Below are 56,369 nucleotides of genomic sequence, written 5' to 3'. Positions count from 1 at the left end.
CGGCCCACATGTCGTGCCCGAGCACATGGGCGGTGCCGCCGTTCGGACGCAGCAGGCCGGTGGCCATCGACAGCGTGGTCGTCTTGCCCGCCCCGTTGGGACCCACGATCCCGTAGAAGGAGCCGCGGGGGACGTCGAGGGAGATTCCGTGGACGACCTCCGTCTTGTCGAAGGACTTCCGCAGCCCCCGGATCGACAGCGCGGTCCGTTCCGGGATCGCCGCATCGGCGGCGATCGGCGCGGCCACCCCGCTGGCCGGGCCCGGCGCGGCGGCCCCGCTGACCGGGTGCGGCGCGGGGGTCGACCCCGACGGAGCGGGAGATGCCCCGGAGAGATCGGCGCGGGGGACCTCGAGAGCGGGAGAGGAGGAAGGGAGCTCGCTGTGCATGAGATCACGGTAGTTCTCGCGAGAGCAGGCGCAGGCCCCCCGCTCGGTGAATCCGGGGTCGACCTTCGTCGGCCCCGGGGCTGTGCTCGCGTACAGATGCGTGCAGAAGGCTTGGCACGCGTGATTAGGATGCCTCTGAGCCGCTGTGGCTCACGGAAGGAGTCCCATGTCGAAGCTGCGCCCCACCCCGAGGGCCTCGCACCTCGCCCCGGAGGTCGAGGAGATCCCGCTCGGAGTCCGTCGGGCTGCAGCGTGGTCCTGGCGGCTCATCGTCGTCGTCGCGGCCTCCGCCCTGCTCATCTGGGGACTGCTGCAGGTCACCACCCTCGTGATCCCGGTTCTCATCGCGATTCTGCTCGCCGCGCTGCTGACGCCGATCGTCAAGGTCCTCACCCGTTACACCTTCCTCGGTCGCGCCGCCGCCAGCGGCATCGCGCTGCTCGGTCTGCTGCTGGTGATCGCAGGGATGTTCACGCTGGCCGGACGCCAGCTGTTCGCGCAGTTCGAGGACATCCAGGACAAGGCCGTCACGGGCTTCGAGGGTCTCGTGGACTGGGCGACCACGACCTTCCAGATCGACACGCCGATGATCAACGCGGCGATCGACGAGGGGCTCGAGCAGCTCCAGCAGTACTCCGGGCAGCTGGTCAGCGGTGCGGTGAGCACCGCTGCGGTGCTCGGCAACCTCGCCACCGGCATCGTGGTGGCTCTGTTCACGCTGTTCTTCCTGCTCTCGGGCGGGGCCGGGATCTGGCGCTGGGTGGTGGGCCTGCTGCCGCCCGCAGCACGGGTTCCCACCCATGAGGCGTTCCGCCGGGGCTGGAAGGCGCTGTCGGCGTACATCCGCACCCAGATCCTGGTCGCGGCCGTGGACGCCATCGGCATCGCGATCGGCATGGTGGCGCTGGGACTGGGCTCCTATGCGGTGCCGATCTGGCTCCTCGTGTTCCTGTTCTCCTTCATCCCGCTGGTCGGCGCGATCGCCTCCGGTGCGATCGCCGTGCTGCTTGTCCTCGTGCTGAACAGCTGGGTCGGCGCACTCATCATGCTGGCGATCGTGCTCGCGGTGCAGCAGCTCGAGGGCAATGTGCTCCAGCCGTTCCTGATGGGCAAGGCTGTCGAGCTGCACCCCCTGGCGGTGTTCCTCGGAGTCGCCGGTGGTGCGATGATCGCCGGCATCCCGGGCGCGCTGTTCGCGATCCCGGTGATCGCCTTCGTCAATGCCACGCTGCTGTACGTGGTGGGCAGGGACCCGAGCCCTGAGCTCGGGGAGGACAGGGCGAGCGGCGAGTTCTTCGCCTCCCTCTCCGGGAGACAGGACTCGGTCCCGGCCGGGGCGAGCGGTGGCGGGACCAAGCTCGCGGTCCCTGGCTTCGCCGCGCTGCGGCCCGCGTCGCAGCGTCCTGCCGGTGCGGCCGGTGGGAGTGAGGCCGCTTCCCGAGGGGAGACCACTGGTGGCGCAGCGACCACCGCCACCAGCACCGCTGAACAGACTCCCGTGGATCCAGCCCCCGGCGCTGATCGTCCGGCCTCGGGAACTTCCGCAGCCGATGCAGGAGGGGCCGCGGCGCAGGACGCGCCGCAGGACCCCTCGCGCGAGGGGGGACCGCAGGATCCCTCGCGCGAGGGCGCGCCGCGCAACGACGGACATGGGGCCTGAGTTCCGCTCCTCACCCCGGACGTCCTGCGAACGCATGAGGGAAGGCCCCCACTCCAGCAGCTACTGAGGTGGGGGCCTTCCTTCACGTGCTGCTTCGCGCTCGAGGGCGGCTCAGCATGCCGTTCACGTCATGCCGTTCAGGTCACGCCTTGTAGGGCGTGGCCGTCAGGATCTCGATCGAGAACGTCTTCCCGTTCGGTGCCGTGTACTCGACGGTGTCACCGACCCGGGAGCCGTGGATCGCGCTGCCCAGCGGCGACTCGGAGGAGTACACCTCGAGGTCGTCGTCACCGTCGGCGATCTCGCGATTGCCGAGCAGGAAGGTGCGCTCCTTGCCGGCCATCGTGATGCCCACGACCATGCCGGGCTCGACCACGCCGTCATCCTTCGGAGCCTCGCCGACCACGGCGTTCTTCAGCAGACGCTGGAGATCCGAGATCCGGGCCTCCATCTTTCCCTGCTCTTCACGAGCGGCGTGATATCCGCCGTTCTCCTTCAGGTCCCCCTCGTCACGAGCTGCGGCGATGCGCTCGGTGATCTCTGCGCGTGCGGGACCTTCGAGCTCCGCGAGCTCCTTGGTCAGGCGGTCGTACGCGTCCTGGGTGAGCCAGGCGCCATTTGGCTGGCTGCTCATGGGTTCACTCCTGTCGTCCTCGGTAGAGCGCATCGGGAAACGGGCCCCAATACGCGAATCACGGGGCACATGTCCTCATGCGCCCCGTGTGCGGGTGATGATGAATCGGCAGGGAGCCGATTCCGGAATACATTACACCGCGCAGAACGCTTTCCTGGGGACCCCCGGCACGTTTACGCCCCTCGAGTAATCCTCGCGGACGGGCCGACAGCATGGTCGGCCGGGAGGTGCGGGCGCAGGTGCAGCTTCAGAGCGCGGAGCAGCTGACGACCTCTGCGGAGACCGCATCGCCCTGAGTGGAGATCTCGACGTGGTGCGCAGTACGACGGTCCTCCTGGGCGGGGATCACCTTCTCCACGAAACCGACCTGCGCACGGCCTTTGTTCAGCGCCTGGATCTGGCAGCTCGCCTCGGTGCCCGGATCCATGGTCACGATGAAGTCGACCGCGATCGAATCCTCAGCGAGATGCTCGTAGGCGAGCATCTCGGAACGGACCGGGGTGCTCGCGGACTGGATGCCGACATAGAGCACGACTGCGGCGAACACTGCGGCGGCGAGCGCGAGGAGCGTGCGTGCGGTGCGACGGCCGACGAGCGGCTTCCCATAGCGGTCGGTATGCCGCTCCCTGACGTCGTTCATGGGGTCAGTCTCCCAGACCTCACCCGAATGCTCCCCGTGGGCGTCCCACGATGTAGGGGAGGTGCTGGTCACGTCGGCCGGACTTCTCCGCTCCTTCCAGTTCCACCCAGCAGGGGTGGCGTACGATCGGACGCTGGTGCACCCCACCGATTCTGTGCGCAGTGTGCACAGTAACGCTGAGGGCCCCGACCCCGTTCTGCCGCCTCCGAGGAGTCCCGTGACCGTCCAGCTGCCCGCTTCCGATGAACCACTGCGGATGGTGGCCGTCCACGCGCATCCGGACGACGAATCGTCCAAGGGTGCCGGGTCGACTGCCCGATATGCGCGCGAGGGTGTCCAGGTCACGGTCATCACCTGCACCGGGGGAGAGCGCGGCGACGTGCTCAATCCCCGCCTGCGTGATGACCCGACCGTGACTGCCGAGACCCTGCCCGGGATCCGTCGCCAGGAGATGGAGCGGGCCAAGGAGATCCTCGGCGTGAACCACGAGTGGCTGGGCTTCATCGATTCGGGGCTCCCTGAGGGTGACCCGCTTCCGCCGCTGCCGGCCGGGAGCTTCGCCGCCACCCCGATCGAGGAGGCGGTGCGCCCGCTGGTCGAGGCCGTGCGTCGTCTGCGTCCCCACGTGATGACCACCTATGACGAGAACGGCGGCTACCCGCATCCCGACCACATCCAGGTCAACCGGATCAGCGTCGCCGCCTTCGATCTGGCGGCGGATCCCGACTTCGCGCCCGAGTTGGGCGAGCCCTGGTCGATCGCGAAGCTCTACTACAACAGCGGCTTCCACCGGCAGCGGTTCTCGGCGGTCAGCCGGCACCTGCACACCGAGGGGACGCCGAACGAGGAGCTCGACCAGATGCTCCAGCGCTACGACGAGAGCCATGATCGGCTGCTGACCACGCGCGTCGACGTCCGCGACTACCTCGCGGTGAGGGATGATGCGCTGCGGGCGCACGCCACCCAGATCGACCCCGAAGGTTTCTTCTTCCGCGTCTCGCACGAGGCCGAGACCGCTGCCTGGGGCACCGAGGATTACGAGCTGCACATCTCTCGGATCGGGGTCAAGCTTCCCGAGACGGACCTGTTCGCCGGGTTGCGCAACGAGCACGTCGGAGCACGTGCATGAACGGGGCACAGCTGCTGTTCGAGGCGGGCGTGCTGCTGGCCACACCGAACCCGTCGGACGGCGAGGAGTTCAACTCCGTCACCGTCTCGCCGGGTCTGCCGGGCTTCTATGCGACCTTCGTGATGGCGGTCCTGGTGGTGCTGCTCGCGATCAGCATGACCCGCCATACCCGCCGAGTCCAGGCCCGGGCCCGGGTTCAGGAGAGGATCGAGGCAGAGGAGCGCGCCGAAGAGCGCGCCGAGGCCGAGCCGACGGCGGAGGAGATCGACAGTGAGCCGGCGGATGGGCAGCCGGCGGATGGGCAGCCGGCGGAGGGCCAGCCGGTCGTCGCCGAGCCGACCTCGGAGCAGCCGGCAGCCGGGTCGGAGGACGCGGCGGGCGACCGACCCGAGAACGGAACCCCGCCCTCCGCCGAGGACCGCTGAGCGGCGACCGTCAGAGCGCATCCCGCGGCTGATCACGGCCACTCGTCAGATCACGGCGACTCGTCAGATCACAGTCACTGCGACTGCCGCGAAGTGGCAGCCGAAGCCGATCAGAGTGCCGGCATGGAAGAGCTCGTGGAATCCGAACCAGGCCGGTGAGGGGTTCGGGCGCTTGAGCGCATACATGACCGCGCCCGCCGTATAGGCGAGACCGCCGAACGCCAGCAGCCAGACCACGGCCCAGCCGCCGCTGGCCTGCAGCTGCGGCATGTAGAAGACCGCCACCCAGCCCAGCGCGACATAGGCGGGCACGTAGATCCAGCGCGGGGCCCCGGTCCAGAACAGCCGGAAGCAGACGCCGACCAGCGCACCGCCCCACGCGATCGCCAGCAGGGTGCGGGCCGAGCCCGGCTCGAGCATCGCCACGGCGATCGGGGTGTAGGTGCCGGCGATGATCAGGAAGATGTTCGCGTGGTCGAAGCGCCGCAGCATGATCGCCTTCTGCGGGGTCCACGTGCCGCGGTGGTAGACCGCGCTGATGCCGAACAGCAGGCCCGCGGTGAGCACGAAGACCGCGCAGGCGAGACGGATCAGCAGTGTGTCGCCGACAGCGACCAGCAGCAGCCCCACCACCAACGTGGCAGGGAACGCGATCAGGTGCAGCATCCCGCGCAGGCGCGGCTTCGGCAGCTGGAGGCCCAGGTGGGTGGCCCGGCGAGCCATCGCCCGGGTGAGGGTGCGCGGGGCGAACGGGAAGTTCTCGGCGGTGGGCAGGTCCTCGTCGGTCGGCAGCTCGGTGCCGCCGCTGCTCGACGTCGCCTCGAAGAGCTCGCGCGCGGCGGGATCCTCGAGCGCGGCCGCGGACTGCGCGTGATCTGGAGGGTCGGAGTGGTGCCCGGAGGGCTGTCCGTCGCCCTCGTGTCGAATTCCGTAATTCATGGGAACACCGTAACTTACGGGGCCGTAGGTTAATGGTGTGCTCGCTGTGTCCATCCGGTGTCGATTTCCCGGGTTCGTCGGGACCTCGCCGGGCCGTGCCCGATAATGGAGACGTACGCCCCAGCGCCCAGGACCGCGCGTCGCTGCGGCGCCGCGGAGGATGATCTGCGGCGCGGGCACCCAAGAGCATCTGCAGGACGGAACGGAGGCTGCCATGGACGACGACGGTCTCCTCTATCGCGTCTACGAGCGCCGGCTCAGCAAGGAGCTCGAGTCCTTCTCGCTCCCTCAGCATCTGGGCGTGATCGTGGACGGCAACCGCCGCTGGGCGAAGGAGGCGGGCGAGTCCACCGAGCATGGCCATCGCGTCGGCGCCGCCAAGATCCTCGAGTTCCTCTCCTGGTGCGAAGGGCTCGACATCCCGCTGGTCACCGTGTGGATGCTCTCCACCGACAATCTGCGCCGCCCGCCCGAGGAGCTCGTCGCGCTCTACGAGATCATCACCGGCACCATCGAGCAGATCATCGAGGCCGGCCACTGTGTGCGGCTGACCGGCAATGCCGAGGCGCTGCCGGAGGAGATGCGTGCCGGGATCGCCCGGGCCCAGGAGCAGGTCGCCCGTGAATCGACGCTGACCGTGAATGTCGCCATCGGGTACGGCGGCCGCGAGGAGATCGTCGACGCCGTGCGCGAGCTCGTGCGCGACCTGTCCGCGCAGGGTCTCGACGGGGAACAGGTCGCCTCCGCCATCAGCGTCGACTCGATCGCCGAGCACCTCTACACCCGAGGTCAGCCCGACCCGGACCTCATCATCCGCACCTCCGGCGAGCAGCGGCTCTCCGGCTTCCTGCTCTGGCAGTCCGTGCACTCGGAGTACTGGTTCTGCGAGACCTACTGGCCCGGCTTCCGACGGATCGATCTGCTGCGGGCGCTGCGGGACTTCTGTCGCCGGGAACGCCGCTACGGCGCCTGAGCGAAGCGCGTCCGGTCCCGGCCCGGGTGAGGCGGGAGGCGGTACGGTGTGTCGAATTCTCGGCCCCACCTCCCCAGCGCACCCTGTGACCGGTGGCACACTGGAGTCCATCGGGAGCCCTGCAGAACTCCCGATGACGATCGGGTGAACGTCGTCCCCGCACCCTGCGGGACGCGCCCGATGGCGGCTGCCGGCGCGGCTATGGTCCAGGCATCCGCTCGATCTCGGGAGGCTCCCATGGAAGAGACCATCACCACTCGCGAGACGATGCCCGCCGCCGACGGCACGGCATCGTTCGGCACTCGCACCGGGGCGTCGGTGATCGGGGCCGCGAACCCCGACGGCGCCCCCGTGGTGCCCTCGCTGCTGCCCGGCGCTGCGCAGCAGATGCTCGCCGAGGTCGAGACGGGTGTGATCACCTACGTCCTGGACACCTCGGTGCTGCTCTCGGATCCGCTGTCCCTGCACCGTTTCGCCGAGCACGACATCGTGCTCCCGATCGTGGTGGTCACGGAGCTCGAGGCCAAGCGCCATCATCCGGACCTCGGCTACTTCGCCCGCCAGGCCCTGCGCCTCCTGGACGATCTGCGCGAGCTGCACGGGAACCTCGCCCAGCCGCTGCCGATCGGCAAGGACGGCGGGCACGTGCACGTCGAGCTCAACCACATGAACCCCGCCTCCCTGCCGGACGGGTTCCGCCTCGGAGACAACGACACCCGCATCCTCGCCGTCGCCAAGAACCTGCAGCTCGAGGGCAAGAACGTGGTGCTCGTCTCGAAGGACCTGCCGATGCGGATCAAAGCGAGTGCATCGGGCATCCACGCCGAGGAGTACCGCGCGGAGCTGGCACGCGACCGCGGCTACACGGGCATGGTCACCACCACGGTCGACGAGCAGACGATGACGGACCTCTATGACGGCCAGGCGGTCCAGATCTCCGAGGTGGCCCATCAGCCTGTCCATACCGGACTGACGATCACCAGCCCGCGTGGCTCCGCCCTAGGACGGGTCACCCGTGATCGGCAGGTCCGACTGGTCGAAGGTGATCAGACCGTGTTCGGGGTGGCCGGGCGCTCGGCCGAGCAGCGGATCGCGATCGACCTGCTCCAGGATGAGTCCATCGGCATCGTCTCCCTCGGCGGCCGCGCCGGCACCGGCAAGAGCGCGCTGGCACTGTGCGCAGGGCTCGAGGCCGTGCTCGAGCGTCGTACCCAGCGCAAGATCATGGTGTTCCGCCCGCTGTTCGCCGTGGGTGGCCAGGAGCTGGGCTATCTCCCCGGTGACCAGGGCGAGAAGATGGGCCCCTGGGGCCAGGCCGTGTTCGACACGCTGGGTTCGATGGTCTCCCAGAACGTGATCGACGAGGTGCTCTCCCGCGGCATGCTCGAGGTGCTGCCCCTGACCCATATCCGCGGCCGCTCCCTCCATGACGCCTTCGTGATCGTCGACGAAGCCCAGTCCCTCGAACGCAACGTGCTGCTGACGATGCTCTCCCGCATCGGGCAGAACTCCCGGGTGGTGCTCACCCACGACGTGGCCCAGCGCGACAACCTCCGCATCGGCCGCTACGACGGGATCGCCTCCGTGGTCGAGGCGCTCAAGGAGAAGGACCTGTTCGCGCACGTCACCCTGCAGCGCTCCGAGCGCTCCAAGGTCGCCGAGCTGGTCACGCACGTGCTCGACGAGCCGGTGTTCTGAGGCGCGAGCCGGGCGGAGTGTCAGCGCCGCGGGGCAGTGCGGGCCGAGCGGAACGGAGCCTGGGACGGGGTGGGCGTGCCGTGGCACTGGTGGGACCAGGTCTGCCACGGGACCCGGTTCTCGGCGCGGACTCGTCATCCGGTGCCGCTCAGCCAGCATGCGGGGGCCGTATACGGGGATGCGTGCTGGCAGAGCGCCAGTGGATGCAATCGGGCTCAGGTGCCGTCCTGGCCGGGGAGCTGGTGCGGATGCGCCTGCCTGTGGGCGGGGCGTGCTGTGGGCGGGTGCGCCCGCTCCGGCTGCGGTCACCTCTCCTCCACAGCGCCGGTCGGTCCACGGCGCAGGCCGTACGCCGACCCCGCGACGGCGTCGATGCTTCCCTCTCTGGCATGGAGCTCACGGGCATTCGGCACAAGACACTCCTCCATGCGGACGGAGTCTCTCAGTATGCGGTCCGGCGCTGGCTGGGGAACGGCACGATGAGAAGCGTCCAACCCTGGTACGTCACGGAGGAGGCGCCGCTGGGCGTCGTCCGGATGCTGCGCCTCGGGGTGCGGCCCACCTGTCTGGACGGGGCATCACTGCACGGGCTGTGGACGCCGCCGCACACCGGCTTCCATGTGTTCCGTCCGCGGTTGCTGCGTGTCGGTGAGGAGCTGCGGAATGCCCGCGCGCACCCTGTGCGGCGCATGGCGGGGAAGGTCATCACGCTGGCCGAGGAGCAGGAGATCGTCCTGCACGGTCCCGCGCTCCGGTCCTGGCCCGGCCTCGACCCCGTCCCCGCCCTCGACCTCGTCCTCACACATGCCGCACACTGCCTCCCCGTGGAGAAGGCGGCCGTGCTCTTCGAGTCCGGGCTGTATCGGCGACTGCTCTCCCGGCGCGAGGCGGACCGGATCCTGGCCTCGCTGCCGCAGCGGATCCGTCGACCGCTCACCAGGGTCCGGGCGGACGCGGAGTCCGGGACGGAGACAACGGTGCGCTGGTGGATGGAATCACGACACTTTCCCGTAAAGTCCCAGGTGCTGTTCCCGGACGGCCGGCGACGGATGGACCTGCTGGTGGGCAGGAGCTGGGTGATCGAATGCGATAGCCGTGAGTTCCATGACGATCCGCTCAGCTACGACGCGGACCGGGCGCGAGACCTCTACCTGACGTCGCGCGGGTACCGCGTCACGCGGCTTTCCTGGGAACAGGTGTTCCTGCGCTGGGAAGAGACGCAGGCGATGCTTCTCGCCATCCTCCGCCGCGGGGAGCATCTGGACCCGCCGCGTCGCTGAGGGCGTAGTGACCAGATGGCGGGGCCGCAGTCACTGGGGGAGCGGGGTATCCGGCCACGGCTCCCACGAATCCAGTTCGTCACGCCACTGACCGAGCAGGTCACGTGCCTCCTGCAGGGCCTTCTCCTTCTCGTCCAGCAGCGCCTCGAGCCGGTCGATGCTCGCGCCGGCAGCGTCGATGCGCGCCCTCACCGAGTGGGTGGAGCTCTTGGCGGCGAGGAGATCACGGACCTGGTCCAGCCCGAATCCGAGGCCTCGCAGGGTGGAGATCACCTGGAGCTGGTCGAGCACCGCAGGGTCGTAACGGCGGGCGCCGCCGCTGGTGCGTCCCGGCACGGGGAGGAGCCCTTCGCGCTCGTAGAAGCGCAGGGTGTCCGGGCTCAGCCCGCTGCGGCGGGAGACTTCACCGATGGGCAACGACATGCATCGAGTACAGCACGAGACAGCCGGCCACGATCGCCGCCCGCACCAGATGATGGCTGAGGTGGAACTCCCCGATCGTGCTGCCCCACAGTAGCGGAGCGGCGCAGATCAGCACACCGCCCAGCACTCCCAGTCCGATCAGAGGCCCCGGAGCGCCCGGCTCTGCGATGCGGGCGGGGACGGCGGCGAGGCCCGCAGAGCCGAGGCTCAGCATTGCCGCCGCGAGGTAAGCGAGCAGTGGTACGCCCAGCGCCGTCGCCCCGGCCTGGGCGGTCGGCGCGGCCTGGGCGAAGGCGACGAGGGCGAGGAGCTGGGAGAGAGCCAGCAGGGCGTAGGGCACGAGAAGCAGGATCGACATGCGCCGAGCCAACCCCCTGGAGTGCACTCCAGGTCAAGGTCGTGGAGCTGGGCGCGCGGGGCGCGGGTCCAGAGGTCCGAAGCCGGGCAGGGTAGCGCGGTTCGAGGGCCGGGGCCGGTCCGGGGCCGAAGTGACGACGGCATCCGGTGGCGCTCAGCCAGCACACGGGCTCCGTATGCGATGCCGCATGCTGGCTGAGCGCCAGTGGGTGCACTCGGGAACCGCACGGGGCGTCCCACTGGGCATTGGAGCGCCCGTCCCGGCCCGCCCCTCAGGCACTCCGAGCGGTCGGCACCGGGATCAGGCCTTCGGTGCCGTCATGGACAGCACGTCCAGCGCCTCGTCCAGCTGCGCCTCGGTGAGCTCGCCTCGCTCCACGAAGCCCAGAGCGACGACGGCCTCGCGCACGGAGATGCGCTCGGCGACCGCGTGCTTGGCAATCTTCGCGGCGCTCTCGTAGCCGATCAGCTTGTTCAGCGGGGTGACGATCGAGGGGGAGGCCTCCGCGTAGAAGCGGGCCTTCTCCTCGTTGGCGACCAGGCCGTCGACTGTCTTGTCCGCCAGCACGGTGGAGGCGTTGGCGAGCAGGCGGATCGACTCCAGCAGGCTGGTGCCCATCAGCGGGATCTGCACGTTCAGCTCGAAGGAGCCCTGTGCACCGCCCCAGGCGATCGCCGCGTCGTTGCCGATGACCTTCGCGCACACCATCAGCACGGCCTCGGGGATCACGGGGTTGACCTTGCCGGGCATGATCGAGGATCCCGGCTGCAGGTCGGGGATCGAGATCTCGCCGAGGCCCGTGTTGGGGCCCGAGCCCATCCAGCGCAGGTCGTTGCAGATCTTGGTGAGGGAGACCGCGATGGTGCGCAGCGCGCCGGACATCTCGACCAGGCCGTCGCGGTTGGACTGCGCCTCGAAGTGGTTGCGCGCCTCGGTGAGCGGCAGCGAGGTCTGCTCGGCGAGGTTCGCGATGACCTTCTGCGGGAAGCCGATCGGGGTGTTGATGCCGGTGCCCACGGCGGTGCCGCCCTGGGGGACCTCCGCGGTGCGCGGCAGAGCCGCCTCGACGCGCTCGATGCCGTAGCGGATCGATGCCGCGTAGCCGCCGAACTCCTGGCCGAGGGTCACCGGGGTGGCGTCCATCAGGTGGGTGCGGCCGGCCTTGACCACGCTCTTCCAGGCCTCGGCCTTAGCCTCGAGCGACGTGGCGAGGTGGGCGAGCGCGGGCAGCAGCTTCTCGACGACGCCCTGGGTGACGGCCACGTGCACCGAGGTGGGGAAGACGTCATTCGAGGACTGCGAGCAGTTCACGTGGTCATTGGGGTGGACCTCGGTGCCGGCGTTCGTCGCGAGCGTCGCGAGCACCTCGTTCATGTTCATGTTCGAGCTGGTGCCGGAGCCGGTCTGGTAGGTGTCCACCGGGAACTGATCGTCATGCTCGCCGGCGATCACCGCATCGGCCGCGGCCACGATCGCGTCGGCGATGGCCGGATCCAGCACCCCGAGGTCCTGGTTCGCGCGCGCTGCCGCCTTCTTCACCTGGGCGAGGGCGTGGATGTGCGCGGGCTCCAGGCCCTGACCGGAGATCGGGAAGTTCTCCACCGCACGCTGGGTCTGCGCCCGGTACAGGGCTGAGGCAGGCACCCGCACCTCGCCCATGGTGTCGTGCTCGATGCGGTAGCCGTCCTGCTGCGCGGCGGTCGTGGACTGGTTCATGGAGAGGCCTCCCTCGGGGTTGTCATGCAGTGGATCGGTGAGAACGAACAGGGGCAGGAGAAGTGATCCGGGGCGTGCGCTCCCCATGGGACGGTGGTGATCGCAGCCGCCGGTCAGCTGAGTTCGTGGCTCCAGGGCGGGTTCGCGCCGGCGCGCGAGACGGTGATCGCGGCGAGGGCCGCGGCGCGTCTCAGCACGGTGGCGAGGTCATCGCTCGGCATCGCGGCCAGCGCCGGGCGGCGCTGAGCCCCCAGCAGTCCCTTCGCGGCGAGGGCGTCCAGGATCCCGGCGGAGAAGGTGTCACCGGCGCCGACGGTGTCGACCGCGTCGACGACGACGGGGGAGACCTGCACCCGGCCTGATGCGGCGAAGCCCACCGCGCCCTCGGCGCCTCGGGTCAGCACCGTCAGCGCCGGGCCGAGCGAACGCCAGGAGGCGACCACGTCCTCGACGTCGTCGGTGCCGTACAGCCAGGCCACGTCCTCATCCGAGGCCTTGACCACATCGCTCAGGGCCAGGCTCGCCTCGACCCGTTCGCGCACCAGCTCGGGCGTCCCCATCAGGGAGGGGCGGGCATTGGGGTCGTAGCTGATGGTGGCGCTCTCTCGACGGCTGCGCAGCACATCGAGCACGGTGCGGGCGCCGGGGTCCAGCACGGCGGCGATCGAGGAGGTGTGCACCGCCTCGACCTGGGCGGGCAGGCCCGACGGGTCGGGGTCCCAGAGCAGATCGAACTCGTAGGTGGCGGCGCCCTCAGCATTCAGCCGCGCGAGCGCGGTGGAGGTCGGTGCGGAGACCGAGCTGCCTGCCGTCAGGTGCACGCCGGACGCCTCCAGGTGGGCACGGATCGCGTCGCCGCGCGGATCGTCGCCGATGCGGGTGAGGAGCTCGGTGGGATGGCCGAGGCGGCTGAGCGCCACGGCCACGTTCAGGGGGGATCCGCCGGGATGCTCACGACGGACGCCGTCGGCGTCGACGACGATGTCAGTGAGTGCTTCTCCGACGATCAGGAATCTCGCGGTCACCGCTCGATCATCGCAGGTTTCCGGGAGCGGGGCGAACGCAGGAGCAGGCGATGGTGCGCTTCGCCCGATGGACTGCGGCGAGGTGTGGTGCGGAGCCTGTGGTGAAGTCGACGGGCAGAGCGACTCTCCCCTGACAGCCGATGCGGTGGCCTACAGGGACAATGGGCCCATGCACGATCCCGATCATGAGACCTCCGCACCTCCGGAGCACGCCGCGCCGATCGACCGGACTGCGCGCCCGGAACAGTCAGCAGCGTCTACGCAGGCAGCACTCTCGGCTCCCCGTTCGCAGCCGAAGTCCGCCTATGAGCTGCCGTCGAAGAAGAACACTGTGCTGCGGAACATGGTGTGGGCGCTCGCGCTGACGATGGCCGTGGTGGTCGTGATCGGTATCGCCTTCTTCGGCGTGGGCAGCGATCTGGAGCGGGAGCCGCTGGAGAACTCTGCGCTGGATGTCTCTGCGAGCGCGGAGCGTGCGCAGCGCAGCGCGCCGTTCCCGGTAGCTGTGCCCGCGGTGGGGGAAGGGTGGAGCGAACGCTCCGCACGTTTCGCCGACGGGCAGGATCCGCGGTGGGTCGTGCAGTACTCCTCGCCGCAGGGGCAGCTGGTCACTCTCACCGAGGGGTCGGAGGTCAGCGCTCCGATGCTCGCCTCCGCCTTGCCGGGTGTCGTCGTCGAGGAGGAGCTCACCATCGAGGGGACCGAATGCAGCCTCCTCAGCGGCGGTGACCAGGGCGCTGGGCTGCTCGGCATCTCCTGTCAGGGCGCGGATTGGGGCGTCCTCGTCCATGGGAACGCGGAACAGGCCGAGCTCGAGGAGCTCGCAGGGGCAGCACTCACGTCGCTTCGCTGAACGGCCCGCAGTCGTGCTGCGTCAGCGCGAGGTGCCGTCCTCCGAGCGCCGTGCGGCGACGGCGTCGTCGAGGCGTTCGCGGGCGCCGTCGAGCCACTGCTGGCAGCGACGGGCGAGCATCTCGCCGCGCTCCCACAGCTCGATCGAGTCCTCGAGCCCGCCCTGCCCGGACTCGAGCCGACGCACCACGTCGACCAGCTGGTCACGAGCGGCCTCGTAGGAGAGCGCGGCGATATCCGCGGGCAGATGCTGCTCACCCTCGGCAGGTGTGACGGCGCGGCTGCCGGCCGTGGGGTCGCCCTCGGTCGCGGTCAGGTCGTTCTCGGGGCTTGTGCTCGGGGTCATCGGGGCTCCTCGGAAGGGGTGGTCTGGTCGGACGGGGCGGTCTGGGTGGGCGGGGTGTACGGGTCGCTGAGGGTGCGCTCCACTCCGAAGCGACCCCCGGCCACACGGACCGAGAGCGCCTGCCCGGCGGCGGACTCCTCCGGGGCGCGGATGATCGTCCCTTCGGCGTCCTGGACCACGGCGTAGCCGCGCTCGAGGGTCGCCAGCGGGCTGAGGGAGCGCACCTGGCGTCCCAGATGGTCGATCTCGTCGGCCGCCCGGTCCAGGCGGGAACCGATCAGGGTGCGGGCCAGGGAGATCCGGGATCGGATCTCGTCAGCCCGGCCGGCGAGGATCGTGGCGGGATTCTCGAGCACGGGACGGGAGCGCAGGGCATCCAGCGCGGACTGCTCACGCTCGATGCGGGCCCGGATCCCTGCCCGCAGTCGGGTGCGGCCCAGATCCAGCTGCTCGATCTCGGCTTGGATGTCGGGGACCACGCGCTTGGCGGCATCAGTGGGCGTGGAGGCACGGACATCCGCTGCGAGGTCGATCAGCGGGGTGTCCACCTCGTGGCCGATGGCGGAGACGATCGGAGTCTTCGCCGCGGCGACCAGCCGGGTGAGCTGCTCGTCGGAGAAGGGGAGCAGGTCCTCGAGGGAGCCGCCGCCGCGGGAGATGATGATGACGTCGACCTCCTCCCGCTCGTCCAGCTCGCGCAGGGCCGCGGAGACCTCCCGCACCGCCTTGACGCCCTGGACCGCGACCTCGCGGATCTCGAACTGCACCGCCGGCCAGCGGCGCTGGGCGTTGACCACCACGTCGCGCTCGGCCGCGGACTCCCGACCGCAGATCAGGCCCACCACGCGGGGCAGGAAGGGCAGCGGCTGCTTCCGGGAGGCCGCGAACAGCCCCTCGGCGGCGAGCACCCGCTTGAGCTGCTCGAGCCGGGCCAGCAGCTCGCCGAGGCCCACCGGGCGGATGTCGTCGGCCTCGAGCTGGAGGCTGCCGCGCTTGGTCCAGAAGGTGGGCTTGGCATGGATCACCACGCGCGCACCCGGGACCGGCTCGACCGGGAGGGTGCGCAGCACATGCTCACGGACCGGGACCGAGAAGGACATGTCCACGTCGATGTCTCGCAGCGTCATGAAGCTCATGCCTGCGCCGGGGCGCCGGTTGAGCTGGACGATCTCGCCCTCGACCCAGAGCGGAGCCATCCTCGCCACGTACTCGCCGACCTTGACGGACAGCTGCCGCAGCGGCCATGGATTCTCTGCGGTGGTCTGCGCTGCGGTGGCGGCCAGGGCGGGCCGTGGCGTCGTGCCGCCGTCCGCATCCGGCTCGGGGGAGGTCTGGGTCATGGGTCCACTCTGGCACGAGGCCCGGACAGCTCGCCGCAGCCGTGCCCGGCTGTGGATGCACGGCGGCTGTGGAGGGATGGTGAGTCTTGCCCCACCACTCTGCCACCAGCGTGCTTCCCCTCCTACGATGGGAGGCGTGAGCACCGGAACCGTCCTTCTTGCCGAGCCGCGCGGCTACTGCGCGGGTGTCGACCGAGCTGTGGTCGCCGTCGAACGTGCCCTGGAGCATTACGACGAGACCATCTACGTACGCCACGAGATCGTCCACAACAAATTCGTGGTGGATCGCCTGAAGGAGAAGGGCGCCGTGTTCGTCGAGGAGGTCGACGAGGTGCCCGAGGGTGCGCTCGTGATCTTCTCCGCCCACGGCATCTCCCCGAAGGTGCGCGAGATGGCCGAGGAGCGCAACCTCCGCACCATCGATGCGACCTGCCCCCTGGTGACCAAGGTCCACAAGGAGGCGGTGCGCTTCGCCCGCGAGGATTACGACATCCTGCTGGTGGGCCATGACGGTCACGAGGAGGTCGAGGGCACCGCTGGTGAGGCACCCGACCACGTGCAGATCGTGAACTCGCCGGACGACGTCCACAAGGTCACCGTGCGCGATCCCGAGAAGGTCGTCTGGCTGTCCCAGACCACCCTCAGCGTCGACGAGACCATGGAGACGGTCGACAAGCTGCGCGAGCGCTTCCCGACCCTGCAGGCGCCGCCCAGCGATGACATCTGCTACGCCACCCAGAACCGTCAGGTCGCGATCAAGAAGATCGCCCCCGACGCGGACCTGGTGCTGGTGGTCGGCTCCCCGAACTCCTCGAACTCCGTGCGCCTGATGGAGGTCGCCAAGGATGCCGGTGCGAAGGCCTCCCATCGCATCGACTCGGTCTCCGAGCTGCGCGAGGAGTGGTTCGAGGGCGTCGAGACCGTGGGTGTGACCTCCGGTGCCTCGGTGCCTGATGTGCTGGTCCAGCAGCTGCTGGCCGAGCTCGCAGAGCGGGGCTACGGCGATGTGAAGCCGGTCCGCACCGCGACCGAGGACCTCATGTTCTCCCTGCCGCGCGAACTGCGCCAGGAGATGAAGAACCGCGGCCTGAGCGACAGCCGCACGAAGCCCACCGGTGAGAGCGCGACCGCCGAGTCCTGAGCGGCAGTCCTGTCCAGCTGGTCAGCCGGCGGAGCGTCTCGCATGCTCCGGGAGGGCCGCTGTGCCGGGGCCGGCGAGCTCCGCGATCTCCGACTCCTCGAGGGTGCGGGCGCGCCGGGTGAGCTGCTCGACCTCATCCACCGCAATGCCGCTCAGCCCCAGCTCCTCGAACTTGCGGGCGGTGACCATCACTCGCGACTGCAGCGAGCCCACCGCCTCGTTGAACGCGGCGACGGAGGAGTCCAGGGAGCGGCCCACCTTGCCGAGGTGGCCGGTGAAGGTGCCGAGCCGGTGGTGCAGCTCGCGGCCGGTCTCGAGCACCTCACGGGCATCTCGGTTCAGGGCATCGGTGCGCCAGGTGTGGGCGACGGTGCGCAGCAGCGCGACGAGGGTCGCGGGGGAGGCGATCACCACGTCGCGGCTGAAGGCATCCTCGAGCAGTGCCGGATCCGTCTCCAGCGCGGCGGCGAGCACCCCGTCGCTCGGCACGAACAGTACCGTGAACTCCGGTGTGTCCCCGAGCGCCTTCCAGTAGGCCTTCGACGAGATCACTCCCACGTGGTGACGCAGCGCCTTGGCGTGCGCCTTCCGGCGGGCTGCGGCGCGCTCCGGGTCGGTCTCCTCGGTCGCGTCGAGATAGGCGTCCATCGGTGCCTTCGCGTCGATCACCACGTGGCGGTCGCCGGCCAGGTGCACCACCAGGTCCGGGCGCTGCCCGGCGTTCCCGTCGGCTCGGGTGCCGCTGAGCTGCTCGGAGAAGTCCACGTGCTCGAGCATCCCGGCGGCCTCGACGATCCGGCGCAGCTGCACCTCGCCCCAGCGGCCGCGGGTGGTGGGGGCGCGCAGCGCGGCGGTGAGCGCGCTGGTGCCGGACTCGAGGGACTGGGCGCGCTGAGCGAGCTGGGACAGGTGAGAGCGCAGAGCCCCCTCAGCATCGACCCGGGCGGCCTCGGATCGCGCGAGTGAGCGTTCGAGGTGGCTGAGGGTCGCGGTGATCGGGGCGAGGGTGCGCTGCAGATCGGCCTCGCGCTCCTCCTCGGCGGCGTCCCGGCGGGCGACATCACGCTCATGGCGTTCATCGGCCAGGCGCAGCAGCGCCCCGGCGGCATCGGACTGCGCCCGTCGGCCCCGTTCCCGGTGCAGGGCCCGCTCGCGCAGGAGCAGCCAGGTCGCCACGGCGCCCACCGCCGCACCGAGCACCAGTCCCAGCAGAAGCATCTGTGTACCGCTCATGGGATCAGGACATCACGGGGGTCCGACGGACGAGGGGAGCCACGCCTGCATCGTGCCGTGTCCTGCACAGGCGCCCCTGCCCAGCCATGTCCTGGGGCGTCCGGCACTCCGCGGATCTCCGCTCAGGCGGCGGCCGCACGGTCCCGGGCGGCCTGCACCTCGCCCATGTTCTCCGTGGCCCATGCGACGAGCACCTGCAACGGATCCAGGAGGGAACGGCCGAGGGGTGTCAGCTCGTACTCGACGCGCGGTGGGATCTCCGGAAACGCGGTGCGCAGCACCAGCCCGTCGGCCTCGAGGGCGCGCAGGGTCTGGGTGAGCATCTTCTGGGAGATGCCGTCTATGCGGCGGGAGAGTTCGGAGAAGCGCAGCGGTCCGTCCTCGAGGAGGCCGACGACGAGCACGGTCCAGCGGTCGCCGATTCGGTCCAGCAACTGGCGAGAGGGGCAATCGCGCGCATACGGGTCGTAGTCGAGCAAGGCCATGTCGGTGGCTCCTGGGGTGCGGCGGAGACGGTGCAGAGAGATCGAGGAGCGAGGGCCCGGGCCTCAGGAGGCCGGTTACCGTGAGGTGCCTACTTTCCAGTAGAGACTAGGTCACCTAGAGTGAGTGTCAAGCCCACGACCTGAGTCGTGGAGGTGGGGCGGATCTGCCCTGCACCGAATATTGCGCTCAGCAGAGCGCCCGGAAGGAGAGTCCATGGCTCGCATCATCATTCTCGGCGGCACCGGATACGCCGGAGGCCATCTCGCCGCGGAAGCCGCCCGTCGCGGCCACGAGGTCCTCGCCGTCAGCCGGACGGCCGCCGGGAAGCCCGTCGACGGCGTCGAGTACCGCCAGGGTGACGTACGGGAGGAAGACTTCCTCGCGAGCATTCTCGAGGGTGCCGACGTAGTCGTCTCCGCCCTCTCCCCCCGCGGCGACATGGCGGACAAGGAGGTCTTCCGGGGCGTGCAGTCCTCTCTCGCCCGGCTCGCAGCGGAGAAGGGTGTGCGGCTCGGCGTGATCGGCGGTGCCGGTTCGCTCCTGGTCGCCGAGGGCGGCCCGAAGCTCGTGGACACCCCGGAGTTTCCGGCGGAGTTCGCCGAGGAGCCGCGGGTGCTCGACGCCGTCCTGCAGGACCTGCGGGAGTCCGATGAGGGTGTGGAGTGGTTCTTCCTCAGTCCTGCCGGTGGCTTCGGCAGCTTCGCCCCGGGTGAGGCGAAGGGTGCCTATCGTGTGGGCGGGGATGTGCTGCTGACCGACGAGGACGGTGAGTCCTTCATCTCCGGCGCGGATCTGGCGCTCGCGCTGGTCGACGAGATCGAGGAGCCAGCGCATCAGCGGACCCGTTTCACCGTCGCCTACTGAACGACGGCCTTGCGCCGGCCGGACCCCCGCGGGCCCGGCCAGCTCCGCCATGGGCCGGGTCGGGGTTCGCGACATCACCTGCTGTCCGGCAGCGTGATCGCCCGTGGCCCCGTAGAATCAGCTCCCGTGGCTCTAACTATCGGAATCGTCGGCCTGCCCAATGTTGGCAAGTCCACCCTCTTCAACGCCCTGACCCGCGCTGAGGTCCTCGCCGCGAACTACCCGTTCGCGACCATCGACCCCAACATCGGCATGGTGCCGCTGCCGGACCCGCGACTGGCGGAGCTCGCCACCGTGTTCGGCAGTCAGAAGCTGCTGCCGGCGACGGTGTCCTTCGTGGACATCGCGGGCATCGTCAAGGGCGCGAGCGAAGGGGAGGGCCTGGGCAACAAGTTCCTGGCCAACATCCGTGAGGCCGACGCGATCTGCCAGGTCACTCGTGCTTTCGCCGATCCGGACGTGACCCGTGTGGAGGGCTCCACCGATCCCTCCAACGATATGGAGGTCATCACCACCGAGCTGATCCTCGCCGATCTCCAGACCATCGAGAACTCGATGCAGAGACTGGAGAAGGACACCAAGCGCGGCCTGGTCGACTCCGCCGTGCTGCCGAACGTCATCAAGGCGAAGGCGCTGCTGGAGACCGGAAAGACGCTCTACCAGGGCGCCGAGGGCGCCGGCATCGACGTCGCCGCGATCCGCGAGCTGCAGCTGATGACCGCCAAGCCCTTCATCTACGTCTTCAACACCGACGAAGAGGGTCTCGCCGACGCCTCCTCGCAGCAGGCGCTGCGCAACCTGGTCGCCCCGGCCGAGGCGATCTTCCTGGACGCGAAGTTCGAGTCCGAGCTCATCGAACTCGACGAGGACGAAGCGGCCGAGATGCTCGAGTCCACCGGCCAGGAGGAGTCGGGCCTCGCCCAGCTCGCCCGCGTCGGCTACGACACCCTCGGCCTGCAGTCCTACCTGACCGCCGGTCCGAAGGAGTCCCGCGCCTGGACGATCCCCAAGGGAGCCACCGCCCCGCAGGCCGCCGGCGTGATCCACACCGACTTCGAGCGCGGCTTCATCAAGGCGGAGATCGTCTCCTTCGACCAGCTCATGGAGGCTGGCTCCATGGCTGAGGCCAAGGCCAAGGGCTGGGTGCGCATCGAGGGCAAGGAGTACGTCATGAAGGATGGCGACGTGGTTGAATTCAGGTTTAATGTCTAAAAAAGCGCGTCTGACCAGGGCTTTTACCTTCGCAGCTTCCGATTTGGCTTGGCGGACGAGTTCCGATCTACCATCAGTTGCTAAGCGTTTGGTCCGCTGACCTGGGACTTTGATCGGCCCCTGCGGAGCTTCCGCAGGGGCCGATTCTGCTCTCTGCGGTGCGGGAGCGCCTCTGGGACGCAGCCTCGGCTGGCCAATGCTGCGGAGGGTTCGAGTCGTTCGACGCGCGATCTCTCGGCAGGTGCGCTGACTCAATAAGCAGCCTGACTCAATAGTCGGTCGCCTCGACGACGCCGCGGTTCACTGGAGCAGGTCTCGTTCCGCCAGAGTGCGAGTGATCTCGTCCCACTGGGAGCTCGCGATCAGTTGGCGGTGCCGGCGCAAGGCGGTCTGCCATGACCCGAACTCTGCTGGGAGCTCGCGCCACGTGATGCCGGTGCGGGTCTTGTAGAGAGCGGCGTCGACGATCGTACGTATGTCAGTGCGTGGCCGTCCGCGGCGAGGGCCCTTTTCTGTGTGGGGACGATATCTTGATCCAGCTCCATTGCTATCTGTGAGTCGTTGAGAGTCAGACTGGAGGCCCTCGGTGACGCTGCTGGCGTCACCATTCTTCGCCTGGTCATCGATTCGCACGGCTTGGACCACGCCGCGGATGACGGCGCATGGGGCCTCAGCCACGCACTCACTGTAGTATCGAGACGTTGGTCGGGTGCGGAACGCGATCGAATCTCGTTTCCGTTCAATGAAGGCGTACCGCCGTCGCTAGGTCCGGTCGCGGATCGTAGCCTCTTCTCAAGTGAATGAATGCTTGCAACCGCATAAGTCCGATGTAATACAGTCGATCCGTCGACCTATAGGAAGAAAGCGGCGCATGTCAAAACGGTTCTTTATCTCGCACGCTGGACCTGACAAGCCTTTGGCCATTGACCTCAAAGCGCTGCTCGAAGATGATGCGTGGGTCGACCTCCATGAGATCGATCTCGGCGATGTCCTGTGGCACGAGATAAGTGATGGGATCGAGGCTGCTACCGACTTCGTGCTCCTGTGGTCCGCAGTGTCGGCCCGATCTAAGTGGGTGCAGTACGAGACAACGCTGGCTTTCACTCGGTGGCTCGAAGACAGCGCGATCGCACTCCGCATAATCTGCCTAGACGAGACTCCCGTGCCCTTCCGGCTGCGTCCGTTCCTGCAGGCACGGGGCGCTGACACAGCCGAATTGATTGCGGGAGTACTTCGGAAGAACGAGCCAGCTCCCGCGCCGCGCAGGCGGTTCTTCAACCGCAACGATGAGATCGGGATCATTGAGGAACACCTCTACGCTTCGACCACCGCTGCGCTGTGGATATGCGGCGTTCCGGGGAGCGGCAAGCGCTCGTTGGCGAGAGAAGCGCTTCAGCGGATTACTACCGGTCAGGGGACGGTCGCGCGAGTCCGTGTCTCTAGCGGCACAGCGGAGCCCGAACTGGACTTGTTGCTGGCTTCATCGCTTCAGAAATCTCCAGCGGCAGAATCTTCGACGCTAACCGAACTTGTCGAACACACTCGCATGATGATCCACGAGTACATCGTCGCGGGTGGCGTGCTCGTTTTCGAAGACGCTGAGCACTGGCTCACCGAGGACGGCGCGCTCGACCGTCTTGCCGAGCACGTAGTGGCAGCCGTTCACGAAGCAGACCAAAACACGGATCGGCTGGTCATCTTCACTTCGCGTCGTCGGCCGAGGATTTCTGCATCTCTTGAGACTGCAGTGCGGAGCATCTACCTTCAGGGACTTCACCCGAAGCACGCGATACCTCTCCTGCGAGCGCAGGGCGCGTCCGGCGAGGACGACGACCTGAAGTCCGTCGCGCTCGAACTCGATGGGCACCCGCTCGCCCTCGAGGTGGTAGCACCGCAACTCCCGCTCAACGGGGCGTCGCTGAACGATAAGCGCCACGAAATCGCGACTGACTTGATCGATCCCGCTCGCATCCAGAGCGTTACCTGGCGGATGCTCGAGGTGCTGTCGCTGGTCGATGGCCCACTGAGTGGTGAGGACCTGGCGAATAATCTTGAACTAAGCGCGGAGGAATTCTCCCTCTCGGTCGACGAAGCCACTAGCTACTCGCTCGTTCGGCTCGCTGACTCCGGAACGCTCACGCTTCATCCGCTATTGCGCGACTACTATCTGCGTTCGTTTCGGAAGCAGCCCGACTATGCCCCGCAGACAGCGGCGTTGGCCGACATACTCCTAGCGCGCCTTTCCGGCATTGAGCCAACTGACGAAAACTACACAGCGTCGCTGCTCTCCACCGTCAAGGTGCTGGGCCTTTCCGGCCGCCTCAATGAGGCCCGTGACCTCAGACAGGGGCTGATAGGAACACTGTACGAAACCGGTGTCGAGTTGTTCCATGAACGGCGATACGAGGCCGCACTCGAACATCTTGAAGAAGCGCTAACGGGTGACGACGTCGTCGACCTACCTGCCAACAGGGTTCGCATGAAGACTTTGGCCCAGCTGGGCAGGCTTCCGGAAGCTCGCGCGCTCGGTGATGTGCTCGTTCGCGACAACCCTCAAAACGCTGGTGTGATGCGTGACCGGGGCCGGGTCGAGCAGGCAGATCGAAAGTGGTCGGAGGCCATCGCCTGGTACGAGCGCGCAATCCCGTTCAGGAACAACAAAGCTCAGCTCTATGCCGACATCGCTCAGGTGCGTGTCAGGATGCAGGACTGGCCGGGGGCGGCCGCAGCCGCTAAAACGGCGATTGACATGGGGGGAGACACCCCCTACGCGCTCTCGACATACTCGCAGGCGCTTGAGGCGCAAGGCATGTTGGTAGACGCGAGCAAGGTGATGGCGCAAGCAGTCGTTCGGGAGCCTAAGAATCCCCGATATCGATACAGGCTGGGGCGAATCGCGATGCAACTCGACGATCGGGCCAGTGCGATACGTGAGTTCACCAGATGCGTCGAGCTCGATCCGCAATTTGTCGAAGCTCCCCTTTCTCTGGCCAGCGTGCAGATCGACGAAGGCCTGATTTCGAAGGCAAAGGAGACCCTCGCACGAGTTGACGGTTCTCCCGGTGCTCCATCTGCTGTGCTGAACAACGTCAAAGCGAAACTGGCTCTTGCGGAGGGTGATCTCGCGACCGCTCAAGCGGCGTCGGACGCAGCGCTTCAGGATCGACGGGATTCGCACAACCTCACCCTCGCCATTCGCGTATCGATAGCAAGAGCAGAGGCTAATGAGATTCCGCTCGGACAGGCGGCCGCTCAGGTGAAGCTCATCGCGAAGGAACTCGACATGCAGGGCAACCTCGGCGCGGTCCTAGAGATTTCGCAACGATTTTCCAAGTACTTCGACTGATCAGGACTTGATGTTTGCCGGATGCGTAACGTAGTTGAATTCAGATTCAATGTCTAAAAAAGGGCGTCCGACCAGGGGTTTGCCTCCGCGGATTCCTATCTGGCTCGGCGGACGAGTTCCGGTCGACTAACAGATACTAAGTATTAGTGCCGCCGGCCTGGGATTTTGATCGGCCCCTGCGGAGCTTCCGCAGGGGCCGAGTCTTGCTTTCGCGGTGTGTGGCGGAGCAGGCAATCGGCTGGCCAGTTCCGGGGCAAGATAGAGTCGCTCGGGGGCGATTTCTCGGTCTAAGCGCTGACTCAAAAGTGGGTCGTCTCAACGACGCCGCAGTTCACTGGGGCAGGTCTGGTTCCGCCAGAGTGCGAGTGATCTCGTCCCACTGGGAGCTCGCGATCAGTTGGTTGTGCCGGCGCAAGGCGGTCTGCCATGACCCGAACTCAGCTGGGAGCTCGCGCCACGAGATGCCGGTGCGGGTCTTGTAGAGAGCCGCGTCGACGATCGTGCGTATGTCAGTGCGTGGCCGCCCGCGGCGAGCGCCCTCTTCTGTGTGGACGATGTGCTTGATCCAGCTCCATTGCTCATCTGTGAGTCGTTGATAGTCGGGCTGGAGGCCCTCGATGTCGCTGCCGCCGTCACCAGCCTTCGCCTGGTCATCGATTCGCACGGCTTTGACCACGCCGCGGATGACAGCGCATTCGGTGCATTGGACGGTTGGCTCAACGTAGCGAGGGGAATGCCCGACCAAGGTCTCGACGTGCTGGCAGGTCAGTTCCACTCGCCAAGTGGCGCTGCGGTCGATGTGCAATGATGGTGGGTATAGGAGCTGTCGGAGCTCATCGCGCTGAGTCGGCGAAAGTGGCGGGAACGGACAGCACAGGTGGCAGTGCTCCACCCTGTTGTTCTCGAGACGCCAAACACCCATGTTGCATGCCTTGTGCTCGGCTCGGAACTCGGCATTGGCGGCGTTGATCTGCGCAAGGCTCTCTTCGTCCATGCCCAGGGCCGGCTCGCCGAGAAGGGCGCGCCCACATGCGCGGCAGGGTTCACCGGCTGCATAGGCTTCATACGGAAGCTGGAGGTCGTCGCCTGCCCGCTCCATCCGCTTCGCCTCCTCTGCTTGAGCCCACGATTCCGAGAGCAGTGCCCTGCTGCGCGGTGTGTGCAGGACGCGGGGGAGAGCTGGCGAGCTCCCGTCGGGGATCTGCTGCGAATCGGGCATGGCCATGCTCCTCTCCTTCGAGGTCTTGATGCGGCTCAGTTCGAGTCGCGAGCGACCCTGCCTCGACTGCAACTGGAAGCGATAACTTTCTGGAAGTCATGACTACCAGACCCGAGGCTGGTTGTGTGACAGAACCGCTGAAGAAGGTGCTCGGAGCGCAGGTGCGCGATCTGCGCCTTGCGCGTCGGCTATCGCAGGAAGGTCTTGCTGAAGAGCTCGGTGTATCGACTCGATACCTCGCCGGGATCGAGCGTGGGGAGCGCAACCTCACGCTGGATTCGGTCGACGCCCTCGCTGAACAGCTCGAGGTCGAGGCTCAGTCCCTGATCATCCGACGGTGACGGTCGGTGCTTGAGCCGCTCTTGCGTGGCGAGCGGGCGGCGTCGCGCGGATCCTGTCTGGGCATACAAGGTCTCGCGCGAGCTGAGAGAATGTCAGTGTTGCCGTCTACCTTCAGTGTTGGGCGGCATTACCAGTGCCAGCACCGCCGCTCGGCAGGTTGTCTAGTCACCAGTGAAGGATCCCCGTGCCACACAGCTCCATCAACCACTCTCGAATCGTGGCGCTCATCTGGAATATCGCTGACGATGTGCTCCGCGACCTCTATGTCCGAGGCAAGTACCGGGACGTGATCCTTCCCTTCACGGTCCTGCGTCGCCTGGACAGCGTCCTCGGCACGACGCGCGATGCAGTGATGGCGATGAAGAAGATGCTGGATGAGGCAGGCGTCGCCGACCAGGACGCACCGCTGCGGGATGCGGCCAGGCAGGACTTCTACAACACGTCTGGTTTCTCGCTGCAGGACCTGCGCCACGTATCGAACTCGACGCGCCTTAGGCAGAACTTCGAGGCGTACCTGGACGGGTTTTCGCCCAATGTGCAGGAGATCATCGAGAACTTCGAGTTCCGTAACCAGCTACCTCGGCTCACGAAGGCCGACGCGCTCGGTGCGTTGATCGAGAAGTTCCTCGCCCCAGATCTCGATCTCTCCCCAGCGAGGATGGACAACCACGGGATGGGCACGGTCTTCGAAGAACTTGTGCGCCGCTTCAACGAGGAGAACAACGAAGAGGCCGGCGAGCACTGGACACCGCGCGACGCCGTCCGACTCATGACCCGGCTGATGTTCGAACCGATCGCTGACGCCATCCCGTCGGGCACGTACCGCCTCTACGACGGCGCTATGGGCACCGGCGGCATGCTGACCGTCGCTGAGGAGACGCTGCATCACCTCACGGAATCGTCTGGCAAGAAGGTTTCGACCCACTTGTACGGGCAGGAGATCAACGCCGAGACGTATGCGATCGCGAAGGCCGACCTGATCCTCAAAGGCGATGGCAAGGCTGCAGACAACATCGTCGGTGGCCCGGAGTACTCGACCCTCTCCAACGATGCGTTCGCGGGCCAAGAGTTCGACTTCATGCTCTCGAATCCGCCGTACGGCAAGAGTTGGAAGACCGACCAGGACCGGCTCGGCGGCGCGAAGAAGATCATCGACCCTCGGTTCATTGTGACTCACGATGGCGACAGCGAATACTCGCTTGTCACGCGCAGCAGCGACGGGCAGCTGATGTTCCTCGCAAACCTGATCTCGAAGATGAAGCAGGAAACCGATCGCGGCTCCCGGATCGCGTCTGTGCACAACGGGTCGTCGCTCTTCACGGGCGACGCCGGCCAGGGCGAGAGCAACATCCGCCGGTGGATCATCGAAAATGACTGGCTCGAAGCGATCGTCGCGCTGCCGCTCAAGATGTTCTACAACACCGGCATCGCCACCTATGTGTGGGTGCTCTCGAACCGAAAGGAAGAGCGCCGCAAAGGCAAAGTTCAGCTCATCGATGCCACAGGCTGGTCGACACCGCTGCGCAAGAACCTCGGCGAGAAGGGCGTGGAAATCAGTGCGACCGACGCCGACATGGTGCTCGAGGCCTTCACCGCATTCGACCAGTACGACGACACCGATTGCTCCAAGGTGTTCGACGGGGTCGACTTCGGCTACCAGAAGATCACCGTCGAGCGACCGCTGCGCATCGTCGGCGTGGACCCGAACCGCGTGTACACCGCGAAGGAGATCAAGCAACTCAAGGAAGACGGTGTGCGCGACGAGACCGCGCCCCCGGTCATCAAGAAGGCGCTCCCGTACGCTGCCGTGCCCGACCCGCTGCGCGGTCGATACGAGGCGGTCATCGACGGGCGAACTCGAGTGGTGGAGTACGAGCCCGACACTGAACTTCGAGACACTGAGCAGGTCCCGCTCACTGAGCCGGAAGGCGGCTACGCCAACGGAGCTGAGGCGTTCTTCCGGCGTGAGGTCACGCCATACGCGCAGGATGCCTGGATTGATGAGTCGAAGACAAAGATCGGCTACGAGATCTCCTTCACGCGCCACTTCTACAAGCCAGCGTCGATGCGCACGCTAGCCGAGATTCAAGCTGACATCCGTGCTCTCGAGGCAGAGACTGACGACCTCATCGCTGAGATCGCGGGTGAGGACTGATGTTTCGCAATCTCCCTAAGTACGGCTCGTACAAAGTTGCAGGTGATTGGCTGGCCGAGGTACCTGTTTCCTGGTCCTGGGAGCCTGCCCGAACCATCTTTGCTGAGCGCAAGGATGCCGGGCACGGTGATGAAAAGATGCTCTCAGTGACTGTAGGACGCGGCGTAATTCCTCAAGCCGATCTCCTGTCCTCGTCTGCGAAGAAGGATTCGTCAAACGCCGACAAATCAAAATACAAACTCGTAGAGTCCGGGGATGTCGTCTATAACAAGATGCGCGCGTGGCAAGGGGCGGCAGGGGGCTCAACCTTTCGCGGAATTGTTAGCCCCGCCTATATCGTAATGACGCCGCGGAATGCTCTCACAAGATATTTACACCACATCCTGCGCACCCCGCAGTTTGCGAAGGAAGCCGAGCGCTGGTCTTATGGCATTACGTCCGACCAATGGAGCCTAAGGCCAGAGCACTTCAAGATGATTCGCTTCCCGGTTCCGCCAGCGGAGGAGCAGGCGGCGATCGTGAAGTATCTCGCTCACGCTAACGCTCGCATCGACAAGGCCATCGCCGCCAAGCGTCACCTCATGTCCCTTTTGAATGAGCAAGCAAACGTCCAGCGAGCCCCGCTCCTGCAGGGTCTTGGCCCGGAGCAACGTCTGGCGAACATCGTTTGGGAAGGCCCGACGAATGGCGTCTCTCCGGAAATCTCCGAGTCTGGGGACCTTCAGACCGTAAGTATTTCTGTGGTCCGGGGCGGCATGGTTGATGTCTGGGAGTCAGATATTAAGTATGTCGAGCGATCGGCGGTTCGGGACGTCGGTAAGTACGCGTTACGAGCCGGTGACGTACTTATAGTGCGTGGCAACGGGAACCTTAAGCTTGTGGGTCGCGCAGGCCGAGTCTCGGTTGATATGCCGGATCGGATCTACCCAGATCTCCTCATGAGAATGCGGTTCCGAACTGGCATTGACTCCCGATTTGTTGTGGCCGTTTTGAATTCACCTGCGGTTAGGGAGCAGATCGAAGCGACCTGTCGCACAGCCGTGGGGACGTACAAGTTGAGCGGCGCAGATGTTCGTGGGCTTCGAGTGCCAGTACCTGGGTTGGATGTCCAACACAGGATCATTCGAGAGCTTGAAGCGATCGATGCCAATTTCACCCAGATCACGGTCAAACTCTCGCGTGAGGTTGACCTACTCCGAGAGTTCCGGGCCCGACTGGTCGCGGATGTGGTCACAGGCCAGGTTGACGTCCGTGCCATCGCAGCGACCTTGCCGGACGCACCAGAATCGTTCGACAACACGGTCTCAGCAACCGATGATGATCTTGAGGAAGCACTGAGCGAAGGCGAGGAGTGAACATGCAGCGACTCAACGAGGAGAGCTTGGAAACGCTCATCGTCACTCAGATGAGCGAGGGAGGCTGGACCGCGGGGGCACCCGGCGACTACGTCGCTTCCTACGCGATCGATCTGGAGCACTTCGTTGCGTTCATCGACTCAACCCAGCCCGATCTCGTCGACTCGCTCGGGCTCGCATCGGACACTCCCACGCGTCATAAGTTCCTCGCTCGGCTCCAGGGTGAGATCACGCGGCGGGGTGTCGTCCACGTCTTGCGAAACGGCATCGACCATCTCGGTCTGCACGTCGACCTGTACTACCCGACGCCCGCAGCTGGGAACCCGAAGGCTGCTGAGCATTTCGCCGCGAACCGGTTCGTCGTCACGCGGCAAGTGCATCACAGCGTTAGTAACCCGGGGGATGCCGTCGACCTTGTGGCGTTCGTCAACGGTCTGCCCATCTTTACGTTCGAATTGAAGAACAACATCACGAACCAAACGGTGGAAGACGCCGTTCAGCAGTACCAGCGCGACCGCGATCTTCGTGAGCCGCTGTTCGGGTTCGGACGGACGATCGCACACTTCGCCCTGGACGATCAGCGCGCACGATTCTGCACCGAGCTCAAGGGCGCTTCATCGTGGTTCTTGCCGTTCGACCAAGGATTCAACGATGGTGCGGGTAACCCGCCGAATCCCGATGGAGTTATGACGGACTACGTGTGGCGGCGAGTGCTCGCGCCGCAGAGTCTCGCCGGGATCATCGAGAACTATGCGCAGATCGTGGTTGAAAAGAGCCAGAAGACTGGCAAGAAGGTCTCCAAGGCGATCTTCCCTCGGTATCACCAGCTCGATGTCGTGCGCCAACTCCTGTCCGATGTGGAGGCGAACGGTGCTGGTCGTCGCTATCTCATTCAACACTCGGCTGGCAGTGGCAAGTCAAACTCGATTGCCTGGCTGACTCACCAGCTCACCGAGGCCACACATGCTGGTCGGATCGCGTTCGACTCGATCATCGTCGTCACCGACCGCATCATCCTTGACAGCCAGCTCACGCAAACCATCAAGTCGTTCCTGCAGGTGGGATCGACCGTGGTTCATGCCGACCGCTCCGGAGATCTTCGCCGTGCGATCACGGCGGGCAAGAAGATCATCGTCACCACGGTGCAGAAGTTCCCGTACATCCTGGATGACATCGGAGCAGACCATCGTGACCGTAGGTTCGCCATCGTTATCGACGAGGCGCACTCGTCCCAGGGGTCGAAGACTTCGGCGGCCGTCTCGAGCGCACTCGGCGGCATCGAGGCCCACGACGAAGACACCGTCGAGGATCGGATCAACCGGATCATCGAGGGTAAGAAGCTGCTGACGAACGCGAGCTACTTCGCTTTCACGGCGACGCCTAAAAACAAGACGCTCGAGATATTCGGCGAGCCGGTGCCCAACGCCGAAGGAGGCACCAGCTTCCGACCATTCCATTCGTACACGATGAAGCAGGCGATTCAGGAGGGCTTCATCGTCGATGTCCTCTCCAACTACACGCCGGTCGGCAGCTATTACAAGCTGATGAAGACCGTGGAGGACGATCCTGAGTTCGATGCGAAGCGCGCCTCGAAGAAACTTCGCACCTATGTCGAGGGCAACGAGCACGCCATTGCTCAGAAGACCGACATCGTGATCGAGCACTTCCTTGCCCAGGTGGTTGCGAAGCGGAAGATCGGCGGCCAAGCGCGGGCAATGGTCGTAACTTCGTCGATCGCACGGTGCATCGAGTACTTCCATGCGATTCGTGACGCGCTCGCAGCCCGCAAGAGCCCGTACAAGGCGGTCGTCGCCTTCTCTGGTGAGCACGAGTACAAAGGACTGAAAGTCACCGAGGCAAGCTTGAATGGCTTCCCCTCCAACGCGATCGCCGAGCAGGTGAAGACCGACCCGAATCGGATCCTCGTCGTCGCGAACAAGTTCCAAACCGGCTACGACGAGCCACTGCTGCACACGATGTACGTGGACAAGGCGTTGTCGGGTGTCCTGGCGGTGCAGACGCTGTCGCGGCTCAATCGGGCACATCCGGCGAAGCACGACACCTTCGTTCTCGACTTTGCCAACGATGCTGAGGAGATCCAGCGCGCGTTTGAACCGTACTACCGCACGACCGTGCTGGCTGAAGAGACAGATGCCAACAAGTTGCATGACCTGATCAACGACCTCGACGCATTCGGGATCTACACACCTGAGCAGGTCGAAGAATTTGTTAGCCGGTACCTGGCGGGGGAGAGGCGCGACCAGCTGGACCCTCTGCTGGATACAAGCGTCGCTGAGTACATCGAACTCCCTGACGAAGATGACCAGGTGAAGTTCAAGGGCGATGCCAAAGCCTTCCTTCGCACGTACAACTTCCTCTCCACCGTCCTGCCCTACGGTAGCGCTGAGTGGGAGAAGCGATCGATCTTCCTTGACCACCTCGTGCCCAAGCTGCCGGCTCCCAAGGAAGAGGATCTCGCCGCCGGAATCCTCGAGAACATCGACTTGGAGTCTTATCGCGCTGAGAAGCTCAACGCGATGAAGATCGTGCTTGAAGACGCAGATGGCATTCTCGCGCCACCACCGCCCAACGGCGGAGGACACCTTTCGGACCCGGAGCTTGAGAGACTCTCGGCGATCGTCCGAAGCTTCAACGATCACTTTGGCAACATCGAGTGGAACGACGCCGATCGTGTCCAGCGGTTCATCACCGAAGAGATCCCGCGCCTGGTGTCCGAGGACGAGGCCTACAAGAATGCGCAGGCCAACGACGACCCAGTGAACGCCCGCGTCGAGAGCGACCGTGCCCTCAGCCAGGTCATGCTGCGTCTCATCTCAGACGACACTCAGCTCTTCAAAGAGTTCCAGGACAACAGCAGCTTCAAGCAATGGCTCGCTAGCGCGGTGTTCAATGCCACATACCGGAAGAGTGCTTGAGCGGTTCCGCGTTAAAAGCCAACTCACTCGGTACTGGCGGGCAGCAAAATTAGCCTTTCAAAGCTTGGTTCCGATACTCGGATTACCCCGTTGCTGTCCTGGAGTGGGAGCGACCCCAGATTTGCATTGCGGCTAGAAAGTCCATCCTTGCGCCTTGACGAATCCGAAAAACTTCATGGTGGGTACCCCGTGTTCCGAAGCAATATTGGGGATCTTCTGGTTCCGGTCCGGGGTGTTGGGACCCTTCAGGGTTTCCTCGGTAACCACTACCCGCTGCTCTTGAAGTCCATGGGCAATGACCCAGGGGTCGGCATCGTTCTGTGTTCCGCTCACCCAGCCGGGGTGGGCCTGAGTGATGGCGGCCACCGTCAACACCTCATCTTGATGCGTTGCGCATAGGAACCCGTGGAGGTTCTTTGCCCAGATGTGGAGGTCGTCGTCGCCTCGCTCCAACTCGCGGAGGACTGCTTCGCAGATACAGGCCTCTCCCTGGCTCACGAGGTCTTCGAGTGAAGCCCATAGGGACGGGAAGATGTCGCGGGGGTAGAGCCGCTCCATGTTGATGAGAATGTTTGAATCGAGGGTGTAGCTCACTGGTTGCTCCCCTCGGTCCGGTAATACTCCTCAAACATCTGTCTGACCATGGGAATCCGTGCGTTCAGGAGGTAACTGGCATCCATCCAGTCAACTCGGGAGTCCTCCACGGCGCGTGCCACGGTGCCGACATATGTGCTACCAAGGTCTCGGTAACGCACGCGCCAGGGGGCGGGCCCGCCGGTCTTTGCCTTCTGGTCCGCTCGACTCTTGGCCCAGACTGCGTCGCTCTCCCGCCAGATGGATTCCAAATCGTCGTCATCAATTACATTCAATGTCCGGAGACGGATGCCTGCGGCCAGGTAGCTGACCTTGAAGCGCGCCGCTACCTTGGATGCTAGGTCGCTGGGCTCTCCATCCAGTGTCTTTACCAACGCCGTGACCTGCTTGTAGGGCATGAGGAAGTTCGCTGCGAACGAATTGGCGATTGCCTCTTCATCCATATCCTCATCCAGATCGCACAGGCCGCTGGTTTTGTTGGCAAGGTGTGCGACCTCGTGGAAGAGGGTGAACACCTTGCCGTTGTTGGAATCGGATCCATTAAGGATGATTACTGGCAAGGAATCGTGCTGAATGGACAGGCCTCGGAATGTGCTGAGAGGCACCTTGGTCGTCTGGAACACGAGGTAGCCATGGTGCTCCAGCAGTCCTCTCCAAAAGTTCAGCACCTGATTCTGGCCATTCTCGGGGGGGACAAACTCTTCGCGGAGACCGAGATAGGCGCGGAGCTCGCTGGCACGCTTGCGGTAAGTGTCCCAAGTGATGGAACCCACTCGGGCCGTCCGCTCCGGCGCTCCCTGGAGGTCTAACACAGTGTCGCGGTGCTGCTCCGCGCGACGCATCTCGCGCGCTAGAAGGGGTGGGAGGGGTTCCGCTCCACGCCCACGAAAGTCAGGGGTCTGTGGAACGTCCGTGGACGCTGGCGGAGGAGCGAAGAAGAAGGCCATTGTCCGGTCCAACTTCTTGGCAATCTTCTCTAGCTGCTTCAGGGTCGGCTGCTCGTCGCCGGACTCAAATGCAAGTGTCCGTTCGAGGGTTGTGCCAGCGGCGCTGGCCACGTCCTGGGCATCCAGCTGCATGACGGAGCGCGCCCAAGTCAGCGTGGCCCCGTTGATGGGTGCGCGTGCCATGGTGATGCTCCTCCCCGAGTGGCGGTCAGCGGCGGCGGGCCGGGTGCGAGTGACCTTGTCCCAATCATATGGTTAGGCACTGACCCTCAAGAGCTATCGGTCCGTTACCCCCGCCGTGTCAGCGCCAGCGTCGCTGATGACTGTCGTTGCGCAGCATGGGTGGGCGCTACTGCGCCGGCAGTCCCGGCGGTGCGGCGTGGGATCATGGACCCATGTCTACTGATGACACCGAGCGCGCGCCGAAGGTCATCCGCTGTAAGCACTGGTCTGAGGGGCTTGGTCGCTTCGGCGGCTGGCACCACCACGAGGGTCCTCACGCGTGCGACTGGGCGAACCACGATGGCGAGTGTCCGTACTGGGTCAGCGTTGGCGGTAGGCCGAACCTTTAATCTCGGCTTTGGAGGTATAGGGAGTCTTGTAGGCGCGCCAACCTGTCGAATAGCGCGTCTGCTGGCCCTCCTCGCGACTCTTGCGACCCTGGCTGCTAGGCTGCCTTCAGGCGCTCCAAGTGACGCAGGTTGCCCTCCGCGCGGTGCCTTCTCGCACTAAAACCCCAGTTCAGGCGGTACTCTGCCGACTTGGAACAGCCTTAGCACCTAAGGTTCCGCAATCACTGTAATTCGGTGGAGTTCCGCTTCAACGTGTGAGCCCTTCGCGGTCGTTGAGCGAGCGTAGCGAGGCGAACGCGCTTATATCGGCCGGATTGCTGCGCTACATGTGGCCTTCTGTGCGCGCGTAGAGATATCTTGAGCAAGTGCCAACTATCCTGCCTGAGCGGACGATCGATTCGCTCTTCGCCTTCGAAGTGCTCGCGGCGTTGCCAACGGCAAAGGTCTACTCGCCAGCTAACAATGCTGGGCCAGGAACGCCAGACCACGTGGTCACAGTTTCATCTGGATCGATCGTGTTCGAGCTCAAGACGTTGTCTTCTGGTACTGCCACGGGGGCTCCGTGGTACGTGGACGTGCCCCGCACCCAGTTGAGCAGCTACGTAGGAACGGCGGCGAATGTCACCTACGTGTTGCCTGCTGAGCCCGCGAATCGGTTCATGCCATGGCTGCGTGCCTGTACTACAGATCCTGACTCCAGGGGACGGTGCCAAGCGTGCTACGCGAGTTCGACAGCAGGTGACGCGGCATCCCGGCGACGTTGGTCCGGGATGCTCCCGAGGTGGCAGTCGGAACCGCCCGAAGTGCAACTTCAACCGTGGTTCAATCACTGGGCATGGTGCCTGCCAGCGTCAATGCTTGATGCACATCTCAGGGCTAAGGGCACGACGTCGGGCACGGCTAGGTCCTGGCATGTTTCGGCGCAGGATGCGGCGTTGGGCAGCCTCCCCGGCGCAGTTCGGCTCTGTCATCTTCTTCAGGGCCTTACTGCCTTGAGCGCGCCGACGCCTCCTGGTCCTGGCGGTGTCGATGGCGACAGCGGCGACGGGCCATCACCGGAAACCGATCTCCCTGATTTCGGGGATGGGCGCGTTGAAAACGCTGACGGCAACAACAGCCCATCTGATGGCACGAGTCGAATCGACCTCGAGGTGTTCCAGTGTCCTGAGGACACTGAACTGATCCAGGCCGAGGAATCGCATCTCGTTGTCGTGTCGGCCTAAGGCTGTCATCGAGCCGCGAGGAGCGCGCACCAACGTCTCCAACCAGCCGCCCTGCCTGCGCGGCCGCGGGATCGTCGTCGCAGGGCCGAAGGGTCAGCAGATCCGTTACAAGACCGCAGCTCCTCACATCGCCGCCGCGCTCACCGCTCTGGTTGATGTCACCCTTGCTGTCGACCAGAGCGTGCCGTGCATCGGCCTCCGGCGTACGGTCCCGGGCTGCTGCGACATCGAAGGAGCCATGCGATGAGCGACGAGTGCTGCGGTAATGACGAGTCAAGCCGACCGAAGGAAGGGGTCCGTCGCGTGCGCCTGGAGTAGATCGGTGTCGTGCCAGAGGTTGGCAGCTGTGGCGACGTCGTGGAGTTCCGGTTTAACGTCTAGCGTTAATGACGGTGTCCGTTATATGCTTGTGACGTGATCAGATCGTTCGGCAGCAAGGACACCGAGCGCATCTGGCATGAGCAGTACGTCAAGCGGGTCGATCGCACGATGCAGCGGGCGGCCTTGCGGAAGCTCGAGCTGATCCATGCGGCGAAGGATGTCGAAGACCTCCGGGTCCCGCCTGGCAACCGCCTGGAGCGCCTGGTCGGCGACCGGCGTGGGCAGCACAGCATCCGCGTCACCGCGCAATGGCGTCTCTGCTTCGTCTGGAGAGAGGGAGGTGCGGACAATGTCGAACTCGTCGACTACCACTGAGGGCGATCTGATCGAGCCGGTCCACCCGGGAGAGATCCTGATGGAGGACTTCATCGAGGGCTTCGGGATCACGCAGAACAAGCTCGCAGTATCGATCGGCGTCCCCCCGCGGCGGATCAACGAGATCGTGCACGGCAAGCGCGGGATCACGGCTGACACGGCGATCCGTCTGGCGCGATACTTCGGGACGTCCGAGGAGTTCTGGATGAACCTGCAGTCGAACTACGAGCTGCGGCTCGAGCGTCACGCCCTGCGTGAGAAGGTCGCTGCGATCACGCCGCTGGCAGTCGCGTGACCGGACGCCTCGTCGTGGTCTCCGGTCTGCCCGGGGTCGGCAAGACGAGCATCGCCGTGATCGTCGCGGCGAACACGGGAGCGATCCACCTTTCCATCGACGCAGTCGAGGAATCGATTCTCGCCTGCGGATTGCCGACAGGGCGGCAAGTCGGCGTCGCGGCGTACGAGGCAGTACGTTCGATGGCGGAGCAGAATCTTCGGCTCGGCCATGATGTCGTCGTCGATGCAGTCAACGAAAGTGAAGAGGCTCGGGAGACTTGGCGGATGGCGGCCGCGCGTACGGGGGCAACCCTCGAATTCGTGCATCTCATGATCTCCGATGCGCTGGAGCATCAGAGAAGGCTCAGCGGCAGGGATCGCGGTCTCGCCTATGTCAGTGAGCCGACCTGGTCGGATGTGCAGCGCCGTCGCGCTGTTTATGCCGCGTGGTCCGATGAGGTCTTGGAGTTCGACACGGCAGTGCAGGTTGCGGACGAGATCGCGGACTCGCTCACCGCGCGCCTCAGCACGAGATGAGGCAACGTCATCGCTGTTGGTTCTCCGTACCGGAACTCGGTGGAGTTCCGCTTCAGCGTCTGAGCCGTTGGGCGGCGGAATGGCATTACGACGTCTCAGAGCTTTGCGGGCTTCCGGTTCCGGACTGGCGCGCATTGATGACACTTCCTATAAGTGGAAGAGATCTTCTCGTTCTGTGAAGACTTCTGGTCCCCGGCTGACTCCGTTCGTGCGCTCTGACGCGGTCGAGGCGATCCTTGCAGAAGCCCTGGCGCATCCTGACCGGGAGTTCTCGCTGGCCGAGCTCGGGCGGCGAACCGGCGTCAGCGGCTCCGTCGTCCATCGTGAGGTGGGGCGCCTCGTCGAGAGCGACATCCTCCGCAGCCGCCATGAGGGACGCAACCGACTCGTGCGTGCCAATGACGAGCTTCCGCTGGTCGGGCCCATGGGCGAGATCATCGACGCGGGGTACGGTCCTGTCCCGGTTCTTCGTGATCTCTTCGAGGGCGTGGACGGGACCGAGCGTGTCATGATCTACGGCTCCTGGGCCGCACGGCGTGCTGGTGTGGGAGAGGCGTTCCGGAACGATATCGACGTCCTCGTCACCAGATTGTCGGTCGAAGAGTGGGCAGCGAGTGAGCCGACGCCGTTCGTCGCGACGCTTCGCATACGGCCAACCGTCGACGTGACGTCCGGCGACGTCGATACCTGTGCGGGGTATCGATGCCTGTGCGGGGTATCTGCGCTGAAGGGCCGGGACCGGGTGCGCCACAGGGACCCCGCTGGGCATGAGCCGCCGCGTGCAACGGGCGACGGTGCGGAAGCCCGAGCTGATCGACGCCGCGAAGGACGTGGAGTACCTCCGTATCTCGCCGATGAGCTGGCGGGCGTGGCTCGTCGGCGATCGTGCAGAGCGCACAGCATTCGGGCCCACCTCACACCACCCGGCGTTCCCCGTCGCCGCGGCTTCGTCAGAACAGGGGCCAGGGAACCGCCGGCATGTCACCGGCGGGAGCCGGGAACCGCCCGACCGAGCGCAACCTGGAGCAGCGGGCAGCGAGCGCTGCGATTTCCTGGGTGCTGAGCAGGTCTGCCAGGTCTCTTCCCAGGTCGCCGCGCAGCCCCTCGCTGATGCGCTCGATGCCGCCAAGCTCCTCGGCGGTCAGAGCGTCTCCCACCCATCCCCAGAGGACCGTGCGCAGCTTGTGGTCGCGGTGGAAGGTGAGCCCATGGTCGACGCCGTGCCGGCGGCCGTCTGTCATGGCGAGAACGTGGTCGCCTTTGCGATCGGCGTTGTTGACGATCACGTCGAAGACGGCCATGCGCCGGAGGGCCGGCGAGTCCTCGTGGACGAGGGTGACCAGCCGTCCGTTCTCATCCTGCCCCTCGAGCACGTGCTTCCAGCCCGCCGTCGGCGCGTCGTCCGACGCGACCACGTCGACGGCGCTGTGGTCGGGATCGTGCTCCTGCCAGAGCTGCACCATTCCTTCGCCGAGGGGGCCGTCGCGCAGCCAGGTGTGGGGTACCACGCCCCAGCCGAGGGCTTGCGAGACCAGGTAGGCGGCCACTTCCCGGTGTGCCAGGGTGCCGCTGGGGAAGTCCCACAGCGGGCTTTCGCCGGCTCTCGGCTTGTAGACGACGTCCATGTCACCGATGGTGCCCAGGAAGGTGGCGTTGGACGCCGTTCTGATGCGACCGGTGATCGTCAGGTCTGCGGTCACCAGGTCCGTGGCGGACATCAGTCCTCGGGAAGCGTGCAGAGATGCCCGTCGGGGTCGATGGGGTAGCCGCAGAGCGGGCACAACGGGCGCCCGGCCCCCACGACCTCGCGGGTGCGCTGGGCGAAGGCACGGGCGGTGCCTACCGGGATGCGCAGCAGCAGCTTCTCGCTCTCGTGAGCTCCGTCCTCATCAGCCAGGTCATCGTTGTCGTCAGCCTCGACATCCGTGAGGGGGTAGGCCTCTATGACGATCTGGGCCGTGCTCGGGTCCCAGCCCAGGCTCATGGTGCCGGTGCGGAAATGCTCCTGAACGGCCTCGAGCTGGTCGTTGTCGACAAGTTCAGGGGGCGTGGTCGTGGGCACGCTGAAGGGGTTGCCCTGGACGGTGGCGAGCTGGTCGAGGATCTCGTCGATCTTGTCCGCGAGCAGAGCCGACTGCTGCTTCTCGAGGGCGATGCTCACCACCTGCGTTCCTGAGCGAACCTGGAGATAGAACGTACGCGCCCCTGGCAGGCCGATGGTGCCGACGACGGCCCGATCAGGCCAGTTGAACTCGTGAACACGGGTAGGCATGCCAGTATCCTAGGCGCCGCTGGTCGATGGTGCCTTGTGCCCCGCGCCGCCACCGACCTGCGCATCGCCAGGGTGGAGGCCCTTCGACAGCCACGAAAGGTCACCCGCGTCGGTGTTGGTCGCGTGCACGCTCGGCCGGCTGGCGCCGTAGCGCACGACCGATACGGAGGCGGGGCCCACGTTGATGCGCTGGAACAGGTCGAGGTGCATGCCGAGCGCGTCGGCGAGTACCGACTTGATGATGTCACCGTGGCTGACCGCGACCCACACGGCCTCGGGCCCATGCTCGGCTTCGAAGGCTGCATCGTGGCGGCGGATCGCTGCCACTGATCGAGCCTGCATCGCGGCCATGGATTCACCGTCGGGGAAGACGACGGCGGATGGTTGCGACTGGACCAGCGGCCACAGATCCTCGGTCGCGAGGTCGGAGAGCATGCGGCCCTGCCATTGGCCGTAGTCGCATTCGGTGAGATCGGGATCGACCGGTGCGTCAGGCGTGACCGCCTGGCGATCGAGGATGTGCTGGGCGGTCTGTCGACAACGCTCCAGGGGGCTCGACACCACCGCGACGAGGGGAACGGCCGCGAGCCGGTCTCCGGTCAGCGCCGCCTGGTCCCGTCCGTGATCGTCGAGAAGAACGCCGGGGGTCCGACCTGCCAGCAGTCCCGTCGCATTTGCTGTGGTGCGGCCGTGCCGCACGAGAATGACTGTCGCCATCCGGCCAGCCTAACCACCCGGGCGACGGCTGTACGACCCCATCGGAGCGCCAGCTCAGAGCATCTCGCGTATCGAGCCCGCCTGGCTCGACGTGACGGCCCACTCGCCGGAGGGGCGTGACCAGGTGTGGACCGGCCCGGACATCTCGCCGAGAGCGCTACCTGAGGATCCGGTAGCGGAGGTGGGTCTCGCTCGCGTACGCGGAGGTCTCGAGGCGTTCGAGCTCGATGCGCTGCCCCAGGCCCGCGAACAGCGAGATGCCGTCGCCGAGCAGCACCGGCGCGATATCGAGGTGAAGCTCATCGACGAGCCCGAGCCGCAGGCACTGCCGAGAGATGCTCCCGCCGAGCAGGCTGACCCAGCCATCGCCGGCGGACCGTGCGGCCAGCGCGACGGCCTCGGCGATGTCGTCGACGATGAAGGTGTACGTGGTGCCGTCGCGCTCGATCGGTTCATGGGCGCTGTGGGTCATGAGATAGACCGGCACTTTCAGCATGCCGCCGTACGGGAGCTCATCGTCCTCGATGGTCTGGGAGGAGTTCGCGCCCCCGACCACGGCTCCGATCCGGCCCATGACTCGCTCCACGACGGAGTAGTCCTCGGGAGCGGAGGGCCTGCCGAACATCCAGTCGACCGCGCCGTCCGGGTCCGCCAGGAGTCCGTCGAGGGTGATGGTTGCGTGGACGATCACTGTGGCCACGGCGCGCTCCTTGCGAATGGGAGTGAGCTCATCGTCGACGGGCTATGCCCGGACCAGGCTCTTCTCTGAGAGGTACGGGTTCCTGGCACTGGAGGAGACCGAGCTGTGGGGCGAAGACACCCCGTGCCGGATCATGGTGAAGCCGCTCATCACCGCGGGGACGGCTGCGGCATCCGGCGACTGAACGCAGAACCCTCGGCTCAGGACCTTGCTGAGGCGCGCGCGACGGCACGCTCCAGCGGGATGCGGCCATCCTGCCAGGGGAGCAGGATCCACGCCACCAGATAGGCGCCGAGCCCGAGCACGGGCAGCAGGAAGGACACCAGCAGCAGCACGCGCACCAGCCACACGTCGAGCCCGAACTTCTCGGCGAGACCACCGCCGATCCCTGCCACGAGACGGCGGGGACCGCGCTGGAAGCCGATGCTGCGGAGGGCGTTGAAGATCGTCGTCATGCACTCCACGGTAGTGGCCACGGGCGCCTCTCGCAGTGGGGATGGCCCCCCTGCACGGCGGCGGTGAACCCTGAGCCGCGGCCCGTGCAGGGTGAGCACCGGCGCCGGAGCACTGGAGGAGAATGAGCGCATGAGCATGCCCGATGCCAGGAACCCACGCGTCGCCGTGACGCGCCCGGCCACGACCGATCTGCTGGTGAGGATCCGCGCCGACGGCAGAGTTCTCCTCCCCCTGACCGGTGCGCGGCGCCCGCTTCCGGAGAGACGGCGGCCGGGATGGCGCTTCTCCGGGCCGAGCCTCACCCGCGGCGGCGCGGAGCGGCACTGATGCGCTGTTCACCGACGCCTCCGGTGCTGAGGAGCTCGAGCACGACTGACGGGACACTCCTCGACCCGCCGTCACCGAAGAGTCGTCACCGGCTGTCCGAGGTCGCGACGGCGTCGTCCCGCGGCGTGAGGTCGGGAGCGAGCGCCTCGCGCTCGTCGAAGACGAAGCACTCGCCGGTGAAGTGGTCGCCGCCCACGTCCTCGAAATAGCCGAGGATGCCGCCGTCGAGCTGCAGCGCGTCGATGCCGTCCTCGCGCAGGTGGATCGCAGCCTTCTCGCAGCGGATCCCACCGGTGCAGAAGCTCACGACGGTTTTGCCTTCGAGCGCATCGCGATGAGTTGAGGCCGCCTCCGGGAAGTGCGTGAACCGTTCGATGCGCCAATCGACGGCGCCCTCGAAGGTGCCGTAGTCCACCTCGAAGGCATTGCGCGTGTCCAGCATGACGACCTCGCGGCCGTCGTCATCGTGGCCCTGGTCGAGCCAGCGCTTGAGGGTGCGCGGTGCCACGGCGGGCGCGCGTTCATCGATGGGGCGGATGGTGGGGTGATCCATGCGGATGATCTCGCGCTTGAGCTTGACCAGCATCTTGCGGAACGGCTGCTCGGCTGACCAGCTCTCCTTCGCCGTCAGCGCGGCGAAGCGAGGTTCGGTGCGCAGAGCATCGAGGTACCCGCGCAGTGCGTCGGCCTCACCCGCGAGGAACATGTTGATGCCCTCCTCCGCGAGGAGGATGGTGCCCTTCAGCTGGGCCGCCTCCGCTCGCTCGCGCAGCACGGGCCGCAACTGCTCACGATCGGAGATCCGGGTGAACAGGTAGGCGGAGATGTTCAGGACAGGGTGCACGGGGCGAGCCTACCGAAGGGCGGGCGAGCGCCCCGCGGCGGCGACGAGTGCGCACCGCCGCGGCTCGTCCGCCCGCTGAGCGTCGTGACCGGGCGATAGCCTGGGGCGATGCGCTACGACTCCCTCGGCTCCAGCGGTCTCCTCGTCTCTGCACTCGGCATCGGATGCAACGCCTTCGGGCGCCGCATCGACCAGGACGCGGCCACCGCCGTCGTCCATGCCGCGCTCGACGAGGGTGTGACCTTCTTCGACACCGCGGACGCCTACGGCGTCGGCGAGTCCGAGACCATGCTCGGCCGGGCGCTCGGCTCCCGGCGTGAGGAGGTCGTGATCGCGACCAAGTTCGGCATGGACATGGGGGAGACCTACCCCGGGGCGCGTGCCAATCGGGCCAGCCGCGGCTACATCCTCCGCGCGGTCGAGGGCTCCCTGCGCCGCCTGGGCACCGACCACATCGACCTCTTCCAGCTCCACACCCCGGACCGCATCACGCCCATGGAGGAGACGCTCGAGGCACTCGGCGACCTGGTCCGCTCCGGCAAGGTCCGCTACATCGGCTGCTCGAACCTCGCCGCGTGGGAGGTCGCCGACGCCGCGCACCTCGCCGCCGCGGCGGGGACGCCCGCTTTCATCACCGCGCAGAACGAGTACTCGCTGTACAACCGCAGCGCCGAGGCGGAGCTGGTGCCCGCCCTCGAGCATTTCGGCATGAGCCTGCTTCCCTACTTCCCGCTCGCCTTCGGGCTGCTCACCGGCAAGTACTCGCAGGCGGGAGGCGCCCCCGAGGGGACGCGGCTCGCGACCGAGACGGCGCGCCTCGAGAGCGCCCGCTGGGACGTGGTCGAGGGACTCCGCCAGCTCTCCGAGAGGTCCGGGCGGAGCATGCTCGAGATCGCGCTCGGCGGCCTGCACGCCCAGTCCGCCGTGGACACCGTCATCGCCGGCGCCACCCGCCCCGAGCAGGTCGCGGCCAACGCCAGCGCCGTGGAATGGGAGCCGACGGCGGAGGAGCGGGACGCGATCGATGCCGTCGTGGCCCCGGGCTCGGGCCCCGGCCACTCGACCTTCGCTGCGTCCCGCCGCTGACCGGTGAGCGTGTGGGGCGAGCACGGACAGCAGTCCGGCGAGACGCGGCCTCCGCGCGCTCGACACCCCGCCCGTCCTCCCTGGAGTTCGCGTAGCACGTGCTGGATCGGATCGCCGGCCAGGCCGTGTGCCTGCCCGTGCTGACAGCGGTCGCGATCGTTCTGGCCCGACGAAGGCGCTCATGGCGACCGATCGTGATCGCCCTGCTGGCCGAGGTGGGATTCCTCGGCGGAGTGGGAACGCTGAAGGTGCTACTCGGGCGCGGGGCATCCTCCACCGGCGACACGCGATTCTTCGAGGCGTGTCTGCTCGAGATGGGGACCTTGGGGATCAGCTTCCCCCCCCTCGGGGCACGCCGCGGAGGCGGTGCGGCTCAGCTCCGGGGCGCGCGCCCCGGCGGTTGCGTCGGCTCCGGCAGGAGCGGAGCAGCGGTGCGCAGCGGCACCCGCGCGGGATGGTCCGACGAGAGGGTGACCCGGGTCCCGTCGACGAGGACCCCCAGCGGGCCGTCCCCGCGCAGAAGGCTCAGCTCCGTGCCCGCGGCTGTGGTCTCGACCCGCAGGAGGTGACCGTGCCAGGTGACGTGGAAGCGGAAGCGGGTCAGCCCCGACGGCAGCAGCGGCGCCAGCTCGAGCTCGCCGTGCTCATCGCGGAGCCCGCCCAGGCCCGCCGTCAGCGCGAGCCAGGTCCCTCCGACAGCGGCCAGGTGCAGCCCGTCCTTCGCATCACCGGACAGATCCCGCAGATCGACGAGCGCGCTCTCGCGGAGATAGCGGAGGGCCAGATCCGGATGCTGCGCGCGTGCGCAGACCACCGCCTGGGCGCTCGCCGACAGGGAGGAGTCCCGCACCGTCCGCGCCTCGTAGTAGTCGAGATCGCGGGCGATCTGCTCCGCGGTGAAGTCATCGCCGCACCACCACAGCGCCTGGACGAGGTCCGCCTGCTTGACCACCTGACGGCGATAGATCGTCGCGTAATGCTGATGCTCCTGGACGGGGGAGGAGTCGTGGTCCTCGAAGGGCCATTCCTGGTAGGTGGTGAATCCCGTGTTCGCCGGATGGACCTGCAGGTGCTCGTCCCAGGGGAGGTGCACGGCCTCCGCCGCTCCGCGCCAGCGCGCGATCTCCTCGCCGCCGACGCCGAGCGCGGCGGCCTCCGCGCTCAGCAGCGCGCAGGCCTCGGCGGCGTGCAGGAGGTTGCGCCGCGCCATCAGGTTGGTGAAGACGTTGTCGTCGACGACACCGGTGTATTCGTCCGGACCGGTCATCCCGAACAGGTGCCATTCCCCCTCGGCGTCCTCACTGCCCATCGAGATCCACAGCCGCGCCGTCTCCACCAGCACCTCGAGCCCGCCGAGCGTCCCGGGCCCCTGTCCCGTCACATTGCCGTGGAGCCAGAAGGCGCGGGAGACCGCTGCGTTGACGTGCATCGCCGCGGTGCTGGCCGGCCAGTACGCGGAGACCTCACGACCGTCGATGGTGCGCCATGCGAAGGTCGCTCCCTGCAGCCCCAGCACGGTAGCCCGTTCCCGGGCGGCGTCCAGGGTCGAGGCGCGCCACCGCAGCAGCCGTGCCGCAGCGTCGGGGACCAGGAGCGACAGTGCGGGGACGACGAACCCCTCGATGTCCCAGAAGGTGTGCCCGCTGTATCCGAGGCCCGTCAGCCCCTTCCCGCCGAGCGGGGCGCCGTCGAGGCACGCGGTGGCGGTGAACAGGGTGAACACGTTGAAGCGCAGCGCCTGCTGCAGCTCGTCGTCCCCGTCGACCTCGACATCCGCGGTGGCCCAGAGCTCGTCGAGCACGTCCTGCTGCGCCGCGGCCAGCGCCTCCCAGCCACGGTCGATGCTCGAGTCGACGACGGCTCGAGCCGACTCCTGCAGGGAACCGGGGTCCGCATCGCGAGCCCAAACGTAGCCGGAGTGCCTGTCGATCTCGAGCGAATTCCCCGCCTCGAGATCCGCCGAGATGACGGTGACGACGTGGTCATCGGAGACGGCTTCGGTGGCCACCGACCCGCTCCCGGCCACCCTGTGCTGGGTCGCCGTCGCGACCTCGATCCCGGAGCGATGGGTGCGCGCGGCGAGCACCCCGCCTGTGTCGTCGCAGGCCATGTGGAGGATCTCGAAGGGATCGTCGAGAGCTTCCCCGACCCGCGGGTCGTTGTTCTCCACCTCGGGCGGTCTCTCGCCGAGTGCCAGCTCCGAGCGCACCACGACGTGGGCGGGGCCGTCGAGGGCTCGCAGCCGCCAGCGGACCGTGCACAGGGAACGCTCGACGAGGGAGACCATGCGCTGGCTGCGCAGCTCCAGCCGGGTGCCGGCGGGGGTCCTCCAGACCAAGCGGCGCGAGAGGATCCCCGTGCGCAGGGACAGGGAGCGTTCATGGATCTCGGGCTCGAGGGTGCGCACGTCCAGCGGGATCCCATCGACCGTCAGGCGCAGGGCGGTCGCGTCGGCGACCGCGACCATCGCCTGTCCCTGCTCGGGATGGCCGTAGCCGCCCTCGGGATAGGACAGCGGGTGCTGTTCGTGGACGCCGGCCAGGAAGGTGCCGCGCACCGCGTGGGGGGCGACCTCGTCCAGAGTGCCGCGGACGCCGAGGTGGCCGTTGGACAGGCTGAAGACCGTCTCGCTCACGGGCAGGGCATCGACATCGACCGTCGGCTCCCTAAGGGTCCAGGGGTCGATCTCGAACGTCGGCATCACCATGAGCGGAGACCTCTCTTCGCGGGCGGGGCCGACGGCGGTGTGGTCGGCATCCCGCTGACCGTAGTCCGGGGCCGGCATCCTCGCAGAGCCACCGTTCGACTGGTCGGTGCGGGGCGAGACCGGTGAGGGGTCAGTGCAGCTGCGGGGAGCACGTGCTCGCCGAAGGCCTCCAGGAACGGCCGCTGCTCCTGGCCGACGTGATGCAGAGGGACCTCGTCGAAGCCGAGAGCGGCCAGCGCATGGATCCGGGCGGTGAGCTCGCCCAGATCCGCAGAGTTCTTGGGGGGCGGAAGGGTCTCAGGGCTGGATCGCCCGTTCCTCGGCGGCGTGGCCCGCTCGCAGATGCACGACGTCGGACAGCCGCAGCGGCTCGAAACGGCCCGGCGAGGAGGCCGAGAGCACTGTCGTGGTGATGCACACGTGGTCACCGCCGTCGTCGAGCAGCGTGAGCCGCTCGACGAGCATCCGGTGCGGGCAGGCCTCGAGGAGGGGGACCCCGCTCTCGTCGACGCTGATCTCGAAGCCGGAGAACTTGTCCTCGTCCTGCCCGGAGAGGGTCCCGAAGCGCTTCGCGAGATCGAGATCCTCGGCAGTGGGGAAGTGGATCGCGAAATGGGTGGCCCGCAGCCCGACCCGGTAGGTGTGGTTCGCCTTGGACAGCCACAGGCAGTAGTGCGCGGCGGAGATGCTCGACTGCGCATGGAAGCCCACCAGGCAGCCGGCCCGTTCCCCCTCGGCCGCAGTGGTGACCACGATCATCGCGGGATCAGCCGCGGCCGTCAGCGACCCGAACGCCTCCTCATCCACGGGACCCGCCCTCCTGCGCGAGCGACTCGTAGCGCAGGAACAGCGTGTCGTCCTCGACCATCGTGCCCTTCAGCGCGAAGTCGCGGAGCCCTGCGCCGGGTGGGGTGACGCTGACCGGCAGCGGGTCCCCGCCCATCAGCGGGGAGAGGGACAGGCACAGCTCGTCCAGACGATCGGCGGCGACCAGCTCGCCGAGCCATCGAGGGCCGCCCTCGCACAGCACCACCCGGTCTCCGCGCTCGGCCAGGGCACGCAGCGCGGTCGCCGGGTCGACCCGGTCCTCACCGGCGATGATCACCGTCGCCACCTCTCGCACTGCGGCCAGGCGTGACGGATCGGCGGCGGTGCAGGTGATGACGAGGGTCCGAGCACCTGCTGGCGCGCCCGCGAAGACGCTCGAGGTGAGGTCGAGATCCAGGCTGCGGCTGACCACCGCGACCGGTGGGGTGGGGGAGCGGCCGTCGAGCCGGCGCTGCTCGCGCGCCTGCTGGGACAGCCGGATCGGTGCGTAGCCCTCGCGCCGCACGGTCTCTGCACCGATCATCACCACATCCGCGATCTGCCGCATGCGGCGGAACAACGACTGATCGGGGGCAGTGGACAGGGCGCCGACGCGACCGCCGATCGCGGCGGTGCCATCCAGGCCCGCGACCATGTGCCCGGTCACCCAGCATTCATGACGCGGCCGGGAACGGTCCACATCGAGATAGGGCTGAAGGGGGTCAGGAACCTGTGCACCGTGCTCGAGGAGCTCCATCGGAGCACCCTACGCCACCACCGGGGGCGGGTCGCGGTGACGGTGCAGCGAAGAGCTGCGTGCCCTCAACCCGTCGCACTGGTCGCGGGCCAGGCGTTCGGCAGGCACCCCTCCAGGTCCATGGACTGCTGCAGCATCACGGGTGCCGGCAGCTCGGCGCCGCCGCACCGGGCGTGACCATGGCCGAGGAAATGGCCCACCTCGTGGTTGATCATGTAGGCGCGGTACTCCGCGAGGTCGTCATAGGTCGGAGTGGCATGGAGCCAGCGATCCGAGTTCAGCGCGACGTCCGGGCCGATGCGGCAGCTCCAGGTCCCTCCGGTCTTCGCCGGCAGGCACAGCTCGTCCACGGTGGGCGGGGACCCCAGCGAGATCGTGAACTCGGCCTCCTCAGAGGTCGCCACCTGGTGGAAGGACACGCTCTCGAGCTCCTGCCAGCCACGAGGATCGGCCAGGATCCGGGCGATCTCCGTGGCGGCCTCCTCGGCGCTGACGCCGATGCCGTCCTCGACCCGCACGGCATAGGTGCGCACCGCCATCCCTTCGGCCACCGCAGCTGAGGGGGAGGGCGAGGCGAGGGCCCAGGTGCCCTCGCCCACGGTGCCGGAGCGCACCATCTCCGCATCGTCGGCGGGGCCGTCTCCCTCAGCCTCGGGCGTGGGGATCTCCGCCGTCGCTCCGCCAGCATCCGACGGGCCCTCGGCGCCGCTGTCCGATGGGCTCGCCGCACCGCTGTCGTCGGCTGCGACCGCGGTGGCGGAGCTCGACCCGGCACTTCGCACCTCCTCGTCCCCGCCGAGGGCGCGGACCACGCCGACCAGCGCCAGGACCAGCAGCACGCCCAGCAGCAGCACCAGGCCGGAGCGGACGAGCCGGCCGCGCCGGGTGAGCCGGAGCTGGGAGCGAGGAGCAGGAGGCGGCGTCACACGCTCACGCTAGAGGACAGGACCGAAGGCATGACGGAGAAACGCGGGGGCTTCGGGAAGCGGTCTCCATCGGCGGTGGCCTGGGATGATGACAGAAGACGGCACGGAGCGTTCGAGGTCGTTCCAGGTCGTGCGAGGTCAGACGGGGTCAGGCGGGGTCGGGGATCGTGAGGTCCCCGTTCGTGCCCTCTTCCCGCAGTCGCGGCTCGACCCGCATCGAGGGGTGGTAGCCGGCCTTGTCCGCGTAGAACTCACGGATCCGGTCCATGTCGGAGCCCACCTCACCGGTCAGCTCGATGGTCGGGCCCAGTCCGGTGGACATCGTGGTCCTGTCCACGTAGCCGAGCACCACCGGCAGTCCGGTGGTGCGGGCGATGCGGTAGAAGCCGGACTTCCAGTGGGTGTGCGCGCCGCGGGTTCCGTCGGGCGTGACCACCAGGCCGAACACCTCACCGGCGTGCACCCGGGCCACCACCTCGTCGACCACTCTGCTCGGGTCCGAGCGATCCACCGGGATCCCGCCCAGCGCGCGCATGATCGGTGCCCGCCAGGAGGTGAACAGGGTGTGCTTCCCCAGCCAGCGCATCGGCAGCCGCAGCCGCCAGGAGATCGCCAGCATGATCGCGAAGTCCCAGTTGGAGGTGTGCGGGGCGCCGAGGATCACGGCGGGCCGGCGCGGTGCCGGTTCGGTGACGAGCTTCCAGGGGCTGAGGGCCCAGAAGGCGCGGGCGAGGAGGCGACGGAGCATGGGCTCAACCTAGACGAGGTGGGGCAGCTGAGGGAGCAGAACGCGCAGGTCGCCACGGGACTTTCAGGAGATCACTCGCCCCCGGGGCGGCGCCTGGTGCGCTTGAGGTCCGCCCGTTGGCGCTTCGCTTCGAGCCGCCGACGCTTCGATCCCTTGGTGGGCCGGGTCGCCCGGCGCACCACCGGTGGGGCGACGGCCTCCCGCAGCAGTGCGGCGAGGCGCTCCCGCGCCGCCCGCCGGTTCTGTCGCTGCGAGCGCTGCTCCGACGCGGTCACGGTGAGGACCGTGCCGGCGAGCTTCGCGGAGAGCCGGGACAGGATCCGTGCGCGCTGCACCTCGTCGAGCGCAGTGGTGGTGGCGAGGTCCAGGCTCAGCTGGACCCGGGAATCGGTGGTGTTCACACCCTGCCCGCCGGGACCGGAGGCATGGGAGAACTGCTCATCCAGCTCCGCGGCCGGCACCCGCAGGCCGCGCGGAGCCCCTGGGCCCGGAGTGACCAGCAGATCGTCCATACCCCCAGTGTGGCCGACGCATCCGGCACGATGCACACGACGGTCAGTGGGGTTGCGCATTTCGCCGGCACGGACTCTCGTGGCCGGCCGGCCGGCCACGAGAGTCCGCGCCGACCCGGCCCGAGCTGTGCACGCGGAGCAGCCTGCCGATCTCGCCTCGCCGTGGACGCGGCGGCAGGCTGCAGGCAGGATGGACGCATGACGGAGTCAGCGGGGGCAGTGCACGGTCCAGGATCGGGCGCCGACGGGGCGGTGCGCGTGCGGCGACGGATGGTCGCCTGGGATCCCGGCGTCGACACCCTCATCGCCCTGGCCACCCTCGTGGGGTTCTGGGGCTCCTACTGGGCCGGGACCACGATCCATCCCGCCTTCCTCTATGCCGGCATCCTGCTGCTGGGCACCCTGGTGCCGGCCCTGACCGTGCTGCACCGTCGCCGCGAAGGGCTCGAAGGCCTGGGCATCACCCGACGCCACCTGGTCCTGTCCCTGGTCCTCTCCGCGGTGCTCGGCGCAGGCTCCGCTTATCAGCTGTTCGTGCTGGCCGCCGAGCAGGGGGTCCCGGTGCTGCCGCATCTGCTGGGGAACCTGGTGGTGCTGTGGGAGCCGCTGTTCGTCTTCGGCTGGCTCTTCCTGCGGTGGGAGCGGGCCTTCGGCTGGCTGCCGGCGATACTCCTGGTCGGTGCGGGCTTCGCGCTCCAGCACGTGGGCAGCGTGCCGCTGCCCGCGGCGCTGGCCTTCGGCGCCTTCGCGCTCGCTTTCGCCCTCGTGTACGCGCTGGTGCGGAACCTGCTGGTCCTGTGGCCGCTGTTCTATCCGGTCGCCAGCGGCATCGGCACTCTGCAGTCGGGTTTCGCGATGGGCTGGGGCGAGGTGATGATCGGGGCGATGCTGCTGCTGGTCCAGCTCGCGATCATCGCGCTGGTGTGGAGGGCGCGGCGCCTATAGTCGCCCGGGCGCCTCATCGCTCCAGCATCGTGTCGCTCCGGCATCGTCGGGTCGGCAGCGGTGCCGAGGAGGCGTCACGACCGACGCAGGTGAGACAGAGGAAGCGAGCAGGTGGACCCCATTCCCGTTCCCTTCCTGCGCAGCGAGCACGCGGCACCGATGAGCCCTGCGCTCGCCGTCGCGCTGCGCGACGCCGATCTCGGCGTGCACCGAGGCGTGGTGGAGCTCGCCGCGCCCTCGCCGCACTGGGCCCGAGCTTTCACCGGGCTGGTCGACGCGCTGACCCCCACCCGCCCGGCCGACGCCCTCGCCCTCGAGCACATCGGCTCCACCTCGGTACCTGGCCTGCCCGCCAAGGCGATCCTCGATGTGGCGATCGGGCAGCGGCCGGGCTCTGACCCGCAGCCGCTGCATTCGTGGCTGATGCGCGCCGGTCACCTCTACCGCGGCGAGGCAGGTCCGGACCGGCCTGATCGGATCTATGCCCTCGAGCTCGAGCCCGGGGTGCGGCTGGTGAACGTCCACGTGCTCGACCACGGCGGTGAGCAGTGGCGCCGCTATCTCGCCTTCCGCGACCACCTCCGCACCCATCCGGTGGAGCGCGACGCCTACGGCGAGCTCAAGCTGCGCCTGGCCGTGGAGCATCCCGAGGACCGGCTCGCCTATGTCCGGGCCAAGGGCTCGTTCATCACCACCCGCGATACCGGTGTCTCGGGCGGGGATATCGGAGTGCACGAGGGGTAGCCGCGGGACCACCACCGGGGCACGATGGAGTCATGGCTGATTCGAAGAAAGTTCTGACCTCCACCGAGATCGCCGACGCCGCACTCGCGGACTGGCAGCAGGACGGCGACACCCTCACCACTCGCTTCGCCACCGGCGACTTCGCGACCGGGCTCGAGTTCGTGAACCGCGTCGGCGCTGCCGCGGAAATGGCGGACCATCACCCGGACCTCACGCTCACCTATCCCGAGGTCACGGTGACGCTGACGAGCCATGACGTCGGCGGCATCACCAGCCGCGACCTCGAGCTCGCCCGCGTCATCAGCGAGCACGCCGTGCAGCTCGACATCACCGCCTCACGAGGCTGAGCTGCTGCTGCTGCGGTGCTGCGGTGCGCTGTGCTGCGCTGCGCTGTGCTGCGCGGTGCCGTGGGGCGCTGTGCGATGCGGGTGCTGCGCGGTGAGGTCTCAGCGCGCGGTGGCCAGGGGATCGTGGCTCACAGGCGCTGCGCCCCGGCGACCCCGGCCTCGATCACGAAGGACGCCTCCGTCTCGCGCGGCGCACCCTTCGTGGAGACGTGTTCGAGGGTGTGGAAGTCCGCCCGGAACTGCTCAGGGGAGACCTCGCACGTGACATAGCCGCGCCGGTCCTGTCGGTAGTGCATGTAGGGCATGTCGCTCTGCCACCGCTCGAGCTGGCCGGCGGAGATGCTCGCCCCGTCGCCGTTGGAGGTGACCGAGGTGACCACCACCTCGCTGCCGAGGACCGGGCTCGCGTCATCCTCGAAGTCCCGCCGCAGGTCATTGAGGTAATGGCAGTGGACATCCCCGGTGAGCACCACGAAGTTCTCGATCTCGCGCTCGGCGACCAGGCCGAGGATCCGATCGCGAGAAGCCTGATAGCCGTCCCAGCCGTCGTTGTAGGCGCCGGGCCCGCCCACCTTGTAGTCCATGTTCGCGAAGAAGATCTGCTGCGGGACCACATTCCACACCGCGCGTGATTCCACGAGATTCTGCTCGAGCCAGCGATGCTGCTCCTCGCCGAGCATGTCGGTGGCCCACTGCTCCGGGCCCACCATGTCCTTCTTCCCCCCGTAGGGCTGCGGGTCGCGATACTGGCGGGTGTCCAGCACGCTGAACCGCGCGAGATCCCCGTAGTCGAATCCGCGGTACAGCGGCAGCGAGGTGTCCACCGGCTTTCGGAAGCGACGCAGGGGCATGTGCTCCCAGTACGCCTGGTAGGCGGCGGTGCGGCGGGCGGTGAAGTCCGTGAGGGACGCGTTGCCCTGACCCGGTTCGTCATTCTCCGGTTTTAGGCCCGCGTAGTTGTTGTCCACCTCGTGGTCGTCCCAGGTGACGATCCAGGGCGCTGCGGCATGGGCCGCCTGCAGATCCCGGTCGGTCTTCTGCTGGGCGTGACGGCGGCGGTACTCGCCGAGGGTGTTCATCTCATCGCCCTCGTGCCGGCGTACCCCGCCCTGCTTCCCCGCCGCGTATTCGTAGAGATAGTCGCCCAGGCAGAACACCACGTCGAGATCCTCCTGCGCCAGGTGCTCGTACGCGGTGAACCATCCCTCCTCGAAGCTCGCGCAGGAGGTGACGCCGAAGGAGATCGGGTTCAGGGATCCGGCCGCCGGTGCGGTGCGCGTGCGGCCGACGGGGGAGACCTCCCCGCCCACCCGGAACCGGTACCAGTACGGCGCCCCGGAAGCGAGCCCTCCCACGTCGACGTGGACGCTGTGCGCCTCCTCGGGCAGCGCCTGGACGGTCCCGCTCTGCAGAACGGCCTGGAAGGCATCGTCCGCCGCGATCTCCCATTCGACGTCCACCGCGCGCTGCGGCATCCCGCCGTCCTCGAGCAGCGGTTCGGGGGCGAGGCGGGTCCACAGCACGACCGAGTCCGGCAAGGGGTCACCGGAGGCGACTCCGAGGGTGAACGGCTCGGCGATCCGGCCGGCGGTGAGCGCGAGGATCGAGGCGGGGACGGCGATGCCCGCACCGAGGGCGGCACCGCCGATGAGCAGGGTGCGACGGTTCGGGCGAAGGAGAGCGGGACGAGGCACAGGTGCTCCAGATCGGGGACTGGCCTCGTGATCGAGGGCCCAGACCACCGTAGGAGCGCTCCCACCTGCAGGTCACAGGAGGGGGCATGGCCATGCGGTGAACATTCTCGAAACGGCGCGAGCCGGGTTCCGCGGCGTCGCGGTCATTTCTCGTGGCGGAAGCCGATCTTGATCGTCACCTGCCAGTCGGCGACATAGCCGTCCTCGAGATGGCCGCGGATCGACTGGACCTCGAACCAGTCCAGGTTCCGCAGGGTCCGCGAGGCTTCGGCGATCGCGTTCTTCACCGCATCGTCGCTGCTCTCGGGTGAGGTGCCGACGATCTCGGTGACGTTGTAGACGTGGCCTGCCATGGTGACCTCCTGATGGATGCCCGCGGGACCAGACCCCGCTGGATCGGTGCGGTCACGCTACGCCGCCGAGGGTGCGAGGGCCAGGGGTCGGGCCCACCGGACTCACGGCCGGCCCCCGCTGGATGCGCCGAACGGGTACTGCTGGGGACGGATCGCGGCTACAGTGCGCGCACCAGGTCCGTCGTGCTCATCGTGGAGCGCGACGGGAGGAAGGACCCCAGACCCACGACGACGTGCGGAGGACCTCATGACACCGGATTCCCTCACCCTCTCCCCAGCGAGTCTGACCACGGTCGGGGTGATCGTGGTGATCGCCCTGATCGCCATCGCGATGGCCCTCCGGTTCCGCACCGAGGTGCTGCGGGCGAAGACCGGGACCGCGGCCATGAACGAGGTCGCGGGCGCGGTCCAGGAAGGGGCTGCCGCGTACCTGCGTCGCCAGCTGCGCACCCTCGCCGCCTTCGCCGTGCTCACCTTCCTGCTGCTCCTGCTGCTGCCCACCCATGGGGCCACCGGCGCCGAGGGGATGTTGCTCCGCGTCGCCCGCTCGGTCGCCTTCCTGGTGGGTGCGGGGTTCTCGGGCCTGATCGGCTACCTCGGGATGTGGCTCGCGGTGCGCGCGAACGTACGAGTCGCCGCGGCGGCCCACGAGGTCGGACGCGATCCGGCGATGCTCATCGCTGTGCGCACCGGGGCCTGCGTCGGCATGGCCACGATCGGCTTCGGCCTGCTCGGCGCGGGGATCGTGGTGCTGATCTTCCGCGGGGATGCCGCCCTGGTGCTCGAGGGCTTCGGCTTCGGCGCCGCGATGGTCGCGATGTTCATGCGCGTCGGCGGCGGCATCTTCACCAAGGCCGCCGACGTCGGCGCCGACCTGGTCGGCAAGCTCGAGAAGAACATCCCCGAGGACGATCCCCGCAACGCCGCGACCATCGCGGACAACGTCGGCGACAACGTGGGGGACTGCGCCGGGATGGCGGCGGACCTCTTCGAGTCCTATGCCGTGACCCTGGTCGCCGCGCTGATCCTGGGCCGGGCCGCCTTCGGGGAGGCCGGCATGGTGTTCCCCCTGATCGTCCCCGCGATCGGCGTGCTCACCGCCTTGATCGGCGTCTACCTCACCACGCCGAAGACGGGGCAGAGCGCGCTGACCACCATCCGTCGCTCCTTCCTGGCCTCCGCGGTGATCTCCGCAGTGCTGTGCACGATCGCCGCCTTCCTCTACCTCCCGGGCAGCTTCGCCGAGCTCGGGATCGACGAGAGCACCGCCGCGATCGACGATCCCCGGCTCATCGCCGCCGGCGCCGTGGTGATCGGGATCGCCCTCGGCGTGCTGATCCTCTACCTCACCGGCTACTACACCGGCACTGAGGACCGGCCGGTGCGCCAGGTCGCCGCCACCTCCCGCACCGGCGCCGCGACCGTGGTGCTCTCCGGCTTCTCCCTCGGCCTGGAATCCGCGGTGTTCACCGCGCTGGTCATCGCCGCTGCGGTGTTCGGCGCCTTCCTGCTCGGCGGCTCCGGCATCGCCGGCCTGTTCGCGATCGCGCTCGCCGGCTGCGGCCTTCTCACCACCGTCGGCGTGATCGTCGCGATGGACACCTTCGGCCCGGTGGCCGACAACGCCCAGGGCATCGCCGAGATGTCCGGGGACGTCGATGCCGAGGGCGCCCAGGTGCTCACCGAGCTCGACGCCGTCGGCAACACCACCAAGGCCATCACCAAGGGCATCGCGATCGCCACCGCCGTGCTCGCTGCGACTGCCCTGTTCGGCTCCTACACCGACGCGATCCGGGACGTGCTCGGCGACCGCTACCAGGACTTCCTGGACCAGTCCGTCGTCTTCTCCCCGCAGATCCTCGTGGGCGTGATCATCGGCGGCGCCGTGGTGTTCCTGTTCTCCGGCCTCGCGATCAGCGCCGTCGGCCGCGCCGCCGGTGCTGTGGTGTACGAGGTGCGCCGCCAGTTCCGCGAGATCGTTGGGATCATGGAGGGAACTGCGAAGCCCGAGTACGGGCGGGTGGTGGACATCGTCACCCGCGACTCGCTGCGGGAGCTCGCCACCCCCGGCCTGCTCGCGGTCGCCGCGCCGATCGCCGTCGGCTTCGGCCTCGGCGCGCCGGCGCTCGCCGGCTACCTCGCGGGCGCGATCGCCACCGGCGTGCTGATGGCGATCATGCTCGCCAACTCGGGCGGTGCCTGGGACAACGCGAAGAAGCTGGTCGAGGACGGCCACCACGGGGGCAAGGGCTCCCTCGCCCACGAGGCCACCATCATCGGGGACACCGTCGGCGACCCGTTCAAGGACACCGCCGGCCCCTCGATCAACCCGCTGCTCAAGGTGATGAACCTGGTCGCGGTGCTGATCGCCCCGGCCGTGGTGGGGATGAGCGCGCTCAGCGGAGACGCGAACCCGCTGCGCTACCTGATCGCCGCCGCGGCCGTCGCCGCGATCGCCGTGGCAGTG

At 67.3% G+C, this 56,369-nt stretch carries 54 protein-coding genes and 1 pseudogene (2 of these 55 only partly in view); 25 read left to right on the top strand and 30 right to left on the bottom strand.

Going from position 1 to position 56,369, the window contains the following annotated elements; genetic code table 11:
- Positions 1-388 carry the 5' end (the start) of an ABC transporter ATP-binding protein gene (locus Q0937_RS00795; RefSeq protein WP_299298579.1) on the bottom strand. 545 nt of this gene lie to the left of the window's left edge, so 388 of the gene's 933 nt are visible here — the first part of the coding sequence; it begins with the start codon at positions 386-388; its stop codon lies beyond the left edge, outside the window.
- 166 nt (positions 389-554) lie between these two features.
- Here Q0937_RS00795 and Q0937_RS00790 point away from each other — a divergent pair, with 166 nt between their 5' ends.
- The gene (locus Q0937_RS00790; protein WP_299298576.1) at positions 555-2,048 is read left to right on the top strand and encodes an AI-2E family transporter; all 1,494 of its coding nucleotides are present in this window, start codon (positions 555-557) and stop codon (positions 2,046-2,048) included.
- A gap of 142 nt (positions 2,049-2,190) precedes the next feature.
- Here the strand turns inward: Q0937_RS00790 and greA are convergent, their stop codons facing one another.
- Together greA and Q0937_RS00780 are read right to left on the bottom strand one after the other, a co-directional pair.
- A complete protein-coding gene (greA, locus tag Q0937_RS00785; RefSeq protein ID WP_299298573.1) occupies positions 2,191-2,682 on the bottom strand; it encodes a transcription elongation factor GreA in 492 nt (163 codons plus the stop codon).
- 247 nt (positions 2,683-2,929) lie between these two features.
- A complete protein-coding gene (locus Q0937_RS00780) occupies positions 2,930-3,322 on the bottom strand; it encodes a DUF4307 domain-containing protein (RefSeq protein ID WP_299298570.1) in 393 nt (130 codons plus the stop codon).
- A gap of 217 nt (positions 3,323-3,539) precedes the next feature.
- Here Q0937_RS00780 and mca point away from each other — a divergent pair, with 217 nt between their 5' ends.
- Together mca and Q0937_RS00770 are read left to right on the top strand one after the other, a co-directional pair.
- The gene (gene mca, locus Q0937_RS00775) at positions 3,540-4,451 is read left to right on the top strand and encodes a mycothiol conjugate amidase Mca (RefSeq protein WP_299298567.1); all 912 of its coding nucleotides are present in this window, start codon (positions 3,540-3,542) and stop codon (positions 4,449-4,451) included.
- Positions 4,448-4,876 carry a hypothetical protein gene (locus tag Q0937_RS00770; RefSeq protein ID WP_299298564.1) on the top strand — a complete coding sequence of 143 codons (429 nt, stop codon included), beginning with the start codon at positions 4,448-4,450 and terminating at the stop codon, positions 4,874-4,876. Before mca ends, Q0937_RS00770 begins: the two co-directional genes overlap by 4 nt.
- Before the next feature lie 63 nt (positions 4,877-4,939).
- Here Q0937_RS00770 and Q0937_RS00765 read toward each other — a convergent pair whose 3' ends face one another.
- The gene (locus tag Q0937_RS00765; RefSeq protein ID WP_299298561.1) at positions 4,940-5,815 is read right to left on the bottom strand and encodes a hemolysin III family protein; all 876 of its coding nucleotides are present in this window, start codon (positions 5,813-5,815) and stop codon (positions 4,940-4,942) included.
- 214 nt (positions 5,816-6,029) lie between these two features.
- Between Q0937_RS00765 and Q0937_RS00760 the strand changes: the two genes are divergently transcribed.
- From Q0937_RS00760 to Q0937_RS00750, 3 genes are all read left to right on the top strand, one after another.
- Positions 6,030-6,788, top strand: coding sequence for an isoprenyl transferase (locus Q0937_RS00760; RefSeq protein WP_299298558.1), 759 nt, complete (start codon positions 6,030-6,032; stop codon positions 6,786-6,788).
- 387 nt (positions 6,789-7,175) lie between these two features.
- Positions 7,176-8,486, top strand: a complete 1,311-nt coding sequence (locus Q0937_RS00755; RefSeq protein WP_299299618.1) for a PhoH family protein — start codon at positions 7,176-7,178, stop codon at positions 8,484-8,486.
- A gap of 479 nt (positions 8,487-8,965) precedes the next feature.
- Positions 8,966-9,766: a hypothetical protein gene (locus tag Q0937_RS00750; RefSeq protein ID WP_299298556.1), complete on the top strand. Its 801-nt coding sequence runs from the start codon at positions 8,966-8,968 to the stop codon at positions 9,764-9,766.
- 30 nt (positions 9,767-9,796) lie between these two features.
- On the opposite strand, the gene Q0937_RS00745 is transcribed toward Q0937_RS00750, so the two are convergent.
- From Q0937_RS00745 to Q0937_RS00730, 4 genes are all read right to left on the bottom strand, one after another.
- On the bottom strand, positions 9,797-10,189 hold the full coding sequence (locus Q0937_RS00745; protein ID WP_299298553.1) for a MerR family transcriptional regulator: 393 nt from the start codon (positions 10,187-10,189) through the stop codon (positions 9,797-9,799).
- Entirely contained in the window at positions 10,170-10,547 is a 378-nt protein-coding gene (locus Q0937_RS00740) for a hypothetical protein (RefSeq protein ID WP_299298550.1), read from the bottom strand. Before Q0937_RS00740 ends, Q0937_RS00745 begins: the two co-directional genes overlap by 20 nt.
- A 300-nt stretch (positions 10,548-10,847) precedes the next feature.
- Positions 10,848-12,263, bottom strand: a complete 1,416-nt coding sequence (locus Q0937_RS00735) for an aspartate ammonia-lyase (RefSeq protein ID WP_299298547.1) — start codon at positions 12,261-12,263, stop codon at positions 10,848-10,850.
- 113 nt (positions 12,264-12,376) lie between these two features.
- The gene (locus tag Q0937_RS00730; protein ID WP_299298545.1) at positions 12,377-13,288 is read right to left on the bottom strand and encodes a carbohydrate kinase; all 912 of its coding nucleotides are present in this window, start codon (positions 13,286-13,288) and stop codon (positions 12,377-12,379) included.
- 169 nt (positions 13,289-13,457) lie between these two features.
- Between Q0937_RS00730 and Q0937_RS00725 the strand changes: the two genes are divergently transcribed.
- Positions 13,458-14,141, top strand: a complete 684-nt coding sequence (locus Q0937_RS00725; protein ID WP_299298542.1) for a DUF4245 domain-containing protein — start codon at positions 13,458-13,460, stop codon at positions 14,139-14,141.
- Positions 14,142-14,162: 21 nt separating this feature from the next.
- Here the strand turns inward: Q0937_RS00725 and Q0937_RS00720 are convergent, their stop codons facing one another.
- Positions 14,163-14,486, bottom strand: a complete 324-nt coding sequence (locus Q0937_RS00720) for an exodeoxyribonuclease VII small subunit (RefSeq protein ID WP_299298540.1) — start codon at positions 14,484-14,486, stop codon at positions 14,163-14,165.
- Positions 14,483-15,826 carry an exodeoxyribonuclease VII large subunit gene (gene xseA / locus Q0937_RS00715; RefSeq protein WP_299298537.1) on the bottom strand — a complete coding sequence of 448 codons (1,344 nt, stop codon included), beginning with the start codon at positions 15,824-15,826 and terminating at the stop codon, positions 14,483-14,485. Before xseA ends, Q0937_RS00720 begins: the two co-directional genes overlap by 4 nt.
- A 127-nt stretch (positions 15,827-15,953) precedes the next feature.
- Between xseA and Q0937_RS00710 the strand changes: the two genes are divergently transcribed.
- The gene (locus Q0937_RS00710) at positions 15,954-16,967 is read left to right on the top strand and encodes a 4-hydroxy-3-methylbut-2-enyl diphosphate reductase (RefSeq protein WP_299298534.1); all 1,014 of its coding nucleotides are present in this window, start codon (positions 15,954-15,956) and stop codon (positions 16,965-16,967) included.
- A 21-nt stretch (positions 16,968-16,988) separates the two neighbouring features.
- On the opposite strand, the gene Q0937_RS00705 is transcribed toward Q0937_RS00710, so the two are convergent.
- Positions 16,989-18,200: a DNA recombination protein RmuC gene (locus Q0937_RS00705; RefSeq protein ID WP_299298531.1), complete on the bottom strand. Its 1,212-nt coding sequence runs from the start codon at positions 18,198-18,200 to the stop codon at positions 16,989-16,991.
- A gap of 122 nt (positions 18,201-18,322) precedes the next feature.
- Entirely contained in the window at positions 18,323-18,685 is a 363-nt protein-coding gene (locus Q0937_RS00700; protein WP_299298528.1) for a helix-turn-helix domain-containing protein, read from the bottom strand.
- A 214-nt stretch (positions 18,686-18,899) separates the two neighbouring features.
- On the opposite strand from Q0937_RS00700, the gene Q0937_RS00695 reads away from it, so the two are divergent.
- Together Q0937_RS00695 and ychF are read left to right on the top strand one after the other, a co-directional pair.
- Entirely contained in the window at positions 18,900-19,550 is a 651-nt protein-coding gene (locus tag Q0937_RS00695) for an NAD(P)-dependent oxidoreductase (protein ID WP_299298525.1), read from the top strand.
- 126 nt (positions 19,551-19,676) lie between these two features.
- On the top strand, positions 19,677-20,762 hold the full coding sequence (gene ychF / locus Q0937_RS00690) for a redox-regulated ATPase YchF (protein ID WP_299298522.1): 1,086 nt from the start codon (positions 19,677-19,679) through the stop codon (positions 20,760-20,762).
- 300 nt (positions 20,763-21,062) lie between these two features.
- Here the strand turns inward: ychF and Q0937_RS00685 are convergent, their stop codons facing one another.
- The gene (locus tag Q0937_RS00685) at positions 21,063-21,395 is read right to left on the bottom strand and encodes a transposase (protein ID WP_299299616.1); all 333 of its coding nucleotides are present in this window, start codon (positions 21,393-21,395) and stop codon (positions 21,063-21,065) included.
- 238 nt (positions 21,396-21,633) lie between these two features.
- Here Q0937_RS00685 and Q0937_RS00680 point away from each other — a divergent pair, with 238 nt between their 5' ends.
- Entirely contained in the window at positions 21,634-24,108 is a 2,475-nt protein-coding gene (locus Q0937_RS00680; protein ID WP_299298519.1) for a TIR domain-containing protein, read from the top strand.
- 331 nt (positions 24,109-24,439) lie between these two features.
- Here Q0937_RS00680 and Q0937_RS00675 read toward each other — a convergent pair whose 3' ends face one another.
- Positions 24,440-25,333 (bottom strand): transposase, encoded by an 894-nt coding sequence (locus tag Q0937_RS00675; RefSeq protein WP_299298516.1) that lies wholly within the window; start codon positions 25,331-25,333, stop codon positions 24,440-24,442.
- Positions 25,334-25,425: 92 nt separating this feature from the next.
- On the opposite strand from Q0937_RS00675, the gene Q0937_RS00670 reads away from it, so the two are divergent.
- From Q0937_RS00670 to Q0937_RS00655, 4 genes are all read left to right on the top strand, one after another.
- Positions 25,426-25,668: a helix-turn-helix domain-containing protein gene (locus Q0937_RS00670; RefSeq protein WP_222103199.1), complete on the top strand. Its 243-nt coding sequence runs from the start codon at positions 25,426-25,428 to the stop codon at positions 25,666-25,668.
- Between the two features lie 218 nt (positions 25,669-25,886).
- Entirely contained in the window at positions 25,887-27,824 is a 1,938-nt protein-coding gene (locus Q0937_RS00665) for a class I SAM-dependent DNA methyltransferase (protein WP_299298511.1), read from the top strand.
- On the top strand, positions 27,824-29,179 hold the full coding sequence (locus Q0937_RS00660) for a hypothetical protein (RefSeq protein WP_299298509.1): 1,356 nt from the start codon (positions 27,824-27,826) through the stop codon (positions 29,177-29,179). Before Q0937_RS00665 ends, Q0937_RS00660 begins: the two co-directional genes overlap by 1 nt.
- A gap of 2 nt (positions 29,180-29,181) precedes the next feature.
- Positions 29,182-32,115 carry a type I restriction endonuclease subunit R gene (locus tag Q0937_RS00655; protein WP_299298507.1) on the top strand — a complete coding sequence of 978 codons (2,934 nt, stop codon included), beginning with the start codon at positions 29,182-29,184 and terminating at the stop codon, positions 32,113-32,115.
- A 132-nt stretch (positions 32,116-32,247) separates the two neighbouring features.
- Here the strand turns inward: Q0937_RS00655 and Q0937_RS00650 are convergent, their stop codons facing one another.
- Both Q0937_RS00650 and Q0937_RS00645 read right to left on the bottom strand, forming a co-directional pair.
- On the bottom strand, positions 32,248-32,709 hold the full coding sequence (locus Q0937_RS00650; RefSeq protein WP_299298505.1) for a DUF4411 family protein: 462 nt from the start codon (positions 32,707-32,709) through the stop codon (positions 32,248-32,250).
- Positions 32,706-33,839 carry an ImmA/IrrE family metallo-endopeptidase gene (locus Q0937_RS00645; protein WP_299298503.1) on the bottom strand — a complete coding sequence of 378 codons (1,134 nt, stop codon included), beginning with the start codon at positions 33,837-33,839 and terminating at the stop codon, positions 32,706-32,708. Before Q0937_RS00645 ends, Q0937_RS00650 begins: the two co-directional genes overlap by 4 nt.
- Before the next feature lie 1,637 nt (positions 33,840-35,476).
- On the opposite strand from Q0937_RS00645, the pseudogene Q0937_RS00640 reads away from it, so the two are divergent.
- The 4 genes and pseudogenes from Q0937_RS00640 to Q0937_RS00625 all read left to right on the top strand — a co-directional run.
- Positions 35,477-35,698: pseudogene (locus tag Q0937_RS00640) on the top strand (transcriptional regulator); the annotation flags it as partial.
- A 167-nt stretch (positions 35,699-35,865) separates the two neighbouring features.
- A complete protein-coding gene (locus tag Q0937_RS00635; protein ID WP_299298500.1) occupies positions 35,866-36,147 on the top strand; it encodes a type II toxin-antitoxin system RelE/ParE family toxin in 282 nt (93 codons plus the stop codon).
- On the top strand, positions 36,122-36,442 hold the full coding sequence (locus Q0937_RS00630) for a HigA family addiction module antitoxin (RefSeq protein WP_299298497.1): 321 nt from the start codon (positions 36,122-36,124) through the stop codon (positions 36,440-36,442). Before Q0937_RS00635 ends, Q0937_RS00630 begins: the two co-directional genes overlap by 26 nt.
- Positions 36,439-36,960: an AAA family ATPase gene (locus Q0937_RS00625; protein WP_299298494.1), complete on the top strand. Its 522-nt coding sequence runs from the start codon at positions 36,439-36,441 to the stop codon at positions 36,958-36,960. The genes Q0937_RS00630 and Q0937_RS00625 overlap by 4 nt, the downstream gene beginning before the upstream one ends.
- A gap of 950 nt (positions 36,961-37,910) precedes the next feature.
- Here Q0937_RS00625 and Q0937_RS00620 read toward each other — a convergent pair.
- The 5 genes from Q0937_RS00620 to Q0937_RS00600 form a co-directional block, all read right to left on the bottom strand.
- Positions 37,911-38,678 (bottom strand): SCO1664 family protein, encoded by a 768-nt coding sequence (locus tag Q0937_RS00620; RefSeq protein ID WP_299298491.1) that lies wholly within the window; start codon positions 38,676-38,678, stop codon positions 37,911-37,913.
- Positions 38,678-39,232 (bottom strand): DUF3090 domain-containing protein, encoded by a 555-nt coding sequence (locus Q0937_RS00615; protein ID WP_299298488.1) that lies wholly within the window; start codon positions 39,230-39,232, stop codon positions 38,678-38,680. Before Q0937_RS00615 ends, Q0937_RS00620 begins: the two co-directional genes overlap by 1 nt.
- A gap of 9 nt (positions 39,233-39,241) precedes the next feature.
- Positions 39,242-39,949 (bottom strand): histidine phosphatase family protein, encoded by a 708-nt coding sequence (locus tag Q0937_RS00610; protein WP_299298485.1) that lies wholly within the window; start codon positions 39,947-39,949, stop codon positions 39,242-39,244.
- A gap of 157 nt (positions 39,950-40,106) precedes the next feature.
- Entirely contained in the window at positions 40,107-40,649 is a 543-nt protein-coding gene (locus Q0937_RS00605) for a dihydrofolate reductase family protein (protein ID WP_299298482.1), read from the bottom strand.
- 200 nt (positions 40,650-40,849) lie between these two features.
- Positions 40,850-41,104, bottom strand: coding sequence for a PspC domain-containing protein (locus Q0937_RS00600; RefSeq protein ID WP_299298479.1), 255 nt, complete (start codon positions 41,102-41,104; stop codon positions 40,850-40,852).
- A 130-nt stretch (positions 41,105-41,234) separates the two neighbouring features.
- Between Q0937_RS00600 and Q0937_RS00595 the strand changes: the two genes are divergently transcribed.
- The gene (locus Q0937_RS00595; protein WP_299298476.1) at positions 41,235-41,432 is read left to right on the top strand and encodes a hypothetical protein; all 198 of its coding nucleotides are present in this window, start codon (positions 41,235-41,237) and stop codon (positions 41,430-41,432) included.
- Between the two features lie 85 nt (positions 41,433-41,517).
- On the opposite strand, the gene Q0937_RS00590 is transcribed toward Q0937_RS00595, so the two are convergent.
- Positions 41,518-42,276 carry a sulfurtransferase gene (locus Q0937_RS00590; RefSeq protein ID WP_299298473.1) on the bottom strand — a complete coding sequence of 253 codons (759 nt, stop codon included), beginning with the start codon at positions 42,274-42,276 and terminating at the stop codon, positions 41,518-41,520.
- 108 nt (positions 42,277-42,384) lie between these two features.
- Here Q0937_RS00590 and Q0937_RS00585 point away from each other — a divergent pair, with 108 nt between their 5' ends.
- The gene (locus tag Q0937_RS00585) at positions 42,385-43,362 is read left to right on the top strand and encodes an aldo/keto reductase (RefSeq protein ID WP_299298470.1); all 978 of its coding nucleotides are present in this window, start codon (positions 42,385-42,387) and stop codon (positions 43,360-43,362) included.
- Between the two features lie 373 nt (positions 43,363-43,735).
- Here the strand turns inward: Q0937_RS00585 and Q0937_RS00580 are convergent, their stop codons facing one another.
- From Q0937_RS00580 to arfB, 6 genes are all read right to left on the bottom strand, one after another.
- Complete coding sequence (locus tag Q0937_RS00580) at positions 43,736-46,147, bottom strand: glycoside hydrolase family 65 protein (protein WP_299298467.1); 2,412 nt, start codon at positions 46,145-46,147, stop codon at positions 43,736-43,738.
- A gap of 219 nt (positions 46,148-46,366) precedes the next feature.
- Entirely contained in the window at positions 46,367-46,876 is a 510-nt protein-coding gene (locus Q0937_RS00575) for a flavin reductase family protein (protein ID WP_299298464.1), read from the bottom strand.
- Positions 46,869-47,633, bottom strand: a complete 765-nt coding sequence (locus Q0937_RS00570; protein ID WP_299298461.1) for a dihydrofolate reductase family protein — start codon at positions 47,631-47,633, stop codon at positions 46,869-46,871. Before Q0937_RS00570 ends, Q0937_RS00575 begins: the two co-directional genes overlap by 8 nt.
- 65 nt (positions 47,634-47,698) lie before the next feature.
- Positions 47,699-48,559 carry a DUF3152 domain-containing protein gene (locus Q0937_RS00565; RefSeq protein ID WP_299298458.1) on the bottom strand — a complete coding sequence of 287 codons (861 nt, stop codon included), beginning with the start codon at positions 48,557-48,559 and terminating at the stop codon, positions 47,699-47,701.
- A gap of 148 nt (positions 48,560-48,707) precedes the next feature.
- Positions 48,708-49,307 (bottom strand): 1-acyl-sn-glycerol-3-phosphate acyltransferase, encoded by a 600-nt coding sequence (locus Q0937_RS00560; protein WP_299298455.1) that lies wholly within the window; start codon positions 49,305-49,307, stop codon positions 48,708-48,710.
- Positions 49,308-49,378: 71 nt separating this feature from the next.
- Positions 49,379-49,819 (bottom strand): alternative ribosome rescue aminoacyl-tRNA hydrolase ArfB, encoded by a 441-nt coding sequence (gene arfB / locus Q0937_RS00555; protein WP_299298452.1) that lies wholly within the window; start codon positions 49,817-49,819, stop codon positions 49,379-49,381.
- Positions 49,820-50,017: 198 nt separating this feature from the next.
- On the opposite strand from arfB, the gene Q0937_RS00550 reads away from it, so the two are divergent.
- The 3 genes from Q0937_RS00550 to Q0937_RS00540 all read left to right on the top strand — a co-directional run bounded on the left by Q0937_RS00550 (position 50,018) and on the right by Q0937_RS00540 (position 51,855).
- Positions 50,018-50,764 (top strand): hypothetical protein, encoded by a 747-nt coding sequence (locus Q0937_RS00550; protein ID WP_299298450.1) that lies wholly within the window; start codon positions 50,018-50,020, stop codon positions 50,762-50,764.
- A gap of 111 nt (positions 50,765-50,875) precedes the next feature.
- Positions 50,876-51,508: a GrpB family protein gene (locus tag Q0937_RS00545; RefSeq protein ID WP_299298447.1), complete on the top strand. Its 633-nt coding sequence runs from the start codon at positions 50,876-50,878 to the stop codon at positions 51,506-51,508.
- A gap of 32 nt (positions 51,509-51,540) precedes the next feature.
- Positions 51,541-51,855, top strand: a complete 315-nt coding sequence (locus Q0937_RS00540; RefSeq protein WP_299298444.1) for a 4a-hydroxytetrahydrobiopterin dehydratase — start codon at positions 51,541-51,543, stop codon at positions 51,853-51,855.
- A gap of 128 nt (positions 51,856-51,983) precedes the next feature.
- Here Q0937_RS00540 and Q0937_RS00535 read toward each other — a convergent pair whose 3' ends face one another.
- Entirely contained in the window at positions 51,984-53,549 is a 1,566-nt protein-coding gene (locus Q0937_RS00535) for an alkaline phosphatase (protein ID WP_299298441.1), read from the bottom strand.
- Positions 53,550-53,692: 143 nt separating this feature from the next.
- Positions 53,693-53,902, bottom strand: a complete 210-nt coding sequence (locus Q0937_RS00530; RefSeq protein ID WP_299298439.1) for a dodecin — start codon at positions 53,900-53,902, stop codon at positions 53,693-53,695.
- Positions 53,903-54,149: 247 nt separating this feature from the next.
- Between Q0937_RS00530 and Q0937_RS00525 the strand changes: the two genes are divergently transcribed.
- Positions 54,150-56,369, top strand: the 5' portion of a protein-coding gene (locus Q0937_RS00525; protein ID WP_299298437.1) for a sodium-translocating pyrophosphatase. Its footprint extends 72 nt past the window's final position; 2,220 of the gene's 2,292 nt are visible here — the first part of the coding sequence; its start codon is at positions 54,150-54,152; its stop codon lies beyond the right edge, outside the window.

Source organism: uncultured Brachybacterium sp., assembly GCF_947500705.1.
In the GTDB taxonomy this organism is placed as follows: Bacteria; Actinomycetota; Actinomycetes; order Actinomycetales; family Dermabacteraceae; genus Brachybacterium.
Note: the sequence above shows the minus strand (reverse complement) of the source record. Positions and strands in the feature narration are given on the sequence as shown.

Coding starts and splice junctions, on each gene's coding strand:
- Q0937_RS00790 (WP_299298576.1), top strand. CDS start 555: ATGTCGAAGCTGCGCCCCACCCCGAGGGCCTCGCACCTCGCCCCGGAG.
- greA (WP_299298573.1), bottom strand. CDS start 2,682: ATGAGCAGCCAGCCAAATGGCGCCTGGCTCACCCAGGACGCGTACGAC.
- Q0937_RS00780 (WP_299298570.1), bottom strand. CDS start 3,322: ATGAACGACGTCAGGGAGCGGCATACCGACCGCTATGGGAAGCCGCTC.
- Q0937_RS00770 (WP_299298564.1), top strand. CDS start 4,448: ATGAACGGGGCACAGCTGCTGTTCGAGGCGGGCGTGCTGCTGGCCACA.
- Q0937_RS00765 (WP_299298561.1), bottom strand. CDS start 5,815: ATGAATTACGGAATTCGACACGAGGGCGACGGACAGCCCTCCGGGCAC.
- Q0937_RS00760 (WP_299298558.1), top strand. CDS start 6,030: ATGGACGACGACGGTCTCCTCTATCGCGTCTACGAGCGCCGGCTCAGC.
- Q0937_RS00755 (WP_299299618.1), top strand. CDS start 7,176: ATGCTCGCCGAGGTCGAGACGGGTGTGATCACCTACGTCCTGGACACC.
- Q0937_RS00750 (WP_299298556.1), top strand. CDS start 8,966: ATGAGAAGCGTCCAACCCTGGTACGTCACGGAGGAGGCGCCGCTGGGC.
- Q0937_RS00745 (WP_299298553.1), bottom strand. CDS start 10,189: ATGTCGTTGCCCATCGGTGAAGTCTCCCGCCGCAGCGGGCTGAGCCCG.
- Q0937_RS00740 (WP_299298550.1), bottom strand. CDS start 10,547: ATGTCGATCCTGCTTCTCGTGCCCTACGCCCTGCTGGCTCTCTCCCAG.
- Q0937_RS00735 (WP_299298547.1), bottom strand. CDS start 12,263: ATGAACCAGTCCACGACCGCCGCGCAGCAGGACGGCTACCGCATCGAG.
- Q0937_RS00725 (WP_299298542.1), top strand. CDS start 13,458: ATGCACGATCCCGATCATGAGACCTCCGCACCTCCGGAGCACGCCGCG.
- Q0937_RS00720 (WP_299298540.1), bottom strand. CDS start 14,486: ATGACCCCGAGCACAAGCCCCGAGAACGACCTGACCGCGACCGAGGGC.
- xseA (WP_299298537.1), bottom strand. CDS start 15,826: ATGACCCAGACCTCCCCCGAGCCGGATGCGGACGGCGGCACGACGCCA.
- Q0937_RS00710 (WP_299298534.1), top strand. CDS start 15,954: ATGGGAGGCGTGAGCACCGGAACCGTCCTTCTTGCCGAGCCGCGCGGC.
- Q0937_RS00705 (WP_299298531.1), bottom strand. CDS start 18,200: ATGAGCGGTACACAGATGCTTCTGCTGGGACTGGTGCTCGGTGCGGCG.
- Q0937_RS00700 (WP_299298528.1), bottom strand. CDS start 18,685: ATGGCCTTGCTCGACTACGACCCGTATGCGCGCGATTGCCCCTCTCGC.
- Q0937_RS00695 (WP_299298525.1), top strand. CDS start 18,900: ATGGCTCGCATCATCATTCTCGGCGGCACCGGATACGCCGGAGGCCAT.
- Q0937_RS00680 (WP_299298519.1), top strand. CDS start 21,634: ATGTCAAAACGGTTCTTTATCTCGCACGCTGGACCTGACAAGCCTTTG.
- Q0937_RS00675 (WP_299298516.1), bottom strand. CDS start 25,333: ATGGCCATGCCCGATTCGCAGCAGATCCCCGACGGGAGCTCGCCAGCT.
- Q0937_RS00670 (WP_222103199.1), top strand. CDS start 25,426: ATGACTACCAGACCCGAGGCTGGTTGTGTGACAGAACCGCTGAAGAAG.
- Q0937_RS00660 (WP_299298509.1), top strand. CDS start 27,824: ATGTTTCGCAATCTCCCTAAGTACGGCTCGTACAAAGTTGCAGGTGAT.
- Q0937_RS00655 (WP_299298507.1), top strand. CDS start 29,182: ATGCAGCGACTCAACGAGGAGAGCTTGGAAACGCTCATCGTCACTCAG.
- Q0937_RS00645 (WP_299298503.1), bottom strand. CDS start 33,839: ATGGCACGCGCACCCATCAACGGGGCCACGCTGACTTGGGCGCGCTCC.
- Q0937_RS00630 (WP_299298497.1), top strand. CDS start 36,122: ATGTCGAACTCGTCGACTACCACTGAGGGCGATCTGATCGAGCCGGTC.
- Q0937_RS00620 (WP_299298491.1), bottom strand. CDS start 38,678: ATGTCCGCCACGGACCTGGTGACCGCAGACCTGACGATCACCGGTCGC.
- Q0937_RS00615 (WP_299298488.1), bottom strand. CDS start 39,232: ATGCCTACCCGTGTTCACGAGTTCAACTGGCCTGATCGGGCCGTCGTC.
- Q0937_RS00610 (WP_299298485.1), bottom strand. CDS start 39,949: ATGGCGACAGTCATTCTCGTGCGGCACGGCCGCACCACAGCAAATGCG.
- Q0937_RS00600 (WP_299298479.1), bottom strand. CDS start 41,104: ATGACGACGATCTTCAACGCCCTCCGCAGCATCGGCTTCCAGCGCGGT.
- Q0937_RS00595 (WP_299298476.1), top strand. CDS start 41,235: ATGAGCATGCCCGATGCCAGGAACCCACGCGTCGCCGTGACGCGCCCG.
- Q0937_RS00585 (WP_299298470.1), top strand. CDS start 42,385: ATGCGCTACGACTCCCTCGGCTCCAGCGGTCTCCTCGTCTCTGCACTC.
- Q0937_RS00580 (WP_299298467.1), bottom strand. CDS start 46,147: ATGCCGGCCCCGGACTACGGTCAGCGGGATGCCGACCACACCGCCGTC.
- Q0937_RS00570 (WP_299298461.1), bottom strand. CDS start 47,633: ATGGAGCTCCTCGAGCACGGTGCACAGGTTCCTGACCCCCTTCAGCCC.
- Q0937_RS00560 (WP_299298455.1), bottom strand. CDS start 49,307: ATGCTCCGTCGCCTCCTCGCCCGCGCCTTCTGGGCCCTCAGCCCCTGG.
- arfB (WP_299298452.1), bottom strand. CDS start 49,819: ATGGACGATCTGCTGGTCACTCCGGGCCCAGGGGCTCCGCGCGGCCTG.
- Q0937_RS00550 (WP_299298450.1), top strand. CDS start 50,018: ATGACGGAGTCAGCGGGGGCAGTGCACGGTCCAGGATCGGGCGCCGAC.
- Q0937_RS00540 (WP_299298444.1), top strand. CDS start 51,541: ATGGCTGATTCGAAGAAAGTTCTGACCTCCACCGAGATCGCCGACGCC.
- Q0937_RS00530 (WP_299298439.1), bottom strand. CDS start 53,902: ATGGCAGGCCACGTCTACAACGTCACCGAGATCGTCGGCACCTCACCC.